At 72.6% G+C, this 57,671-nt stretch carries 43 protein-coding genes, 1 other RNA gene and 1 pseudogene (2 of these 45 cut by a window edge); 32 read left to right on the top strand and 13 right to left on the bottom strand.

The window, feature by feature from the left end; all coding sequences use genetic code 11:
* A protein-coding gene (secA, locus tag OHA81_RS12945) for a preprotein translocase subunit SecA (protein WP_329195671.1) crosses the window boundary here: on the top strand, positions 1-1,647 show its 3' portion. It extends 1,143 nt beyond the left edge of the window; 1,647 of the gene's 2,790 nt are visible here — the last part of the coding sequence; its start codon lies beyond the left edge, outside the window; its stop codon occupies positions 1,645-1,647.
* 115 nt (positions 1,648-1,762) lie between these two features.
* Here secA and OHA81_RS12940 read toward each other — a convergent pair whose 3' ends face one another.
* The gene (locus tag OHA81_RS12940) at positions 1,763-2,155 is read right to left on the bottom strand and encodes an Rv3235 family protein (RefSeq protein ID WP_329195669.1); all 393 of its coding nucleotides are present in this window, start codon (positions 2,153-2,155) and stop codon (positions 1,763-1,765) included.
* 328 nt (positions 2,156-2,483) lie between these two features.
* Between OHA81_RS12940 and OHA81_RS12935 the strand changes: the two genes are divergently transcribed.
* From OHA81_RS12935 to OHA81_RS12925, 3 genes are all read left to right on the top strand, one after another.
* Entirely contained in the window at positions 2,484-2,984 is a 501-nt protein-coding gene (locus tag OHA81_RS12935) for a DUF6912 family protein (RefSeq protein WP_329195667.1), read from the top strand.
* Positions 2,981-3,655: an HAD family hydrolase gene (locus tag OHA81_RS12930; protein ID WP_329195665.1), complete on the top strand. Its 675-nt coding sequence runs from the start codon at positions 2,981-2,983 to the stop codon at positions 3,653-3,655. The genes OHA81_RS12935 and OHA81_RS12930 overlap by 4 nt, the downstream gene beginning before the upstream one ends.
* A 380-nt stretch (positions 3,656-4,035) precedes the next feature.
* Positions 4,036-9,003, top strand: a complete 4,968-nt coding sequence (locus OHA81_RS12925; RefSeq protein WP_329195664.1) for an NAD-glutamate dehydrogenase — start codon at positions 4,036-4,038, stop codon at positions 9,001-9,003.
* Positions 9,004-9,111: 108 nt separating this feature from the next.
* Here OHA81_RS12925 and OHA81_RS12920 read toward each other — a convergent pair whose 3' ends face one another.
* Entirely contained in the window at positions 9,112-9,888 is a 777-nt protein-coding gene (locus tag OHA81_RS12920; protein WP_329195663.1) for an ABC transporter ATP-binding protein, read from the bottom strand.
* Entirely contained in the window at positions 9,881-10,780 is a 900-nt protein-coding gene (locus tag OHA81_RS12915; RefSeq protein ID WP_329195661.1) for an ABC transporter permease, read from the bottom strand. The genes OHA81_RS12920 and OHA81_RS12915 overlap by 8 nt, the downstream gene beginning before the upstream one ends.
* A gap of 161 nt (positions 10,781-10,941) precedes the next feature.
* On the opposite strand from OHA81_RS12915, the gene OHA81_RS12910 reads away from it, so the two are divergent.
* Positions 10,942-11,592 carry a TetR/AcrR family transcriptional regulator gene (locus tag OHA81_RS12910; RefSeq protein ID WP_329195659.1) on the top strand — a complete coding sequence of 217 codons (651 nt, stop codon included), beginning with the start codon at positions 10,942-10,944 and terminating at the stop codon, positions 11,590-11,592.
* Between the two features lie 104 nt (positions 11,593-11,696).
* Here the strand turns inward: OHA81_RS12910 and OHA81_RS12905 are convergent, their stop codons facing one another.
* The 5 genes and pseudogenes from OHA81_RS12905 to OHA81_RS34595 form a co-directional block, all read right to left on the bottom strand.
* Positions 11,697-12,563 (bottom strand): carbohydrate ABC transporter permease, encoded by an 867-nt coding sequence (locus OHA81_RS12905; protein WP_329195657.1) that lies wholly within the window; start codon positions 12,561-12,563, stop codon positions 11,697-11,699.
* Positions 12,560-13,873 (bottom strand): carbohydrate ABC transporter permease, encoded by a 1,314-nt coding sequence (locus OHA81_RS12900; protein ID WP_329195655.1) that lies wholly within the window; start codon positions 13,871-13,873, stop codon positions 12,560-12,562. The genes OHA81_RS12905 and OHA81_RS12900 overlap by 4 nt, the downstream gene beginning before the upstream one ends.
* A 4-nt stretch (positions 13,874-13,877) precedes the next feature.
* Positions 13,878-15,284: an ABC transporter substrate-binding protein gene (locus OHA81_RS12895; protein WP_329195653.1), complete on the bottom strand. Its 1,407-nt coding sequence runs from the start codon at positions 15,282-15,284 to the stop codon at positions 13,878-13,880.
* A 136-nt stretch (positions 15,285-15,420) separates the two neighbouring features.
* On the bottom strand, positions 15,421-17,745 hold the full coding sequence (locus OHA81_RS12890; protein WP_329195651.1) for an FtsK/SpoIIIE domain-containing protein: 2,325 nt from the start codon (positions 17,743-17,745) through the stop codon (positions 15,421-15,423).
* A 943-nt stretch (positions 17,746-18,688) separates the two neighbouring features.
* Positions 18,689-19,012, bottom strand: a pseudogene (locus OHA81_RS34595) (FHA domain-containing protein); the annotation flags it as partial.
* A 654-nt stretch (positions 19,013-19,666) separates the two neighbouring features.
* On the opposite strand from OHA81_RS34595, the gene OHA81_RS12880 reads away from it, so the two are divergent.
* Together OHA81_RS12880 and OHA81_RS12875 are read left to right on the top strand one after the other, a co-directional pair.
* Entirely contained in the window at positions 19,667-21,397 is a 1,731-nt protein-coding gene (locus OHA81_RS12880; RefSeq protein ID WP_329195649.1) for a serine/threonine-protein kinase, read from the top strand.
* Between the two features lie 167 nt (positions 21,398-21,564).
* Entirely contained in the window at positions 21,565-22,812 is a 1,248-nt protein-coding gene (locus OHA81_RS12875) for a serine/threonine-protein kinase (RefSeq protein ID WP_329195647.1), read from the top strand.
* 16 nt (positions 22,813-22,828) lie between these two features.
* On the opposite strand, the gene OHA81_RS12870 is transcribed toward OHA81_RS12875, so the two are convergent.
* Positions 22,829-23,878, bottom strand: a complete 1,050-nt coding sequence (locus OHA81_RS12870) for an isopenicillin N synthase family dioxygenase (protein ID WP_329195645.1) — start codon at positions 23,876-23,878, stop codon at positions 22,829-22,831.
* Between the two features lie 315 nt (positions 23,879-24,193).
* Here OHA81_RS12870 and prfB point away from each other — a divergent pair, with 315 nt between their 5' ends.
* Positions 24,194-25,303 (top strand): peptide chain release factor 2, encoded by a 1,110-nt coding sequence (prfB, locus tag OHA81_RS12865; RefSeq protein WP_329195643.1) that lies wholly within the window; start codon positions 24,194-24,196, stop codon positions 25,301-25,303.
* 130 nt (positions 25,304-25,433) lie between these two features.
* On the opposite strand, the gene OHA81_RS12860 is transcribed toward prfB, so the two are convergent.
* Complete coding sequence (locus tag OHA81_RS12860; RefSeq protein ID WP_329195641.1) at positions 25,434-25,622, bottom strand: hypothetical protein; 189 nt, start codon at positions 25,620-25,622, stop codon at positions 25,434-25,436.
* A gap of 231 nt (positions 25,623-25,853) precedes the next feature.
* Between OHA81_RS12860 and ftsE the strand changes: the two genes are divergently transcribed.
* The 4 genes from ftsE (at position 25,854) to smpB (ending at position 29,299) form a co-directional block, all read left to right on the top strand.
* Positions 25,854-26,543 carry a cell division ATP-binding protein FtsE gene (ftsE, locus tag OHA81_RS12855; protein ID WP_190182673.1) on the top strand — a complete coding sequence of 230 codons (690 nt, stop codon included), beginning with the start codon at positions 25,854-25,856 and terminating at the stop codon, positions 26,541-26,543.
* 9 nt (positions 26,544-26,552) lie between these two features.
* Positions 26,553-27,524 carry a permease-like cell division protein FtsX gene (gene ftsX, locus OHA81_RS12850; protein ID WP_329195637.1) on the top strand — a complete coding sequence of 324 codons (972 nt, stop codon included), beginning with the start codon at positions 26,553-26,555 and terminating at the stop codon, positions 27,522-27,524.
* A gap of 86 nt (positions 27,525-27,610) precedes the next feature.
* A complete protein-coding gene (locus tag OHA81_RS12845; RefSeq protein ID WP_329195636.1) occupies positions 27,611-28,795 on the top strand; it encodes a S41 family peptidase in 1,185 nt (394 codons plus the stop codon).
* 18 nt (positions 28,796-28,813) lie between these two features.
* The gene (gene smpB, locus OHA81_RS12840; RefSeq protein WP_329195634.1) at positions 28,814-29,299 is read left to right on the top strand and encodes an SsrA-binding protein SmpB; all 486 of its coding nucleotides are present in this window, start codon (positions 28,814-28,816) and stop codon (positions 29,297-29,299) included.
* On the opposite strand, the gene OHA81_RS12835 is transcribed toward smpB, so the two are convergent.
* On the bottom strand, positions 29,296-30,279 hold the full coding sequence (locus OHA81_RS12835; RefSeq protein ID WP_329195633.1) for an IS481 family transposase: 984 nt from the start codon (positions 30,277-30,279) through the stop codon (positions 29,296-29,298). The genes smpB and OHA81_RS12835 overlap by 4 nt on opposite strands.
* Before the next feature lie 229 nt (positions 30,280-30,508).
* Between OHA81_RS12835 and ssrA the strand changes: the two genes are divergently transcribed.
* Positions 30,509-30,897, top strand: a transfer-messenger RNA (tmRNA) gene (gene ssrA, locus OHA81_RS12830).
* Positions 30,898-30,964: 67 nt separating this feature from the next.
* On the opposite strand, the gene OHA81_RS12825 is transcribed toward ssrA, so the two are convergent.
* On the bottom strand, positions 30,965-32,287 hold the full coding sequence (locus tag OHA81_RS12825) for an MFS transporter (protein WP_329195631.1): 1,323 nt from the start codon (positions 32,285-32,287) through the stop codon (positions 30,965-30,967).
* Between the two features lie 84 nt (positions 32,288-32,371).
* On the opposite strand from OHA81_RS12825, the gene OHA81_RS12820 reads away from it, so the two are divergent.
* The 8 genes from OHA81_RS12820 to OHA81_RS12785 all read left to right on the top strand — a co-directional run bounded on the left by OHA81_RS12820 (position 32,372) and on the right by OHA81_RS12785 (position 42,215).
* Positions 32,372-33,337, top strand: coding sequence for a LysR family transcriptional regulator (locus OHA81_RS12820; RefSeq protein WP_329195629.1), 966 nt, complete (start codon positions 32,372-32,374; stop codon positions 33,335-33,337).
* Between the two features lie 96 nt (positions 33,338-33,433).
* A complete protein-coding gene (locus OHA81_RS12815; RefSeq protein ID WP_329195627.1) occupies positions 33,434-34,807 on the top strand; it encodes a nitrate/nitrite transporter in 1,374 nt (457 codons plus the stop codon).
* 122 nt (positions 34,808-34,929) lie between these two features.
* Positions 34,930-36,084 carry a uroporphyrinogen-III synthase gene (locus OHA81_RS12810; RefSeq protein WP_329195625.1) on the top strand — a complete coding sequence of 385 codons (1,155 nt, stop codon included), beginning with the start codon at positions 34,930-34,932 and terminating at the stop codon, positions 36,082-36,084.
* A 65-nt stretch (positions 36,085-36,149) separates the two neighbouring features.
* Positions 36,150-36,692 carry a GNAT family N-acetyltransferase gene (locus tag OHA81_RS12805; protein ID WP_443056762.1) on the top strand — a complete coding sequence of 181 codons (543 nt, stop codon included), beginning with the start codon at positions 36,150-36,152 and terminating at the stop codon, positions 36,690-36,692.
* 63 nt (positions 36,693-36,755) lie between these two features.
* The gene (locus OHA81_RS12800) at positions 36,756-37,325 is read left to right on the top strand and encodes a CGNR zinc finger domain-containing protein (RefSeq protein WP_329195623.1); all 570 of its coding nucleotides are present in this window, start codon (positions 36,756-36,758) and stop codon (positions 37,323-37,325) included.
* 114 nt (positions 37,326-37,439) lie between these two features.
* On the top strand, positions 37,440-39,770 hold the full coding sequence (locus OHA81_RS12795; RefSeq protein ID WP_329195622.1) for a HelD family protein: 2,331 nt from the start codon (positions 37,440-37,442) through the stop codon (positions 39,768-39,770).
* Between the two features lie 431 nt (positions 39,771-40,201).
* Positions 40,202-41,626 carry an NAD-dependent malic enzyme gene (locus OHA81_RS12790; protein WP_329195620.1) on the top strand — a complete coding sequence of 475 codons (1,425 nt, stop codon included), beginning with the start codon at positions 40,202-40,204 and terminating at the stop codon, positions 41,624-41,626.
* 307 nt (positions 41,627-41,933) lie between these two features.
* Positions 41,934-42,215, top strand: coding sequence for an HU family DNA-binding protein (locus tag OHA81_RS12785; protein WP_007264399.1), 282 nt, complete (start codon positions 41,934-41,936; stop codon positions 42,213-42,215).
* Between the two features lie 141 nt (positions 42,216-42,356).
* On the opposite strand, the gene murA is transcribed toward OHA81_RS12785, so the two are convergent.
* Positions 42,357-43,697: a UDP-N-acetylglucosamine 1-carboxyvinyltransferase gene (gene murA, locus OHA81_RS12780; protein ID WP_136214433.1), complete on the bottom strand. Its 1,341-nt coding sequence runs from the start codon at positions 43,695-43,697 to the stop codon at positions 42,357-42,359.
* A gap of 361 nt (positions 43,698-44,058) precedes the next feature.
* Between murA and OHA81_RS12775 the strand changes: the two genes are divergently transcribed.
* The 11 genes from OHA81_RS12775 to OHA81_RS12725 all read left to right on the top strand — a co-directional run.
* Entirely contained in the window at positions 44,059-44,619 is a 561-nt protein-coding gene (locus OHA81_RS12775) for a YqgE/AlgH family protein (protein WP_329195617.1), read from the top strand.
* A gap of 29 nt (positions 44,620-44,648) precedes the next feature.
* Entirely contained in the window at positions 44,649-44,933 is a 285-nt protein-coding gene (locus OHA81_RS12770; RefSeq protein WP_007264396.1) for a DUF3039 domain-containing protein, read from the top strand.
* 188 nt (positions 44,934-45,121) lie between these two features.
* On the top strand, positions 45,122-46,747 hold the full coding sequence (locus OHA81_RS12765) for a beta-N-acetylhexosaminidase (protein ID WP_329195615.1): 1,626 nt from the start codon (positions 45,122-45,124) through the stop codon (positions 46,745-46,747).
* Positions 46,748-47,054: 307 nt separating this feature from the next.
* Positions 47,055-47,993: an FAD binding domain-containing protein gene (locus OHA81_RS12760; RefSeq protein WP_443056520.1), complete on the top strand. Its 939-nt coding sequence runs from the start codon at positions 47,055-47,057 to the stop codon at positions 47,991-47,993.
* Complete coding sequence (locus tag OHA81_RS12755; RefSeq protein ID WP_329195613.1) at positions 47,990-49,936, top strand: 2Fe-2S iron-sulfur cluster-binding protein; 1,947 nt, start codon at positions 47,990-47,992, stop codon at positions 49,934-49,936. The genes OHA81_RS12760 and OHA81_RS12755 overlap by 4 nt, the downstream gene beginning before the upstream one ends.
* A gap of 29 nt (positions 49,937-49,965) precedes the next feature.
* Positions 49,966-52,263 (top strand): xanthine dehydrogenase family protein molybdopterin-binding subunit, encoded by a 2,298-nt coding sequence (locus tag OHA81_RS12750; protein ID WP_329202220.1) that lies wholly within the window; start codon positions 49,966-49,968, stop codon positions 52,261-52,263.
* A gap of 141 nt (positions 52,264-52,404) precedes the next feature.
* A complete protein-coding gene (locus OHA81_RS12745) occupies positions 52,405-52,917 on the top strand; it encodes a DUF2563 family protein (RefSeq protein WP_329195611.1) in 513 nt (170 codons plus the stop codon).
* Positions 52,917-54,323, top strand: coding sequence for a WXG100 family type VII secretion target (locus OHA81_RS12740; protein WP_329195609.1), 1,407 nt, complete (start codon positions 52,917-52,919; stop codon positions 54,321-54,323). Before OHA81_RS12745 ends, OHA81_RS12740 begins: the two co-directional genes overlap by 1 nt.
* A gap of 21 nt (positions 54,324-54,344) precedes the next feature.
* On the top strand, positions 54,345-55,514 hold the full coding sequence (gene mycP, locus OHA81_RS12735) for a type VII secretion-associated serine protease mycosin (RefSeq protein ID WP_329195607.1): 1,170 nt from the start codon (positions 54,345-54,347) through the stop codon (positions 55,512-55,514).
* A gap of 35 nt (positions 55,515-55,549) precedes the next feature.
* Positions 55,550-55,975: a hypothetical protein gene (locus tag OHA81_RS12730; protein WP_329195605.1), complete on the top strand. Its 426-nt coding sequence runs from the start codon at positions 55,550-55,552 to the stop codon at positions 55,973-55,975.
* Between the two features lie 32 nt (positions 55,976-56,007).
* Positions 56,008-57,671, top strand: the 5' portion of a protein-coding gene (locus OHA81_RS12725) for a hypothetical protein (RefSeq protein WP_329195604.1). It continues 679 nt past the right edge of the window; the window shows 1,664 of its 2,343 coding nt (coding positions 1-1,664); its start codon is at positions 56,008-56,010; its stop codon lies beyond the right edge, outside the window.

Raw genomic sequence — 57,671 nt, 5'->3', positions numbered from 1 at the left:
ATGACCGGTACGGCCATGACCGAGGCCGCCGAGTTCCACCAGATCTACAAGCTCGGTGTCGTCCCGATCCCGACCAACCGCGCGATGGTCCGCAAGGACCAGCCCGACCTGATCTACCGGACCGAGGTCGCGAAGTTCGCCGCCGTCGTCGACGACATCGCGGAGAAGCACGAGAAGGGCCAGCCGATCCTCGTCGGCACGACGTCGGTCGAGAAGTCCGAGTACCTCTCCCGCCAGCTCTCCAAGCGCGGCATCCCGCACGAGGTGCTGAACGCGAAGCAGCACGAGCGCGAGGCCTCGATCGTCGCCCAGGCCGGCCGCCGCGGCGCGGTCACGGTCGCCACGAACATGGCCGGCCGCGGTACCGACATCAAGCTCGGCGGCAACCCCGACGACCTCGCCGAGGCGGAGCTGCGCCAGCGCGGCCTGGACCCGGAGGAGCACATCGAGGAGTGGGCGCACGCCCTTCCCGAGGCGCTCCAGCGGGCCGAGGCGGCGGTGAAGGCGGAGTTCGAGGAGGTCAAGGAGCTCGGCGGGCTGTACGTGCTGGGCACCGAGCGGCACGAGTCGCGCCGCATCGACAACCAGCTGCGCGGCCGCTCCGGCCGCCAGGGCGACCCGGGCGAGTCCCGGTTCTACCTCTCGCTGGGCGACGACCTCATGCGCCTGTTCAAGGCGCAGATGGTCGAGCGGGTCATGGCGATGGCGAACGTGCCGGACGACGTCCCGATCGAGAACAAGATGGTGACGCGCGCGATCGCGTCGGCCCAGTCGCAGGTCGAGACCCAGAACTTCGAGACGCGCAAGAACGTCCTCAAGTACGACGAGGTCCTCAACAACCAGCGCGAGGTCATCTACCGCGAGCGCCGGCGCGTCCTGGAGGGCGAGGACCTCCAGGAGCAGGTCCGCCACATGATGGACGACACCATCGACGCGTACATCGCGGCGGAGACGGTGGAGGGCTTCGCGGAGGAGTGGGACCTGGACCGGTTGTGGAGCGCCTTCCGGCAGCTGTACCCGGTGAAGGTCACCGTGGAGGAGCTGGAGGAGGCCGCGGGGGACCGGGCGGGCATCACGGCCGAGTTCATCGCGGAGTCCGTCAAGGACGACATCCACGAGCAGTACGCGGAGCGCGAGAAGGCGCTCGGCTCGGACATCATGCGCGAGCTGGAGCGGCGCGTGGTGCTGTCGGTGCTGGACCGCAAGTGGCGTGAGCACCTGTACGAGATGGACTACCTGCAGGAGGGCATCGGCCTGCGGGCGATGGCCCAGAAGGACCCGCTGGTCGAGTACCAGCGCGAGGGCTTCGACATGTTCAACGCCATGCAGGAGGGCATCAAGGAGGAGTCCGTCGGCTACCTGTTCAACCTGGAGGTTCAGGTGGAGCAGCACGTCGAGGAGCTTCCGGTACAGGACACCGTGCCGGCGCCGGCGAAGCCGGAGATCCGGGCGAAGGGACTGGACGCCCCGCAGCGGCCGGACCGGCTGCACTTCTCGGCGCCCACGGTGGACGGGGAGGGCGGGGTGGTCGAGGGCGACTTCGACGCCGACGCCGATGCGGAGGGTGACGAGGCGGGGGTCGGGATGACGCGGGCCGAGCGGAGGCGGGCGCAGAAGGCGTCCGGCGGACGGCGTCGCAAGAAGTAATTCCGCTGTCGGCTCGCCGCCGGGGCCGGACACCGTTGTACGGGTGTCCGGCCCCGGCGGCGTTTGCGGTGCGGCGCCGTTGCGGGGCTGGACTTCGGCCGGCTGGATCTGCCCGTCAGAAGCGGGGGTCGTGGATTTCGATCGCGGCGCAGCGCCAGCGGAGGTCCGGGCCCTGTTCCAGGCGGAAGGCCATGGCGCAGACGCGGTCGCCCGTGGCGATGCGGGCGAAGGCTTCGATGACGCCCGGGCCCGGGTAGAAGCGGCCGCAGTGGCGCAGCACCGGGGTGAGGCGGTCGCGGAGGGGGCCCGCCGGGGCCAGGGTGACCAGTTGCTCGTACGCGGGGCCGACCGTGAGGCCCAGGAGCGAGTGGACCGGGCGGCGGCCGCTGAGGACCGCCAGCAGGCGTTCCGCGAACCAGTCGTGCGGGCCGCGCGGACGGCGGCGGGCGCCGGGGGCCTGCGGGTCGCGGCGGCCCGGCGGGCGGGTGGTGGTCCTGGTCCTGGTCATGGCGGTCGTCCCCGAGAAGGCCGGGCCCGGTCCTCGCGGATGCCGGGCGGTCACTAGGTACGGGCAGACTCTGGTAGCCGATCGTCACGCTGCGCAACGGGGTGGACACCGGACCCGGAACGGCGGCCGGTTCACCTATCAGGGGCGCCTCTCGGGGCGCCTCCGGCGGCGGCCCGGCCGCCGGGTTCCCGGGCCGTGGCGCCGGGTGGACGCGGCCCCGGCGGGCGATCGCGCCCGAAGGGGTACAGGAGTCGTCCCCCGGTCGGACGCGCAGGGCGGCGCCCGCCGTATCCTGAGGGGGTTTTCCGACTAACGAAAGCGGCCGGCCATGCGCGTGTACGTCCCCCTGACCCTCTCCGGGCTCGCCGAGGTGTACAAGGCCGGCGAGCTGGGCCCGGCGCCGCTGCGTGCGTACGCCGTCACGCCCGGGCTGCGCGAATGGTACGTCTCCGACGACATCGAGGAGCTGGAGTACGCCGCCCTCAGCCGGGCCGCCGAGGCCTCGCTGCGGCTGCTCGCCGCCGACCCGGCCGCCCCGCGCAAGCGCGTCGTCGTGGCGGTCGACGTCGACGACAAGGCCGCCTCCGCCGTTCCCGGCCTGGACGAGGCCACCCTCGGGCAGGTCAGCCTGGCCGACCCGGTACGGCTGACCGTCGCCGCCGCCGTACACGTCGACGCCGATGACGCGCTGGCCGACGTCGAGGCGGCCGCCGGGGCCGTGGAGGCCGCCGACCGGGGGGACGACGACGCCCGCTTCACCGTGGACGGCGCCGAGGACCACGAACTGCTGTGGTTCGGCGTCCAGGAGATCCCGGGGCTGCTCCCGTGAGCCGGCCGAACGCGCACCCGCACCTCGTGTGGGACTGGAACGGCACCCTGCTGCACGACGTGGACGCCGTCCTGACCGCCACCAACGCCTCGTTCGCCGAGTTCGGCTTCGCGCCGATCACCCTGGAGACGTACCGCGAGCTGTACGTCGTCCCGGTCACGAAGTTCTACGAGCGGCTGATGGGCCGTATGCCCACGGAAGCCGAGTGGCTCGTCATGGACGAGACCTTCCACCGGCACTACTGGTCCGCGGCGGACGCCGTCGGGCTCGCCGCGGGCGCGATGGAGCTGCTCCAGGAGTGGGAGGGGGCGGGTGCCACCCAGTCCCTGCTGTCGCTCGCGCCCCACGAGAAGCTGGTGCCGCTGGTACGCACCCTCGGCATAGAGCGGCACTTCCTGCGCGTCGACGGGCGTACCGGGCCCTCGCACACCACCAAGGCGGGTCACCTCGTACGCCATCTGGCCGCGCTGGAGCCGGCAGGTGTGACCGCCGCCCGTACGGTGCTGATCGGTGACGCCGTGGACGACGCGCTCGCCGCCGCCCACGTGGGGGCGCAGGCGGTGCTGTACACGGGCGGTTCGCACAGCCGCCGCAGTCTGGAATCGGCCGGTGTCCCCGTCGTGGACACCCTCGCGGAGGCCGTGGCCACGGCCCGGGAACTGGCCGGATAACACCTTGCTCCGGGCCGCGTTCGGCGCTCTGCACGAACGCCGCCTCCCGTCGCTGTCCAGAGCGGCAAAAATGCACCCCCTGATTTGTACAGAAGCCGCTCGTGACGAGTCGGGGGTCAGGGGGGATAGCCTGGTACCCGTGATCAGCGCGATAACCATCGGGGGTCCTGATACCCCCGGCACGCGCCCGGCGCACGACCGTGCCCGGGCTTTCGCTGGTCCCCGCTTCCGGGACGTGCCGCCGATCATGGCCGATTCCCTCCCGGTGGCCTCTCTCGACGGCATAGCGTCGATCCCGAACGGACACCCCGCCTCGCGGCGCTATGTCATCCCTTCCTTCACCTACGTCACGCAATGGCGCGCGACAGGAGCCAGAGGACATGCAGACCAAGCTGGACGAAGCAAAGGCCGAGCTGCTCGCGCGGGCGGCACGGGTAGCTGAGAACAGCCCGGCCGGGGGGCTACTTCCGACTGGGTCCGACCAAGGGGAGCGGCCCGATCCGGGCACGACGCTCGCCTACCTCCAGCGGTACTACCTGCACACCGCCCCCGAGGACCTGCTGGACCGGGATCCGGTCGACGTGTTCGGGGCCGCGCTCTCCCACTACCGGCTGGCCGAGCAGCGCCCGCAGGGCAAGGCGATGGTGCGCGTGCACACCCCCACGGTCGAGGAGAACGGCTGGACCTCCAGCCACTCGGTCGTGGAGGTCGTCACCGACGACATGCCGTTCCTCGTGGACAGCGTCACCAACGAGCTCTCGCGCCAGGGCCGCGGCATCCACGTCGTGATCCACCCGCAGGTCGTCGTCCGCCGTGACCTGACCGGCAAGCTCATCGAGATCCTCGGCCCGGACTGCGACGCCCACGGCCCCAAGACCGCGCGCCCCCACGACTCCCTCGTCGAGTCCTGGATCCACGTCGAGATCGACCGCGAGACCGACCGCGCCGACCTCAAGCAGATCACCGGCGACCTCCAGCGCGTCCTGTCCGACGTGCGCGAGGCCGTCGAGGACTGGGAGAAGATGCGCGACGCGGCGCTGCGCATCGCCGACGAGCTGCCCAGCGAGCCGACCGCGCCCGACCTGCGCGAGTACGAGCTCGAAGAGGCCCGTGAGCTGCTGCGCTGGCTCGCCGACGACCACTTCACCTTCCTGGGCTACCGCGAGTACAACCTGGTCGACGACGACGCGCTGGCCGCCGTGCCGGGCACCGGTCTCGGCATCCTGCGCTCCGACCCGGTCCACCACGGCCAGGAGGACGCGCACCCCGTCTCGCCCTCCTTCAACCGGCTGCCGGCCGACGCGCGCGCCAAGGCCCGCGAGCACCGGCTGCTGGTGCTGACCAAGGCCAACAGCCGCGCCACCGTGCACCGTCCCTCGTACCTCGACTACGTGGGCGTCAAGAAGTTCGACGCCGACGGCAACGTCGTCGGCGAGCGCCGCTTCCTCGGCCTGTTCTCCTCCGCCGCGTACACGGAGTCGGTGCGCCGCGTTCCGGTGATCCGCCGCAGGGTCGCCGAGGTCCTCGAAGGCGCCGGGTTCTCGCCCAACAGCCACGACGGCCGCGACCTGCTCCAGATCCTGGAGACCTACCCGCGCGACGAGCTGTTCCAGACCCCGGTCGACAAGCTCCGCGAGATCGTCACCTCGGTCCTGTACCTGCAAGAACGCCGCCGGCTGCGGCTGTACCTGCGCCAGGACGAGTACGGGCGCTACTACTCGGCGCTGGTGTACCTGCCGCGCGACCGGTACACCACCGGGGTCCGGCTGCGCCTGATCGCGATCCTCCAGGAGGAGCTGAACGGCACCAGCGTCGACTTCACCGCCTGGAACACCGAGTCGATCCTCTCCCGCATCCACTTCGTCGTCCGCGTCCCGCAGGGCACGGAGCTGCCCGCACTGACCGACGCCGACGTCGAGCGCATCGAGGCCCGCCTGGTGGAGGCCGCCCGCTCCTGGGCGGACGCCTTCGGTGAGGCGCTGATCGCGGAGACCGGCGAGGAGCGCGCGGCGGAACTGCTGCGCCGCTACGGGAACTCCTTCCCCGAGGGCTACAAGGCCGACCACTCGCCGCGCTCCGCCGTGGCCGACCTGGTCCGCCTGGAGCGGCTGTCCGAGAGCGGCCGGGAGTTCGACCTCTCCCTGTACGAACCGGTCGGCGCCGGCCCCGGCGAGCGCCGCTTCAAGATCTACCGCCACGGCGAGCAGGTCTCCCTGTCCGCCGTGCTCCCGGTGCTCCAGCGCCTGGGCGTCGAGGTCACCGACGAGCGCCCGTACGAGCTGCGGTGCAGCGACCGCACCCAGGCCTGGATCTACGACTTCGGTCTGCGGCTGCCCGTCCCGTCGGGCAACGGCGAAACCCACCTCGGTGACGACGCCCGCGAGCGTTTCCAGGACGCCTTCGCGGCGGTCTGGCAGGGCCAGGCGGAGAACGACAACTTCAACTCCCTGGTACTGAGCGCCGGGCTCACCTGGCGGCAGGCCGTGGTGCTGCGCGCGTACGCCAAGTACCTGCGCCAGGCCGGCTCCACGTTCAGCCAGGACTACATGGAGGACACCCTCCGCAACAACGTCCACACCACCCGGCTGCTGGTCTCGCTCTTCGAGGCGCGGATGTCCCCGGCCCGGCAGACCGCCGGCACCGAGCTCGTCGACGCGATGCTGGAGGAGCTGGACGGAGCCCTGGACCAGGTCGCCTCGCTGGACGAGGACCGCATCCTGCGCTCCTTCCTGACCCTCATCAAGGCGACGCTGCGCACCAACTTCTTCCAGTCGAACGACGCGGGCGAGCCGCACGCGTACGTGTCGATGAAGTTCGACCCGCAGGCCATCCCGGACCTGCCGGCGCCGCGCCCGGCCTTCGAGATCTGGGTGTACTCCCCGCGCGTCGAGGGCGTCCACCTGCGCTTCGGCAAGGTCGCCCGAGGCGGCCTGCGCTGGTCCGACCGGCGTGAGGACTTCCGTACGGAGGTCCTCGGCCTGGTCAAGGCGCAGATGGTCAAGAACACCGTGATCGTGCCGGTCGGCGCGAAGGGCGGCTTCGTCGCGAAGAACCTGCCGGACCCGTCGGTGGACCGGGACGCGTGGCTCGCCGAGGGCATCGCCTCCTACAAGATCTTCATCTCGGCGCTGCTCGACATCACCGACAACATGGTCGCCGGTGAGGTCGTGCCGCCCAAGGGCGTGGTCCGCCACGACGAGGACGACACGTACCTCGTCGTCGCCGCCGACAAGGGCACCGCGACCTTCTCCGACATCGCCAACGGGGTCGCGCAGGCCTACGGTTTCTGGCTGGGCGACGCGTTCGCGTCGGGCGGCAGCGCCGGCTACGACCACAAGGGCATGGGCATCACCGCCCGCGGCGCCTGGGAGTCGGTGAAGCGGCACTTCCGCGAACTGGGCCACGACACCCAGAGCGAGGACTTCACGGTCGTCGGCGTCGGTGACATGTCGGGTGACGTCTTCGGCAACGGCATGCTGCTCTCCGAGCACATCCGCCTGGTCGCCGCCTTCGACCACCGGCACATCTTCCTCGACCCGACCCCGGACGCGGCGACCTCGTACGCCGAGCGCCGGCGCCTGTTCGACCTGCCGCGTTCCTCGTGGGCGGACTACGACACCGCGCTGCTCTCGGCGGGCGGCGGCGTCCACCCGCGTTCGGCGAAGTCCATCCCGGTCAACGCGCACGTCCGCGAGGCCCTCGGGATCGAGGCCGGCGTCACCAAGATGACCCCGGCCGACCTGATGAAGGCGATCCTGCAGGCCCCCGTGGACCTGCTGTGGAACGGCGGCATCGGTACGTACGTCAAGGCGACGGCCGAGACGCACGCCGACGTCGGCGACAAGGCCAACGACGCCATCCGCGTCAACGGCGCCGACGTGCGCGCCAAGGTCATCGGCGAGGGCGGCAACCTGGGCCTGACCCAGCTCGGCCGCATCGAGTTCGCCCGCGTCGGGGCCGGCGGCGAAGGCGGCAAGGTCAACACCGACGCCATCGACAACAGCGCCGGCGTGGACACCTCCGACCACGAGGTGAACATCAAGATCCTGCTCAACTCGGTCGTCGCGGACGGCGACATGACCGTCAAGCAGCGCAACGCGCTGCTCGCCGAGATGACCGACGAGGTCGGCGGTCTGGTGCTGCGCAACAACTACGCGCAGAACGTGGCCCTGGCCAACGCCGTCGCCCAGGCCCCCAGCCTGCTCCACGCCCAGCAGCGCTTCATGCGCCGCCTGGGCCGCGAGGGACTGCTGGACCGCGCGCTGGAGTTCCTGCCCAACGACCGGCAGATCCGCGAGCTGCTGAACAACGGCAAGGGCCTGACCCAGCCGGAGCTGGCCGTCCTGTTCGCCTACACCAAGATCACGGTGGCGGACGAGCTGATCCACACGGTGCTGCCGGACGACCCGTACCTGCGCCGCCTGCTGCACGCCTACTTCCCGGCCCCGCTGCGCGAGAAGTTCGGCGAGCAGATCGACGCGCACGCGCTGCGCCGGGAGATCATCACCACCCTCCTGGTCAACGACACCGTCAACACCGGCGGTTCGACGTTCCTGCACCGCCTGCGCGAGGAGACCGGGGCCGCCACGGAGGAGATCGTCCGGGCGCAGCTCGCGGCCCGCGAGATCTTCGGCATGGCCGAGGTCTGGGACGCGGTCGAGGCGCTGGACAACAAGGTCGCGGCCAGTGTCCAGACCCGGGTGCGGCTGCACTCGCGGCGTCTGGTCGAGCGCGGCACCCGCTGGCTGCTCAACAACCGGCCGCAGCCGCTGGAGATCACCGGGACCATCGAGCTGTTCCGCGACCGGGTGACCCAGGTCTGGGCGGAACTGCCCAAGCTGGTGCGCGGCGCCGACCTGGACTGGTACCAGTCGATCATGGACGAGCTGACCGGTGAGGGCGTGCCGCAGGAGCTGGCGGCCAAGGTGGCCGGCTTCTCGTCCGCCTTCCCGACGCTCGACATCGTCGCGATCGCCGACCGCACGGGCGTCGACCCGCTGGACGTCGCCGAGGTCTACTACGACCTCGCCGACCGTCTGGACATCACCCAGCTGATGGACCGGATCATCGAGCTGCCGCGGGCCGACCGCTGGCAGTCCATGGCCCGCGCCTCCATCCGCGAGGACCTGTTCGCGGCGCACTCGGCGCTGACCGCCGACGTACTGGCGGCCGGCGACGGCGAGGCCACTCCCGAGGAACGCTTCAAGGCGTGGGAGGAGCGCAACGCGGCGATCATCGGCCGGGCGCGGACGACCCTGGACGAGATCCGCGGGTCGGACGACTTCGACCTGGCGAACCTGTCCGTCGCGATGCGGACGATGCGTTCGCTGCTGCGCTCGCACGGCTGACGGTGGTGAACGAGCGGCCCCGGGACTCCTGTCCCGGGGCCGCTCGCTTCGTGGTGCGCGGTGCGGTGCGCGGTGGTGCGCGTCGCGTGGCGCGCGGTGCGGGCGTTCTCAGCCGGCCCGGCTGAACGCCTCGTACGCGTCGCAGACCTCGTCGGCGGGGCCGTCCATGCGCAGGACGCCCGACTCCAGCCAGATCGCCCGGTCGCAGGTCTCGCGGACCGTGCCGATGCCGTGGCTGACGAGGAAGACGGTGCCGGCGCTCTCGCGCAGCTCCTCGATGCGGTCCTGGCTGCGGCGCTGGAAGGCGGCGTCACCGGTGGCCAGCGCCTCGTCGATCATCAGGACGTCGTGGTCCTTGGCCGCGGCGATGGAGAAGCGCAGCCGTGCGCCCATGCCGGAGGAGTAGGTGCGCATGGGCAGGGAGATGAAGTCGCCCTTCTCGTTGATCCCGGAGAAGTCGACGATGTCCTGGTAGCGCTCGTGGATCTGCTGCTTGGTCATGCCCATCGCGAGGCCGCCGAGCACGACGTTGCGTTCGCCGGTCAGGTCGTTCATCAGGGCGGCGTTCACCCCGAGGAGGGACGGCTGGCCTTGTGAGTAGACGCGGCCGCGGGCCACCGGCTGGAGTCCGGCGATCGCCTTGAGCAGGGTGGACTTGCCCGAGCCGTTGGAGCCGATGAGGCCGATCGCCTCGCCCTTGTACGCGGTGAAGCTGACGCCCTTGACGGCGTGCACCTCGCGGACGCCGGGGGCGGGCTTGCGGGAGATGATCCGGCTCAGGGCGGCGGTCGCGCCGCCCTTGCGGGTGCCGGTGCCGTACACCTTGTAGACGACGTGGACGTCGTCCGCGATGACGGTGGGGACGCGGATGGCGGTGTCAGCCACGGCCGTACTCCTCCTCTGCCTTCCAGAAGAAGACGAAGCCGCCGATGCCGGCGATCAGGGCCCAGCCGACGGCGGTCAGCCAGACGTGGGGCGGAAGCGAATGCGCCGCGAAGCTGTCGATCAGTGCGAAGCGCATCAGGTCGATGTAGACGGCCGCCGGGTTGAGCTGGAGGGCCGTGGTCACCCAGTGCGGCAGGTGGTCCGACTTGAGCGTCGACTCGATGGACCACATCACGCCGGACGAGTACATCCAGGTGCGCAGGATGAACGGCATCAGCTGGCTGACGTCCGGGTTCTTGCTGCCGATGCGTGCCATGGCCATGGCACAGCCCGCGCAGAAGACGGCGGCCAGCAGCAGCACCGGCACCACCAGGAGCCAGGAGGGGGCCGGCATCTGGCCGAAGGCGAGCAGCAGGATGACCAGGGCGCCCATGGTGACCAGCAGCTGCTGGAAGAGCTGGATGACGGTCGACAGGGGCAGGGCCGCGCGGGGGAAGTGCAGGGCGCGCACCAGACCGAGGTTGCTGTGGACGGCGCGGGTGCCCGCGTTGATGGAGCTCCCGATGAAGTCCCACACGAACACGCCGGTGATCAGGAACGGGATGTAGTCCGCGACGCGGTTCCCGGCGTTCATGATCACGCCGAAGATGAAGTAGTAGACGGCCGCGTTGAGCAGCGGGGTGGCCAGGTGCCAGACCTGGCCGAGGCGGGCCGCGCTGTACGTGGCCTGCATGCGGGCGGTGGCGTACGCCGTCACGAAGTGGCGGCGCTCCCACAGCTGCGCGACGTAGCGGGGGAGGGAGGGGCGGGCGCCGCTGAGGGTCAGGCCGTGGGCGGCGGCCAGCGCTTCGGGCGTCACGGCCTGCGCCGTCGCGGGCGGCGGTGCGGTCACGGGGGGCACGGTCACGGTCACTGGGTCGCTTTCGACGGGGACTCGCCGGACTTCGGACTACCGACGGGACGGTTACGTATCGTCGTGACGCCGAGAGTAGGCGCCTCCGCGTTGAGACGCAACCGTATCGTCGTGACGGACCGGTGGCGGCGTGCGCCGTTATGCTCTGTCCCATGACCACCGAGCCCGCCGCCCCCGCCACCGAGCCCGCCGCCCCCGCCCGCCGCGCACCCGCCGGGGCCGCCCTCCTGCGCGAGGACGTGACCCGGGCGATCCGGACGGCGGTCCTGGAGGAGCTCGCCACGGTCGGTTTCGCCCGGATGTCGATCGAGGGCATCGCGCGGCGGGCGGGCGTCGGCAAGACGGCCGTCTACCGGCGCTGGAAGTCCAAGCTCCACCTCGTGCTGGACCTGGTCGGCGCCTTCGCGGCCGACGGGCTCCCGGTACCGGCGACCGGCTCGCTGTACGGGGACGTACGGGCCCTGCTGGAGGTCACGTCCCACGTGCTGCGCCACCCCGTGGCGTCGGCGGTGATCCCCGACCTCCTGGTGGAGGCCGCGCGCCACCCCGAGATCGCCGACGCGGTGCGCGGCGCCCTGCTGGAGGGCGAGCGGAGCATGGCGCAGGGGATCGTCTCCGAGGCCGTCGCGCGCGGCGAGCTGGCGGCGGGCACGGATCCGGGCCGGGCGCTGGACCTGGCGATCGGCCCGCTGTACTGGCGGCAGGTCGTGGTGCGGGACAAGGTGCCGGCGGCCTATCTGGACCAGCTGGCGCGATCGGTGGTCGCGGGCCTCAAGGCCGCCGCCGAGTAGGGGTGCGACGGCGCTGCGGCGCTACGGCGTGACGGCGCTGAGGCGCTGCGGCCGGCGGGCGGCCGCCGGGCACATGGCCCGGCGTCCCCGCGTGCGGCGGCCGGTCACTTGACCGCCCCGGCCATCACCCCCGTCACGAACTGCCGCTGGAAGGCGAAGAAGACGACCAGCGGCACCACCATCGACAAGAACGCGCCCGGCGCGAGCACGTCGATGTTGTTGCCGAACTGCCGTACCTGCTGCTGGAGCGCCACGGTGACCGGCGGATGCGCGGAGTCCGCGAACACCAGCGCCACCAGCATGTCGTTCCACACCCACAGGAACTGGAAGATGCCGAGCGAGGCGATCGCAGGACCGCCCAGCGGCAGCACCACCCGGGTGAACAGCCGCAGTTCGCCCGCACCGTCCAGCCGTGCCGCCTCCAGCAGCTCGCGCGGGATCTCCGCGAAGAAGTTGCGCAGCAGGAACACCGCGAACGGCAGCCCGAAGGCGGTGTGGAACAGCACCACCCCGGCCGTGGTCTCGAACAGCCCGATCGCGCCGAACAGTTCCGACACCGGGATCAGTGCCACCTGTACGGGAACCACCAGCAGCGCGACGACGATCAGGAACAGCCAGTCCCGGCCGGGGAACTCCAGCCAGGCGAACGCGTACCCGGCGAACGCGCCGAGCGTGACGACGAGCAGGGTCGCCGGCACGGTGATCGCGACCGTGCTCAGCAGCGAACCGGTGATCGTCTCGTTGGACAGCAGGTCGGCGTAGTTGTCGGCCGTCAGCCGCGACGGCGCGCTCAGCACCTGCCACCAGCCGCCCTTGTTCAAGTCGGTGGGCGAAAGGAACGAGGAGATGAGCAGGCCCAGCGTGGGCAGAAGCCAGAACAGGCCCGCGAGGACGAGGAACACCCTCAGTGCTCCGCCGGCCAGCCGGCCGGCCAGGGCCTGCGGTGACCAGGACCGTGGTGCGGCGCTCATCGGCGGGCCTCCCGGCGCATCCGGCGGATGTTGTAGAGCATGACCGGCACCACCAGCACCAGCAGCAGCACGGCGATGGCGCTGCCCAGCCCCTGGTCGGCGTCCGTGCCGAAGGACGTGCGGTACAGCTGGAGCGCGAGCACGTTCGCGTCGTCCTGCACCGCGCCCGGCGCGATCACGAACACCAGGTCGAAGATCTTCATCACGTTGATGACGAGGGTGACCAGCACGACCGCGAGGACGGGCGCCAGCAGCGGCACGGTGATCCGGCGGAACACCTGCCACTCGTTCGCCCCGTCCACCCGCGCCGCCTCCAGCAGCTCGCGCGGTACGGACGCCAGCCCGGCCCCGATCAGCACCATCGCGAACCCGGCCCACATCCACACGTACGCCCCGATCACCGCCGGGGTCACCAGCGTCGGACCGAGCCATTGCACGCCCGAGTACGGTTCGCGGAAGTTCGACGCGGGCAGCCGCAGCCGCGCGCCGTCGGCCTTCGCGGACAGGGTGAAGGTGCCGTCCGGGCCGGCGGTCGCGCTGTCGACCACCCGGCCGTCCTTGACCGCCTCGATCCGCATGCCCGCCAGGGCCTGCTCGGTGGGGTCGACCGTGTTCGTGCGGCCCCCGCCGCCCCGGGTGAAGTCCTGCCAGACCGTCCCGGTGACCTTGCCGGGCTCACCGACCGGGGGCCGGGCCGTACGGGTGCCCTTCGGCAGGGCGTCCGGGGCCACCCCGACCAGCGGGACGGCCACGGCCGTGCCCGCCCGTACCGGGTCACGGGTCTCGAACGCGCCGCCCGGGGCCGCCACCAGCGGGGAGTCACGGCCCGGGCGGGCCTTCGGGAAGGCCGAGGACTGCGCGAACGTGTCGTGGACCCCGACCCACACGGCGTTCGCGACACCGCGGTCGGGGTCCTGGTCGTAGACGAGCCGGAAGATGATGCCCGCCGCCAGCATCGAGATCGCCATCGGCATGAACACCAGCAGCTTGAACGCCGTCCCCCAGCGCACCCGTTCGGTGAGCACCGCGAAGATCAGCCCGAGGGCGGTGGCGGTGGCCGGGGCCAGCACCACCCACAGCGCCGTGTTCCGCAGCGCCGTGCGGATCGTGCCGTCGCGCAGTATCTCCGCGTAGTTGGCGCCGCCCACGAAGGTGTCGCCCGAGCGGTCGAAGAGGCTGCGGTAGAGCGAGTAGCCGATGGGGTGCACGACGAGCGCGCCCAGCAGGACCAGCGCGGGGAGGAGGAACGCCGCCGCTATGAGACGGCGGCGCCTGGCCTCCCCCGCCCGTGAGACGTCGGGGGCGGCCACCGGGTCAGTTCCCGAACGCCTTGGCCGCGTCCGCCTCCAGCTTCGCCTGCGTGCCCGCCACGTCCGACGGGTTCGCCAGGAAGTCCTGGAGGTCCTTCCACTCACCGGCGCCCGGCGTTCCGCCGAAGGCCGCGGGGGCCTGGTCCGACATGTCGAAGCGGAAGTCGTCGCCCGCCGCGATCAGCGCCTTGGCGATGCCCCGCTGGATGTCGTTCGGGTACGCCGCCGGGTCCACCGACTTGTTCGGCGAGATGAAACCGCCCTCGCGGGCCTGGATCTCCGCCGCGTCCGCCGAAGCCAGGAAGGTCAGCAGCGCCTGCGCGCCCTTGGAGGCCTTGAGCGCGACGGCCACGTCACCGCCCGAGACCACGGGCGCCTTGCCGCTGCCGACCGCCGGGAACGGGAAGACGAGCGCGTCCTTGCCGACCTTCGCCTCCGTCTGGGCGATGTTCACCCCCACGAAGTCACCCTCGAAGACCATCGCGGCGGCCGGCCGGTCACCACCGGTGAAGGTCTGCGTCACCGACTTCGGGAACTCCGTCGCCAGCGCCCCGCTCTGGCCGCCCGCGAGGTAGTCCTTGCGGCCGAACAGCTCCGCGAGCGTCGTCAGCGCCTGCTTGACGCTGTCGTCCGTCCACTTGATCTCGTGCTTCGCCAGCTTGTCGTACTTCTCCGGGCCGGCCTGCGACAGGTAGACGTTCTCGAACCAGTCCGTCAGGGTCCAGCCGTCCGCACCGGCCACCGACACCGCCGGGGTGCCGGACGCGGAGAGGGTGTCCGCCGCCGCGATCAGGTCCTTCCACGTCTTCGGCGGCTGCACGCCCGCCGCCTCGAACGCCTTCGCGTTGTACCAGACCAGCGACTTGTTGGCCGCCTTGTAGTACACGCCGTACTGGGTGCCGTCGACCGCGCCCAGCCTCTTCCAGCCCTGCGAGTAGTTCTTCTCCAGCTCCGCCCTGGCCTCCGGGCCCACCGGCTGCGCCCACTTGTTCTGCACCGCCGAGACCAGCGCCCCGACCTGAGGGAGCAGCGCCACGTCCGGCGGCTGGCCGCCCGCGATCTTCGTACCGAGGAAGGTGACGATCGGGTCCTGGGCCGGGACGAAGGTGACGGTGGCGCCGGTGCGCTTCTCGAACTCCCTGAGGACCTTCGTGAAGTTGGCCTGCTCCGGGCCCGTCCAGACCGCCGCGACCTCCAGCTTCTCGCCGTTCAGCTGCGGTAGCGACACCCGCGGACTCGCGGAGGCCCCGGCCGCCGGGGGGTCCTCCTCGTCACCGCCGCCGCTGCCGCACGCGGTGAGCGCGAGCGCGCCCGTCGCGAGGAGGGCCGTCCAGGCGTACGCCCTCGTACGGCGTAATCCCTGGCGCTCCCCGTTGGCTCCCGTGTGGCCGGTTCCGTGCTGCCTGCGCATGGCTCTGCCCCCGATGCCGGTGTGCTCGTGGTGTGTTGCGTGCCACAAGGTCTACGCGGAGCGGAGCGCCCCCGCAATACCGCGTCACGGGGTTGAGGGGGCCGGGTGGGGGTGTGACGCCCGGTGCGGGGCGGGCTCAGGGGGCCGCCGGGAACAGCACGGGTATCGCGGAGACCAGGTGCGACGCCCGGTCCAGGGCACTGGCCAGCAGCGCCAGGTCCGTCGGGCCGTTGCCCAGCTCACGGACGGGGCGGCGGGCCGGTGGATCACCCATCCGTTCCCACTCCACCGGGACGACGGTCGGCCTGGACGTGGCGGTCCGGGGGATCCGGCCGGTGACGCGGCCGCCCTGGAAGGGGACCGTGCGGCCGTCGCCGTAGTGGAGCAGGCCCCGGCCGGGGCCCGGCTGGTCGGGGGCGTCGAGTTCGACCCGCAGGGTGGCGAGCCGGGCCGGGTCCGTGCCGGCGGTGCGGTCGGGGCGGGCGGTCGTGGCCACCAGGTGCACCCCGAGCCGGGCGCCCTCGCGGGCCAGCCCCTCCAGGATCCGGACCACCGAACCGGCCGCGGGACGGCCCGTACTGCCGAGTCCGGGCGCGACCAGCGCGTCGAAGTCGTCCACGAGGACCACCAGGCGCGGCAGGGGCCCGGGCCCGGCGGCCACTTCGGTACGGGGGGCGGAGGCGCGCAGCCGCAGGGTCCCGGTGCGCTGGGAGTCCTCGCCGCCGATCGTGCCCGAGGAGGCACTCCGGCCTTCCTGCGGCGCGGGCCGCCGGGGCGAGACCATCAGGTCGCGGACCTCGCGACGGGCGTGCCAGTCGGCGAACGTCACGCCGTCCAGCAGCTCGTGGCGGCGCTTGAGCTCGGCGCCCAGGGCCTGGGCGAACTCCCGCATCCGCAGCGGGTCGGAGGCCACGAGGTGCGCCGAGACGTGCGGGAGCTCGGTGCAGGGCAGCAGCCCCTCGCCGCGCTCGCCGCCGGCCCCGTCGATCAGCAGGAGGCCGAGCCGGTCGGGTCGGGCCGCGGCGCACAGGGAGGCCGCGACGGAACGCAGCAGTTCGGTACGGCCGCTGCCCGGCGGCCCCTCGATGAGCAGGTGCGGGCCGTCGTGGACCAGCTCCACGCCGACGGGGCCGCGCCGGCCGGCGCCGAGCACGACCTCGGCGAGACCGCCGTCGGTCTGTCCCTGCCCGGTGGCGGCCGCCCAGCGGGCCATCAGGGAGGCGGGGGTGGCCCGGGCCAGCCCGAGCTCGTCGAGCAGGCGGGAGGTCTGGGGCAGGCTGGCGGCGGCCGGACGGTAGCCGCCCGCGGCGACCGCCTCGGCGCGCAGGGGGGCCAGGGCGCGGGCGAACCGCTCCGCCCAGGCGGCGGAGACGGCGTCGGCGACGGCGGTCTCGCCCGGGCGGACGGGCTTGCCGCCGCTGACCGGGAAGGTCCGCACGGCGGTGGCGACCTCGCCGCTGAGGACGGCGACCGCCCCGCAGGCCCGGAAGGCGGGGGTGCTCGCGCAGGCGGCCTCGTACGTCTCGGCGAGCGGGCTCGTGGGCGTGGCGGCCGGGGCCTCGGCGAGCGCGAGGAGATGGACGCCGGCGGCGGGCCCGTGGGAGGCGAGCCGGGCGGTGACCTCCCGGAGGGCTCCGGTGCCGGGGTCGCCGTCCAGGACGACGAGGGTGTACGGGCCCTCGTACGCGGAAGCGGCCCGGCGGACGGCATCGGGCCCGGCGGTGGCCCAGCCGGCGCCGAGCGGGCTGTCGTCGAGGCGCCGGGTCAGCTCGCCGGTGCGGGCGGCGGCCTGCTCGCGGTCGTGGGCCAGCAGGAGGCGGCAGTGCTGGCCGTGGGCGGGGCGGACGTGCGGGAGCCAGCCGAGCCAGCTCCAGTCCGTGGTCCGGTCCATGGCGAGCAGCACGATCTCCAGCTGCGCCGGGGAGTGGAGGGCGGCGAGCTGGGCGATCACGGAGCGGGCCACGCCGGTGAGGCGGGGGCGGGGGCCGGCGATGCCGAGCGCCCCGGCCTCGCGCAGGTCGACGCGGCTGCCGGCGCCGAGCCCTACGTCGAGGGCGCCGGGCGGGCGGGACCAGAGCCGGCCGGTGGGCCCGAGGGCGGCGAGCAGCAGCGCGGCGGGGTCGTCGGCGGCGGGCGCCGCGGCGGCCGGTGCCCCGGCCTCGACGGCCACCTCGGCGATGTCCTCCCCGCGCACCCACTTCCGCGCCCAGGCCCCGATCCCCCGCCGTCGGCCGCCGCCGGCGGCGGGCCACACCGCAGCGGGCGCCCCCTCCTCGGGGGTCCCGCCCCCGGGCCGGCCACCGGCCGCCGGGTCGGGGGCGGGGGCACCGCCCTCCCGGCCCTGCGGGGGCCGGGCCGTGCCCGGGGCTTCGGGGTGCCGGGCGTACACCGGTCCGTGCGGCGCCTGCCGGCCCGCAGCGCCGACGGGCTCGGCCGGGGCCGACCATGCCGTCCTGGGCATGCGGTGCGCCGGCCGCCCCCTGCGGGACGTGCGGTGCGCGGGGCGCCGGAGTGCCGGGGCCGCCGTCGGCGGTACCGCCGTCCGGGGCGGGGTCGGCCCACGTGGGGCCGGGTCCGCCGGCGCGGCCCTGCGGGGGCTGCGGCGCGCGGGGCGCCGGGGCCCCGAACCCGTCCGAGCCGCTGCCCGTGGCCCCGTCCCGGGGGTGCCCGGGGTGCGACGCGCGCGGCGGAGCCATGGGTCCTCGGGGGGCTGGGGCGGCCCACGCGGGGGCACCGGGGCGGGCGGTTCCCGCGTGCTGCTCGGCGGTCGGCCACGCAGGACCCGCAGAGCCGTCCTGGGCGGGCGCGGGCTGCGGCGCACCGCCGTCCGGGGTGGGGTCGGCCCATGTGGGGCCGGGTCCGCCGGCGCGGGCCTGCGGGGGCTGCGGCGCGCGGGGCGCCGGGGCCCCGAACCCGTCTGAGCCGCTGCCCGTGGCGCCGTCCCGGGGGTGCCCGGCCGGGACGCCGGGGCGGGATCCTGCTGCGGGGTCGGGGCCAGGGCCCCCGTTCCGGGAAGCGGCGGGGTGGGGGACCAGCCCCTGCGGGCCACCCCGACCCGCGCTGCCGGACGTCCCCGCGCCGTGGCCGTACCCACCGGCGCCGGAGCCCTCGTGGCGACCGGCCCCGCCGCCGCCTCCCGCGCCCGGAGCGTCGTAGCCTCCGGCCGGGCGGGCCGTTCCCGTGCCGCCGTAGGACCCGGCATCAGGTGCGGCGTGACCCGCCGGGCCGGCCGCCCCCGTACCGCCGGAGGCACCTGCGCCCCGCCCGGCGTCGGAGACCTCCGGCAGGGACAGGCGCCCCTCCATGTCCGGCGTCAGCGCCAGGAGGGACTCCGTGCCCCCCGCGGCCAGCCGCAGCGTCGATTCGCCGATGCGCAGCAGCGCCCCCGGCGGCAGCGGGACCGCCCGCGTACCCACCGGGACACCGTCCACCGTCGTGCCGTTCGTCGAGCCGAGGTCGGCCACCGTCACGCGCCCGTCCGCCAGCACCGTCACCGCGCAGTGCAGCCGCGACACGTCCGGGTCGTCCAGTGGTACGTCCGCGCCCGACGACCGCCCGATCCGGACGGCTCCCGGGTGCAGCAGGTGCACCCCGCCCGCGTCCGGCCCGGCCACCACCCGCAGCTGCGGGGCGTCCAGCCCGTCCTCGGGCAGGGCCGGCACGGCGTCCGCGACCGGCGTGTGCAGGGCCAGTACGGCCCCGTCCACCAGCGGCGGTTCGCCCAGCATCCGGCGCTGGAGGTCGAGCCGCTCGGCCCCCGCGTACAGCACGACCGTGCCCCCCGTGTCGGGGCCGCCCACGGTCGCCGCGAGCGCCGAGGCCACCGCGGCCAGGGCGGTACCGGCGGGCGCGGTGACGAGCACGTCACAGCCGGCGGGCGCGGTCGCGGTCTGGTGGCCGCTGCGCGACCCGAGGACGGTCAGCCGGATCTGCATCGCCGTCAGCGGTCCCTTCTGCGCGGAGCGCAGTGCACGGTGCGCGCGCCCGGGAAGGGGAACGGCCGGGCGAGCCCGCCCGATCACCCCCCGCCCGGCACGGACGCGTCGTCCGGTCAGGTCTGCCGGAAAGGCCGGGCTCCCGCCCCGGCCGTTCCGTACGGGTGCATCCTCGCACCTGTCACCCACAACACGCCCGGACCCCACCCATAAATGATCTTGATTGATCATCGCTCCGTGCGCTCATCGCACACATACGGTCAGCGGCCTGCCGAAAATCGCCTCCGGCATACCCCGCAAAACTCACCCTTCGCACATATGTACGGCAACCAACCCCCGCCGTCCGGCGTCTTCCCCCCGTACACCCCCTAGAGTGGGCCGGAAAAGACAGCGTCGGAATCATCCGAAACCAGACGACAGATACACGACAGCAGGGGAGCGCGAGACGTGCGGCCAGTGGGCAGCAAGTACCTGCTTGAGGAGCCCCTCGGGCGCGGCGCCACCGGTACCGTCTGGCGTGCCCGCCAGAGGGAGGCCGCCGGCGCGGAGGCGGCCGTCGCCGGGCAGCCCGGCGAGACCGTGGCCATCAAGGTCCTCAAAGAGGAGCTGGCCCAGGACCCGGACATCGTCATGCGCTTCCTGCGCGAACGCTCGGTCCTGCTGCGCCTGACGCACCCCAACATCGTCCGCACGCGCGACCTCGTCGTCGAAGGCGATCTGCTGGCCCTGGTCATGGACCTGATCGACGGTCCCGACCTGCACAAGTACATCCGCGAGAACGGTCCGTTCAGCCCCGTCGCCGCGAGCCTGCTGACCGCACAGATCGCGGACGCGCTCGCCGCCAGCCACGCCGACGGAGTCGTGCACCGGGACCTGAAGCCCGCGAACGTCCTCCTCGACGAGCGCCACGGCCAGATGAAGCCGATGCTCACGGACTTCGGCATCGCGCGCCTCGCCGACTCCCCGGGCCTGACCCGCACGCACGAGTTCGTCGGCACCCCCGCCTACGTCGCGCCCGAGTCCGCCGAGGGCCGCCCGCAGACCTCCGCCGTCGACGTCTACGGCGCCGGGATCCTGCTCTACGAACTGGTCACCGGACGGCCGCCGTTCGCCGGCGGAACCGCCCTCGAAGTGCTCCACCGCCACCTCAGCGAGGACCCGCAGCGCCCGCCGCACGTGCCCGAGGCGCTCTGGATCGTCATCGAGCGCTGCCTGCGCAAGGAGCCGGACGAGCGCCCTAGTGCCGAGAGCCTGGCGCGCGGCCTGCGCGTGGTCGCCTCCGGCATCGGCGTGCACTCCTCGCCCGCCGAGGTGGAGGCCGCGCTCGGCGTCGGCGCGCTGCTCGCGCCCGACCCCTCGCCCGCGCCCGTACCGGCGACGCCGGGTTCCGCGGACCCGACCCAGGTGCTGCCCGCGGGCGCGCCGTCCCCGATGGGCGCCTACGACCCCAACGCCATGACCAGCGTGATGCCGCCGGTCGGCGGGGGCGACGCGACGACCGTGCTGCCGAGCACCGGGGCGCCGGCCGCCGACGCGACGTCCGTCATGCCGCCGGTCGAGCGGCCGGACCAGCCGCACCCGTGGCAGTCGCAGATGCAGGCCGCCCGGGACCGCAACGAGCAGACGCAGGTGCAGTACCTCAGCCCCGACGACGACCCCCTGCGCCGCCGCCCGCAGCGGCAGGGGCCCCCGCCGCCGCAGCAGCGCCCGCAGCAGCCCCAGTACCGCCAGCAGCCCCAGCCCCAGCCGTACCAGCAGCAGCCCTACCAGCAGCAGCAGTACGCGCCGCAGCCTCCGCAGTACCAGCCGCAGCAGCAGCAACCCCAGTACCGCCAGCCCCAGCCCCAGCAGCAGCCTCCCCAGCAGCAGCCCCAGTACCGGCAGCAGCCGGTGCGGCCGCAGGCCCCGCCGCCGCAGCCGCCGGCCCCCCGGGAGCCGCGCGAGCCGCGCCGTCGCAGTGCCAACCCGGTCCGGATCCCCGGGCTGGGCTGCCTCAAGGGCTGCCTGGTGATGATCCTGCTGCTCTTCGTCGCGGGCTGGCTGGTGTGGGAGCTGACCCCGCTCCAGGAGTGGGTCGGCACCGGCAAGAGCTGGTGGGACCAGCTGTGGTCCTGGGGCTCGGACGCGGCCGACTGGATCTCCGGCATCGGCGACTCCACCCGCGGCGCCAAATCCTGATCGCCCGTCACGACCGCACTGGCGCCGACTTCGTGGATTTGTCGACTTCTGGGGCGTGATTTCGCCCGCAGAAGTGAAGGTCGCCGCGAATCGGACCCCCTACTGGCCTAAAACCCGCACCCGGCCGCGTAGCTTTGGTGCGTACGCCAGCCGCTGAGGGAGCAGTCGTGGCACGGAAGATCGGCAGCCGGTACACCGCGCACCAGATCCTGGGGCGCGGCAGCGCGGGCACGGTGTGGCTGGGCGAGGGGCCGGACGGGCCCGTCGCCGTCAAACTGCTGCGCGAGGACCTCGCCTCCGACCAGGAGCTGGTCGGACGCTTCGTCCAGGAGCGCAGCGCGCTGCTCGGCCTGGACCACCCGCACGTCGTCTCCGTCCGCGACCTCGTCGTCGACGGCGACGACCTCGCCCTCGTCATGGACCTCGTCCGCGGTACGGACCTGCGCACCCGCCTGGACCGGGAGCGGCGGCTGGCCCCCGAGGCGGCCGTGGCCATCGTCGCGGACGTCGCCGACGCCCTGGCGGCCGCCCACGCGGCGGGCGTGGTGCACCGCGACGTCAAGCCGGAGAACGTCCTGCTCGACATGCAGGGCCCGCTCGGCCCGGGCGGCGCCCACCCCGCCCTGCTGACCGACTTCGGCGTCGCCAAGCTGATCGACTCGCCGAGGCGGGCCGGGACGGGCCGCGCACCGGCCCCCAGCACCCGGATCATCGGCACGCCGGACTACCTGGCTCCGGAGATCGTCGAAGGACTGCCCCCGCGGGCGGCCGTCGACATATACGCCCTCGCCACGGTGCTGTACGAGCTGCTGGCCGGGTTCACCCCCTTCGGGGGCGGGCACCCCGGCGCGGTGCTGCGGCGGCACGTCACCGAGAGCGTGGTCCCGCTGCCCGGGATCCCCGACGAGCTGTGGCAGCTGATGGTGCAGTGCCTCGCCAAGGCTCCGGCCTCGCGACTGCGCGCCTCCGAGCTGTCGGCCCGGCTGCGGGACCTGCTGCCGCTGCTGGCCGGGATGCCGCCGCTGGACGTGGACGAGCCGGACGACGCCGAGCCGGAGCCGGCGGAGGCCGAGGAGGCCGCCCCGGCCGACCTGACGCGGCGCCGGGGCGTGGTGCCGCTGGTGCCCGGCTCGGCCACCGACTCCAACCGGGACACGCACACCTCGATGCGGGTCCCGGGACCGGACGAGCTGGCGGGGGGCGCGCTGGGCACGGCCCGGGTGCCGCGCCCGGCCGGCGGCCACCGTCCGGGCTCGGCGCGCCACCGTGCGGAAGCGGCCCGCAAGCGGCGCCTGGCGCTGACGGCCGGGGCCGTCGCCCTGGCCGTGGCGCTCGGCGTGGGGGGCTGGCTGGCCACCTCGGGCGACGAGCCCCCGCCCCAGGACAACAAGCACTCGGCGCCCCCGCGGCCGTGAGGGGCCGCGCCCCCTGCTACGCCGTGACCAGCTCCGGGTGCCAGCGGCGCGCCACCTCGGGGTGCGCGCGGACCCAGCCCTTGAGCTCGTTGCGGCCGTACTCCGCGTGCAGCGGATTCGACGCGTCGTGGGCCACGCCCGGCGCCGCGCGCAGGTAGTCGCCCGGGACCGTCTCCACGACCGCGTCCAGGCGCGGGTTGTAGAAGAACGGCACCGAGAACCGCTCCACCGCCCCCGGCGGGCTCACCACCCGGTGGTCGGTGGCCGTCAGGTAGCCCTCCGTCGCGATCTCCAGCAACTCGCCGAGGTTGACGACGAACGCCCCCGGCCGCGGCGGGATGTCGACGTAGCCCCCGTCCCGCACCACCTGGAGCCCGCCCACCGAGTCCTGGAGCAGCAGCGTCAGGAACCCGTAGTCCTTGTGCGCGCCGACCCCCTGGTCCGCGCCCGAGGGGGCCGATCCCGGGTAGCGGATCAGCTTCGTGTGCAGGTGGGGCCGGTCGGCGAAGGCCGCGTCGAAGAAGTCCGAGGGGGCGCCGATCGAGGCCAGCAGCTCCCGCAGCAGCCGGTGGGCGACCGAGGCGAGCCGCGCCTGCCAGTCCAGCACCACCTCGCGCAGCTCCGGCAGCGCCTCGGGCCACTGGTTGGGCCCCTCCAGCCACAGGTACGCCGGGTCGTCCGGCCCCAGCCGCGGCGCGGGCCGCTCGGCGCCGACGTCCAGCTGGTCCCGCCAGTCGGAGGAGCCGCCCGTCAGCTCGTGCCCGATCCGGGTGTAGCCGCGGAAGTGGGGGGAGTTCAGGTTGCTGACCGCCAGCCGGTCGGCTTCGGGGAGCTCGAAGAACGCCCTGGTCAGCTCCAGGATGCGGGCGGTCTCGGCCTCGCTGATGCCGTGTCCGGTCAGGTAGAGGAACCCGGTGTCGCGCGCGGCGGCGTGCAGCTGCTTGAGGAAGTCGGCGCGCTCGGCGGGGTCGTCCGCCCGGGAGAGGTCGATGACCGCGAGCGAGGGTATGGAGGAGTCGGCGGGAGAAGCGGGAGAAGCGGAAGGAGAGGGGTGCGCGGACGGCATGACGGCTCCGTTTCGGATGTCACGGGGTCCTGTTCCCCGGAGATGGCGGGGCAGCGGGTGGGGAAGGCCGTCGGCAGGGGTGGCGCCGGGGGCCGCGTAGCCGCGTACAGGACCGAAGTCGGATCGGTATTGATCAGGCTCGTGCGAGGTCCGGCGGCAGACAGCTCGTGGTGGTGACACGCATGTGATCCACATGGCGGCGCTTCACGAGTAGAACGGTCATACGGTGAGCGTACGCCCGTACCCGCCTTGATCTGTACGGGCCGATCCGGCCTGGCCGGAGAGTGCCGCCGGAGGACCGGCTACGCTGGACCCGTGGCAGTCGTCGATGTTTCCGAAGAGCTGAAGTCCCTCTCCTCGACCATGGGGTCGATCGAGGCCGTCCTGGACCTCGACAAGCTGAGGGCAGATATCGCCGTGCTCGAGGAGCAGGCAGCCGCGCCGTCCCTGTGGGACGACCCGGAGGCCGCCCAGAAGATCACGAGCAAGCTTTCCCACCTCCAGGCCGAGGTCCGCAAGACCGAGACCCTGCGCGGGCGCATCGACGACCTCTCGGTGCTCTTCGAGCTCGCCGAGGAGATGGACGACGCGGACACCCTCGCGGAGGCGGAGGCCGAGCTGGTCTCCGTGCGCAAGGCGCTGGACGAGATGGAGGTCCGGACCCTGCTCTCCGGCGAGTACGCCGAGCGCGAGGCCCTGGTCAACATCCGCGCCGAGGCCGGCGGCGTCGACGCCTCCGACTTCGCCGAGCGCCTCCAGCGCATGTACCTGCGGTGGGCCGAGCGGCACGGGTACCCCACCGAGGTGTACGAGACCTCGTACGCGGAAGAGGCCGGCATCAAGTCGACCACCTTCGTGGTCAAGGCCCCGTACGCCTACGGCACCCTTTCCGTCGAACAGGGCACCCACCGCCTCGTGCGGATCTCGCCCTTCGACAACCAGGGCCGGCGCCAGACCTCCTTCGCGGGCGTCGAGGTGCTGCCGGTCGTCGAGTCCAGCGACCACGTCGAGATCGACGAGGGCGAGCTGCGCATCGACGTGTACCGCGCCTCCGGCCCCGGCGGCCAGGGCGTCAACACGACGGACTCGGCGGTGCGCATCACGCACCTGCCGACCGGCATCGTGGTCTCCTGCCAGAACGAGCGCTCGCAGATCCAGAACAAGGCCAGCGCGATGAACGTGCTCCAGGCCAAGCTGCTGGAGCGGCGCCGCCAGGAGGAGCAGGCCAGGATGGACGCCCTCAAGGACGGCGGCAGCTCCTGGGGCAACCAGATGCGGTCCTACGTCCTGCACCCGTACCAGATGGTCAAGGACCTGCGGACGGAGTTCGAGGTCGGCAACCCGCAGGCGGTGCTCGACGGCGAGATCGACGGCTTCCTGGAAGCCGGAATCCGCTGGCGCAAGCAGCAGGAGCAGACCGCGTAATCACCCGGACGTGCGAAGGGCCCGGACACCCCACGGTGTCCGGGCCCTTCCGCTTGCGTGATCGGGCCCGGTCGGTCACGTTCGGTGACCTGAGGGACCCGCGATGATCGGGACGCGGCGGAGCTGCGCCCTACGCGGCCTTGGCCACCACCGCGAGGGCGGCTACCAGCACCACCAGCAGCGCGATGAGCGTCATCGGGTTCAGGCCTGCGAAGGGGCTCTCCTGCTGGAGGCGCTCCCGGTTCGCCCGGCACACAGGGCAGCGGCCCTGGCTCACGGGTGCGGCGCAGTTCGCGCACACGAGCCGGTCATATGTCATGCGCTCCTCCTCTCGTCCCCTGGTTCCCTTGGTGCAACGGAGCGCGGAACGAGTCCGTTCCCCTACCACTGTGCCAGCTCCGGCGGCATTCGGCGCGGCCCGTCCGGGCAATCACTCTCCGGCCCCCACGCGACCTGTGGACATATCGGGCAACTCCGGATGCCGGGCCCACACCTCGCGCCCGTTCGCGTATGGTCACGCACACCTACTCCCGGCGACCGTGGTGCACCCGTGATCCGATTCGACAGCGTCTCCAAGTCCTACCCGAAGCAGAGCCGCCCCGCACTCAGAGATGTCTCGCTGGAGATCGCGAAGGGCGAGTTCGTCTTCCTCGTCGGCTCCTCCGGCTCCGGCAAGTCCACGTTCCTGCGGCTCGTGCTGCGCGAGGAGCGGGCCAGCCACGGCCAGGTACACGTCCTGGGCAAGGACCTCGCCAAGCTCTCCAACTGGAAGGTCCCGCACATGCGGCGCCAGCTGGGGACCGTGTTCCAGGACTTCCGGCTGCTGCCCAACAAGACGGTGGCGGAGAACGTCGCCTTCGCGCAGGAAGTCATCGGCAAGCCGCGCGGCGAGATCCGCAAGGCCGTCCCCCAGGTCCTGGAGCTGGTGGGGCTGGGCGGCAAGGAGGGCCGGATGCCCGGTGAGCTGTCCGGCGGCGAGCAGCAGCGCGTGGCCATCGCCCGCGCCTTCGTCAACCGCCCGGCCCTGCTGATCGCGGACGAGCCGACCGGCAACCTCGACCCGCAGACCTCCGTCGGCATCATGAAGCTGCTGGACCGGATCAACCGGACCGGCACCACGGTGATCATGGCGACGCACGACCAGCAGATCGTGGACCAGATGCGCAAGCGCGTCATCGAACTCGAACAGGGCCGTCTCGTACGCGACCAGTCGCGCGGCGTCTACGGCTACCAGCACTGAAAGGACGCCATGCGCGCCCAGTTCGTCATGTCGGAGATCGGCGTCGGTCTCCGTCGCAATCTCACCATGACCTTCGCGGTCATCATTTCCGTGGCCCTGTCGCTGGCCCTGTTCGGTGGCTCCCTGCTCATGCGCGACCAGGTCAGCGCGATGAAGGGGTACTGGTACGACAAGGTCAACGTCACCGTCTACCTCTGTAACAAGAGCGACGCGAAGGACGCCGCCGACGCCGCGACCGACGCCGCCGCCAAGGGGGACGCCGGGGCCGTCGCCAAGGGCCCCTGCGCCAAGGGCGCGGTGACCCCCGAGCAGAAGCAGCAGATCGGGGCCGACCTCAAGAAGCTGGACCTCGTGCAGAGCGTCACGTACGAGTCCTCCGACGAGGCGTACAAGCACTACAAGGAGCGGTACGGCCAGACCGCGCTGGCCTCGGTCGTCACCCCCGACCAGATGCCGGACTCCTTCCGGGTCAAGCTCAAGAACCCGGAGCAGTACAAGGTCATCACCTCCGCGTTCGCGGGCCGGGACGGCGTGCAGTCGGTGGCCGACCAGAGCTCCGAGGTCGACAACCTGTTCAGCCTCCTCGGCACGCTCAACTGGGCGGCGCTCGGCATCATGATGATCATGCTGATCGTGGCGCTGCTGCTGATCGTCAACACGGTGCGCGTCTCGGCGTTCAGCCGTCGGCGGGAGACCGGGATCATGCGTCTCGTCGGCGCCTCCGGCTTCTACATCCAGGTGCCCTTCATCATGGAGGCGGCCGTCGCCGGCCTGATCGGCGCGGGCCTCGCCTGTGTGATGCTCGGCGCGGGGCAGTACTTCGTGATCGACCACGGCGTGGACCTGCGCCACAAGCTGGAACTGATCAACTTCATCGGCTGGGACTCCGTCTTCACCAAGCTGCCGCTGGTGCTGGTCGTCGGTCTGCTGATGCCCTCGCTGGCGGCCTTCGTCGCGTTGCGCAAGTACCTCAAGGTCTGACGGGGCCGCCGGGGTGTGACGAGCGCCCCGTGTGACGTACGCCCAACGCGCCGTGTGCGCGGGGGCCTTGTCCTAGACTCGGCGCCATGCCGGGTCCCCCCGTCCACTGTCTCCGGCCCCGCGACCTGCGTCGCGGGGCCGCTTTGACGTTGCTCTTCCTCGTGTCGGTCACCGTGGCCGCCGGCTCGGGCTGCTGGGGCGCGGGCGCCGCCACCCCGCAGTTACCGTCCGCCCGTACGGAGGCCGGTGCGGACGCGGCCCCCCGCGGGGCGGCCACCGCCGACCGGGACGCGGTGGCCCGGGCCGTCGCCGAAGCCGTCGCGGAGGGCAAGTCCGGCAAGAGGGCCGCCGAGGAGGAGGTCAGCCGCAGCGGCGACCGCTGGGCGGCCGTCTACGACCCCGCCGAGTACGCCGCCTTCGCCGAGGACCTCGACGGCCACTGGACGGGCGTCGGGGTGTGGGCCGGGCGCCGCCGCGACGGCCGGATCGAAGTGGAGCGGGTCCAGCCCGACGGCCCCGCCGCGCGGGCCGGACTGCGCGCCGGAGACCGGCTGCTGAGCGTGGACGGCCAGGACGTCACGGGGCTGACCGTCACCGAAGTGGTGGCCAAGCTGCGCGGGGAGGCCGGGACCCCGGTCGTGCTGGGCCTGAGCCGGGACGGCGCCGACCTCATCGAGACGGTGCGCCGCGAGCGGCTGAGCGCCGACCCGGTGACCGTACGGCACCTCGCGGACGGCACCACCGTCATCAAGGTCGCCTCCTTCACCCGGGGCTCCGGCAACCGCGTCCGCGACGCCGTCCGCGCGGCCCCGCCCGGCGCGGGCGTCCTGCTGGACCTGCGCGGCAACCCGGGCGGGCTGGTCACCGAGGCCGTGTCGGCCGCCTCCGCCTTCCTGGACGGGGGGCTCGTGGCGACGTACGACGTACGGGGCTCCGAGCGCGCCCTGTACGCCGAGCCGGGCGGCGACACCGCGCGCCCGCTGGTGGCGCTGGTCGACGGGGGCACGATGAGCGCGGCCGAGCTCGTCACCGGCGCCCTCCAGGACCGCGGCCGCGCGGTGACCGTCGGCACCCGCACCTTCGGCAAGGGGGCGGTGCAGATGCCGACGCAGCTGCCGGACGGCTCGGTGGCGGAGCTGACGGTGGGCACGTACCGCACCCCGGAGGGCCGCAGCATCGACGGGAGCGGCATCACGCCCGACCTGACGGCCGGCGACGGCGTCGAAGAGCGGGCCCTCGGGGTATTGGGTGGCCTCGGGGTGGGTCCGTAGTGCGAAAATGACCGCACTATGGCAAAGGAAAAAGGGCGGAAGCTGATCGCCCAGAACAAGAAGGCGCGGCACGACTACACGATCCTCGACACCTACGAGTGCGGTCTCGTGCTCACCGGCACCGAGGTCAAGTCCCTGCGCCAGGGCCGGGCGTCCCTCGTGGACGGCTTCGTGTCGGTGGAGGGCAACGAGGCCTGGCTGTACAACGTGCACGTGCCGGAGTACAGCCAGGGGACGTGGACCAACCACAGCGCCCGGCGCAAGCGCAAGCTGCTGATGCACCGGGAGGAGATCGACAAGCTGGAGCGCAAGGCCGACGAGTCGGGCCACACGATCGTGCCGTTGACGCTGTACTTCAAGGACGGCCGGGCGAAGGTCGAGATCGCTCTGGCGAAGGGCAAGAAGGAGTACGACAAGCGCCAGACGCTGCGCGAGAAGCAGGACACCCGCGAGACGAACCGCGCGATCTCGGCGATCCGCCGCAAGCAGCGCGGCACGGTCTAGCTGTATTGACCCGCAGCGTTGTTCACTCGGCTGATGGGCGGCTTGCCGTCCAGTGCGGTGTGGCAGCGGTGGTGGTTGTAGGTGTGGAGGAAGTCTGCCAGGGCCGCTGTCCGCTCGTTGTTCGATTGGTAGGGCCGTAGGTAGGCCCATTCGTCGAGGAGGGTGCGGTTGAAGCGTTCGACTTTGCCGTTGGTCTGCGGCCGGTAGGGCCTGGTCTTCTTGTGGGTGATGCCGGCCGCGGCCAGGGTCTGGGTGAACTGCTTGGACTTGTAGCAGGAGCCGTTGTCGGTCAGGACGCGTTCAACGGTGATCCCGTGGGCGGTGAAGAACGCCTGGGCTCGCTGCCAGAAGGCGACGGCCGTCTGCTTGCGTTCGTCGGTGAGGACCTCGCTGTAGGCCAGGCGGGAGTGGTCGTCGACGGCGGAGTGGATGTAGCTGTAGCCGATGACCGGCGTGGAGCTTTTGCGCTGGTCGGTGGTGGCTTGGCGGTTGCGGTCGCCTGCCGCCCGGCCCACCACGCGCCATCCGCCGCCTTCGGGGATGTTCCCGAGCTTCTTGATGTCGACGTGGACCAGTTCGCCCGGTCGGGCCCGTTCGTAGCGGCGGATCGGCTGGCCGGTGGGCCGGTCCAGCCAGGCCAGCCGGTTCAGGCCGTGGCGGGCCAGGATCCGGTGGACGGTGGAGGCGGGCAGGCCCAGGACCGGGCCGATGCGGGCCGGCCCGAGCTTGCGGCTTCGGCGCAGGTCACAGACGCGGGCCTCGATCGTCGCGGGGGTGCGGTGCGGGGTCGTACGCGGCCTGCTGGAACGGTCGTGCAGGCCGCCCTCGCCTTCGGCCCGCCAGCGGCGGACCCATTTGTGGGCGGTGGGCCGGGATATGCCCATCTCGGCGGCCACGTGGGCGACCGGCCGCCCGGCCAGAACCCGCTCGACCAGGATCCGCCTGCCGTGAACCGTCAGCCGGGCATTACGGTGGGACACGAAGACCTCCGTGTGTGGTGTGGAGCCTAGACACCTCCACCACACCGGAGGTCTTCGCCATGATCAAGACCCGGCTCTGTTAACAACGCTCGTGATCAATACATCTAGCCCGGCGGTGGGGCCGCGGCGCGGGCTCGCGGTTAATCGCCTGGCATCCCGTGGTCCACTTCGCGTACCATGGGCGTAGCACCGCACCGCCCCCGGGTGGCGCGGTTTGTCAAAAAAACATGGGGATGATCGGTTTCGACAGCGGATGTCGATGCAGGGGAAGCGAGCCGAGGAAGCGGCAATGATCTCGTAAACCCTATGTCGCAAAAAATAATCGCCAACACCAAGAGCGATAACTCCCGCTTCACCCTCGCTGCCTAATAACAGTGAGCTGAAGCCTCTGTGAGGAGCGTCAGCCCGGAAGTGGTCCCGGTCCGGATCCTGGCGTCAATTAGGGATCTAAACCTCTAGCCCCGGTCACGGGGGCCTGAGGGAAACCAAACAGTGACTGAGCCCGTCGGAGACTTGTCCGTGTGATCTCCGGGGCCGAGAAAAGCGCAGCGGACTGCGCTCGGAGAAGCCCTGCTTCTGCACCGTTGGACGCGGGTTCGATTCCCGCCATCTCCACTCATCCCATGTGGGCGAAGGCCCCGCAGTCACCGACTGCGGGGCCTTCGTCATGCCGGGACGTCCCGGTTCATCCCAGACGACTGCGACTCGTACCAGGTTGCCGTACCTCGGCGGTAGGGGAAGCCGGTACGACTGTTCGGGTCGGGCGGACGGCGATGAGCAGGGCCAGGAGGGCGGCGGCCGGGGGCAGGGCGTAAGCGGTCGGCGGACCGAGGTGGTCGATCACCTGGCCGGCGGTGGCCGAGCCGACGGCGATGCCGGCGAGGATCGCGGTGACGGCGACCGTCATGCCCTCGTTGAGCCGGCCTGCCGGGGTGACGGCGTGGACGCGGGACATCGCCGTCACCATCGTCGGGGCCGTCGCCATGCCGGCGCACAGCAGTGCCACCGCGAGCAGGGGCAGGGAGCCCGTCGCGGCCGCCGCCCAGGGCAGCGTCATCGCCGCGGCCAGGGCCACGAGGCAGGTGGTCAGGCCGCGCGGGCGCAGCGCCCCGTAGAGCAGGCCGGCGGCGCAGGAGCCCAGGGCCTGGAGGGCCAGGACCGGCCCGGAGGCGGCGCCCAGGCCCAGGGCGCCGAGGTGGGCGACGGAGGTGACCTCCATCGCGCCGAACATCATGCCGAGGGCGAGGAACAGCGGCAGCAGCGGCGCCACCGCGCGCAGCGCCGAGCCGCGCGGGCGGAGCGCGGACACCGGGGGCTCGGTGGAGCGCCGGGACGTGAAGAGCAGCATGCCGGTGAGGAGCAGGGCGGCCGCCGCGAGGGTGCCGGCCTCGGGGAAGACGGCCGAGCAGAGGAACGCCGCCACGACCGGACCCAGCATGAAGCACAGCTCGTCGGCGGCCTGTTCGAAGGACATCGCCGTGTGGCGCGTGTCGGGGCAGTCGCGCAGCAGGTGCGTCCAGCGCGCGCGGGACATGCCGCCGATGTTCGGGGTGGTGGCGGTCGCCGCGTACGAGGCGAACAGGGTCCAGGCCGGCGCGTGGCCGTGGACGCTCAGGACCAGCGCGAGCGAGCCGAGGACCGCGATCAGCGTGGCCGGGACGGCGATGCGGGCCTGGCCGTGGCGGTCGATCAGCCGGGCCGTCCAGGGCGCGACCAGCGCGGTGGCCGCGAGTCCGGTCGCGGTGACGGCGCCGGCCAGCGCGTACGAACCCCGCTGCCCGGCGATCATCATCACCGCGCTGATCCCGAACATCCCCATGGGGAGCCGGGCGAGGAGGTTCCCGGCGGTGAAGGCGCGGGCTCCGGGCACGGCGAACAACCGTCGGTACGGGCCGCCCTCGCGGGCCGCCCGGGCGGGCGAGGGGCGCGAGGAGAGGGGCACGGCGTGGACGAGGGTGGAGCCGGAGACGGTCATGAGGGGGCTGCGGGACGAGGTCGCGTACGGCATGGGAACAGCCTCCGGCCGGACGGACGGCGCGGTCCAACACCTGTTCCGGGGCCATTCACCGCCCTGTGTTGTTAGTCTCCCGGGGTGATCTCCCGTGATGTGGAACCCCGGCTGCTGCGCGGGTTCGTCGCCGTCGCCGAAGACCGTCACTTCACCCGCGCCGCGGCCCGCCTGTACGTCGCGCAGCAGGCGCTGAGCAGGGACGTACGGCGGCTCGAACGGCTTCTGGGCACCACCTTGTTCGTGCGCACCACCCGGGCCGTGGAACTGACCGCCGACGGGGAGCGGCTGCTGGCGCCGGCCCGCAAGGTCCTCGCCGCGCACGAGGAGCTCGCCGCCGCCTTCGCCGGACCCCGGGCGCTGCTCGTCGACCTGAACACCGACGGTCCGAGCACCGCCCGCACCGTGCTGGAACACGCCCGCGAACTCGCCCCCGGCGTCGAGCTGATGGCCCGCTTCGAGAGCGGGCTCACGCACGCCGCCGCCGAGATCGCCGCCGGACGCCTGGACGTGTCCTTCGGGTACGCCGACGGCCTGGCCCCCGCCCTGCGCACCCGCCTCGCGCACCGGCCCGTACGGTACGAGCCGCTCGCCGTGCTGCTGCCCGACGGGCACCCGCTGGCCGCGCGCACGGAGATACCGCTGGCGGCGCTGGCGGGGGAGACCGTGTACGCCGGGGCCGGGAACCCGCGGACCCTGGAGTGGACCGGGCTCGCGCGCGAGCTCTTCGCCGGGCGGGGCATCGCGCTGGCGCCGCCCGCACCCGTGGCCGTCGGCAAGGACGAGTTCCGCCGGGTCATGGCCAAGACCCGCAACCCGGTCCTGGCCACCGTCGACTTCCCCGACATGCCGGGCTGCGCGAAACGGCCGCTCGTCGACCCCGTACCGCTGTCCCCGCTGTCGATGGTGTGGCGCAGGGGTTTCACCCACCCCGGCCTCGACGCCCTGCACGCTGCGGCGGCCGCCGGCGCCGCCGCCCGCGGCTGGCTCGACGTCCCCCCGGGCTCCTGGCGTCCGGGGGCGCTCACAGACGCCCCCGGCGGCGGGTGAGAGCAAGGTATCCCGGCGGTCATCGGCCGGGGACCGGAGCGGAAACGCGCCGTTCCTACGGTCTTCCCACGGACGCGACAGCTGTGGAGGCGTGTGATGAGCACCGGTACGACCGCACCGCGCGAAAGGGGCCGCTGGATCGAGCGGTGGGACCCCGAGGACGAGACGTTCTGGAAGGAGACCGGGGAGAGGACCGCCAGGCGGAACCTGTTGTACTCCGTGTTCTCGGAGCACATCGGGTTCTCCATCTGGTCGCTCTGGTCCGTGATGGTGCTCTTCATGGGCCCGGCGTACGGCATCGACCCCGCGGGCAAGTTCTTCCTCATCGCGACCGCCACCGCCGTCGGCGCCCTCGTGCGCATCCCGTACACCTTCGCCGTCGCCCGCTTCGGCGGCCGCAACTGGACGGTCGTCAGCGCGACCCTGCTCCTCGCGCCGACCGTGGCCGCGCTCGTGGTGATGGAACCCGGCACCCCGTACGGGGTCTTCGTCGCCGTCGCCGCGCTGACGGGCGTGGGCGGCGGGAACTTCGCCTCGTCCATGACCAACATCAACGCCTTCTTCCCGCTCCGCAAGAAGGGCTGGGCCCTCGGGCTGAACGCGGGCGGCGGGAACATCGGCGTACCGGTGGTGCAGCTCGCCGCCCTGCTGGTGATCGGCACCGCCGGGGCCGGGCACCCGCGGCTGCTGCTCGCCGCGTACGTCCCGCTGATCGTCGCGGCCGCCGCGCTGGCCTTCGTACGCATGGACAACCTGGCGCCCGTGCGCAGTGACGTGGGCGCCGTACGGGACGCGGCGCGCGATGCGCACACCTGGATCATGGCGTTCCTCTACGTCGGCACCTTCGGCTCCTTCATCGGCTACAGCTTCGCGTTCGGGCTGGTCCTGCAGACGCAGTTCGGCCGGACCCCGCTGCAGGCCGCCTCCCTCACCTTCATCGGGCCGCTCCTCGGCTCGCTGGCCCGCCCGGTGGGCGGGGCGCTCGCCGACCGGCTGGGCGGGGCGCGGATCACCCTGGCGACGTTCGTGGCGATGGCGGCGGCGACGGGGGTGGTCGTCCTCGCCTCGCTCCGCGAGTCGCTGCCGGTGTTCCTCGTCGGGTTCGTGGCGCTGTTCGCGCTGAGCGGCGTCGGCAACGGCTCGACGTACAAGATGATCCCCGGGATCTTCCAGGCCAAGGCGCTGGCCGGCGGGATGACGGGCGAGGACGCCGCGGCCTGGGGGCGCCGGCTCTCCGGGGCGTCCATGGGCCTGATCGGTGCGGTGGGCGCGCTCGGCGGCCTCGCCATCAACCTGGTGTTCCGCGAGGCGTTCACGGCCTCCGGGTCGGGCACCGCCGCGTTCGTCACCTTCCTCGGTTTCTACGCCGTGTGCTGCGCCGTGACGTGGGCGGTATACCTTCGGCGGCCCGCCGCGGGGGCACTGCCGGCGGCCGGGACGGCGGCGGAGCGGCAGCTCACCTCGGTGTAACAGCGGTTAACGGCGGCGAAATACGGTGGAACCGAGTCCGTCACGGCGCTTTGGCAGGCTCGGTTCCGTTGAGCGGGACAGCGGCACACGTGACGACCCCTTGGGCAAGGCAGGACACCACTATGGACGACGCTACGGACCAGGCTGCGGAAACGGCCACCGGCCCTCTCTCCGGGTTCACGGTCGGGGTCACCGCTGCCCGCCGCGCCGACGAGCTGATCGCCCTGCTGCGCCGGCGCGGGGCGACCGTGCTCCACGCGCCGGCCCTGCGGATCGTGCCGCTGGCCGACGACGGGGAACTGATGGCCGCGACCGAGGACTTGATCCGGCGCACGCCGGACGTGGTCGTCGCCACCACCGCGATCGGGTTCCGAGGCTGGATCGAGGCCGCCGACGGCTGGGGGATCGGCGAGGAACTGCTGGAGCGGCTGCGCACCACCGAGCTGCTGGCGCGCGGGCCGAAGGTCAAGGGCGCCGTACGGGCCGCAGGGCTGGTGGAGGCCTGGTCACCGCGGTCGGAGTCCCTCGCGGAGGTGCTGGACCGGCTGCTCGCGGGGGGAGTCGCCGGCCGGCGCATCGCGCTCCAGCTGCACGGGGAGCCGCTGCCGGGGTTCGTCGAGACGCTGCGGGAGCACGGGGCGGAGGTGGTGGTCGTACCGGTGTACCGGTGGATGCCGCCGGAGGACCCGGGCCCGCTGGACCGGCTCCTGGATGCCGTCGCCACCGGCGGGGTCGACGCCGTCACCTTCACCTCGGCCCCGGCTGCGGCCTCGCTGCTGTCCCGGGCCGGCGAACGCGGGATGCGGGAGGCGGTCCTAGAGGCGCTGCGCGGGGACGTCCTGTCGGCGTGCGTGGGGCCGGTGACGGCGCTGCCGCTCCAGGCGCAGGGCGTGGCGACGGTGCAGCCGGAGCGGTTCCGGATCGGGCCGCTGGTGCAGCTGCTGTGCCAGGAGCTGCCGGGGCGGGCCAGGGTGCTGCCGGTGGCGGGGCACCGGCTGGAGATCCGGGGCCACGGGGTGCTCGTCGACGCCGAGCTGCGGCCGGTGCCGCCGGCGGGGATGGCGCTGCTGGGCGCGCTGGCGCGGCGGCCGGGATGGGTGGTGGCGCGGGCGGAGCTGCTGGGGGTGCTGCCGGGGGCGGGGCGGGACGAGCACGCCGTGGAGACGGCGATGGCGCGGCTGCGGGCGGCGCTGGGGGTGCCGAGGCTGATCCAGACGGTGGTGAAGCGGGGGTACCGGCTGTCGCTGGACCCGGGCCGGGTGCCTCCGGCGGTGTGAGGCACGGGGGGCGGGTCGCACGGGGCTGGTCCGGCCGGCGGGGGGTGGGTTAGCGTGCCGAGGTGATGATCAACGGGGTGGAGATGAGGGGCGTCACCGTCGATGACGCCGCGGGGCTGGCCGACACGCTGGCGCGTAACCGGGCCTTCATGGCGCCGTTCGAGCCGCAGCGGCCCGAGCGGTTCTACACCGAGGCCGGGCAGCGGGAGCGGATAGAGGCGCTGCTGGCCGACCGGGACGGCGGGCGGCTGGTGCCGTTCGTACTCGTCGAGGGCGACACGCCCGTCGGCGCCATCAACCTCGGCCGCATCGAGCGAGGCCCCTTCCGCAGCGGCGGCGTGGGCTACTGGGTCGACCAGGACCGGGCCGGGCAGGGGCTGGCCACCGCCGCCCTGGAGGAGGTCTGCCGGATCGCCCGCGACGAGGTCGGCCTGCACCGGGTCGAGGCGGGCACCCTCGTCGACAACCTGGCCTCCCAACGGGTCCTCGCCAAGGCCGGCTTCGAGCAGTTCGGCCTCGCACCGCGCTACCTGCACATCAACGGCGCCTGGCGCGACCACCGCATGTTCCAGCGGCTGCTGCACGACAACCCGCCGCCCGCCCTCTAGCCTCCGGCGCAGCCGGCGGGCACTCTGGGGTGGCGGCCCACGGCAACCGAGGCGGTGACCGGTATGTGGTTCGACTCCGGGCGGGTCTGCCTGGACCTGCTGGCCACCTCCGCCCCCCGGCGGGACGCCGAGGGCATCCGGGACGGCGACGCGCTGCGGCTGTGGCTCGTCGGGGCCGGACTGGTGCCCGACCGGACGCCGCTGGGGCGGGTCGGGCCCGACTGGGTCGGGGCGTTCCGGCAGCTGCGGACCGATGTGGGGAGCCTCGTACGGGCCGAGCTGCACGGGGCCGCGCCCGAGGAGGGGGCCCTGGCCCGGGTCAACGCGGCGGCCGCCGGTCCACCCCCGGGGCTGTGTGCGGTGCGGGACCAAGAAGGGCACCTCGTGCGGGAGTTGTGCGGCGGGGTGGAATGCGCCGGGCTGCTCGCCGCCGTCGCCCGGGACGCCGTCGAGCTGCTCACCGACCCCGGCGACCGGGCGCTGCTGCGCGCCTGCGAGGGCGAGGGCTGCGCCCGCGTCTACCTCGACACCTCGCGCGGCCACCGGCGCCGGTGGTGCTCCAGCGAGCTGTGCGGCAACCGCGAACGCGTCGCCCGCCACCGCCGGCGGGTCCTGGCGGCCGGATCGGCGTAGCGCGGGACCCGCCGGGAGGGGGCGATCCGCCGGCGGTCCCGGAACGGGCGTGCGGACCCGGCCCCGCTTCGCGTACGGTTGACGGTCGCCCATGCACGTCAGAAGGGGGCCTTGGTGGCCGCGCAGAATGCCGCTGTCGACAGCACGGCGGATTCCGTCCGCGATCGGGAGATCGCGGTCGAGCAGACGCATCTCGACCGGGTGTACCGACGCCTTGAGGAGAAGATCCACGAGGCCGAGTTCCTGATGAACGACGCCGCCAAGCGCGGGCAGGTCGGCACGCCCGGCGCGCTCGCCGAGCGCGACGCGCAGGTCTTCCGCGCCGGGATCCACCTCAACCGGCTGAACAACGAGTTCGAGGACTTCCTGTTCGGCCGGGTCGACCTGGTCCTCGGCAAGGACGGCGAACGCGGCCCGGACGGGGCGTACACCTCGGTGGAGCCCGCCGACGACGCCATCCGCGACGACCTCACCGCCGACATCGCCGAGACCCTGCACATCGGGCGCATCGGCGTGCTCGACTCCGACTACGCGCCGCTGGTCATCGACTGGCGCGCCCCGGCGGCCGCGCCGTTCTACCGGTCCACGCCGAAGGACCCGGGCCGGGTCGTACGCCGCCGCGTGATCCGCTCCAAGGGCCGCAAGGTGCTCGGCGTCGAGGACGACCTGATGCGCCCCGAGGTCACCGCCCACCTCGACGGGCAGGAACTGCCCGTCATCGGCGACGGCGCCCTGATGGCCGCGCTCGGGCGGGCCCGCACGCACTCCATGCGGGACATCGTCTCCTCCATCCAGGCCGAGCAGGACCTGGTGATCCGGGCCCCCGCGGCGTCCGTCGCCGAAGTGGCGGGCGGCCCCGGTACCGGCAAGACGGCGGTGGCCCTGCACCGCGCCGCCTACCTCCTCTACCAGGACCGGCGGCGCTACTCCGGCGGCATCCTCATCGTCTCGCCGACCCCGTTGCTCGTCGCGTACACCGAAGGCGTGCTGCCCTCCCTCGGCGAGGAGGGGCAGGTCGCCATCCGGGCGCTCGGCTCGCTCGTCGACGGGGCGGAGGCGACCACGTACGACGAGCCGGCCGTGGCCCGCATCAAGGGCTCGTCCCGGATGCTCAAGGTGCTCCGCAAGGCGGTCCGGGGCGCCCTGGAACTCGGCGGCGCCGGTGGGGGCGGGGCCCCCGACCGGCTGCGGGTCGTGGCCTTCGGGCGGCGCCAGGAGCTGGAGGCCGACGAACTGAACCGCATCCGGCAGAACGTGCTCGGCGGCACCGCCCCGGTCAACCTGCTGCGGCCGCGCGCCCGCAAGCTGCTGCTGGACGCCCTGTACGCGAAGTCCGGCGCCAACGGGCGGCACAGCGACCCCGAGCTGGCCGCCGAATTGCGCTCCGCGTTCGACGAGGACATCTCCACCGAGGACTCCTTCATCGAGTTCCTGAACGCCTGGTGGCCCGAGCTGACCCCGCGCGGGGTGCTGGCCGCGATGGCCGACGAGCGCAGGCTCGGCCGCTGGTCGCGCCGGGACCTGAACCAGCGCGAGGTCCGCCAGCTGGCGCGCTCCCTGCGCCGGACCGGCCCGGACGGCAAGGGGCCGCTGTCGGTGCACGACGTGGCGCTGCTGGACGAGCTCCAGCAGCTGCTGGGCGCGCCCGCGCGGCCCCGCCGCAAGCGGGAGTTCGATCCGCTGGACCAGCTCAGCGGGCTGGAGGAGCTGATGCCGGCCCGCGAGGAGACCCAGTGGGAGCGGGCGGAGCGGATCGCGGCGGAGCGCACCGAGTACGCGCACGTCATCGTGGACGAGGCCCAGGACCTGACGCCGATGCAGTGGCGGATGGTGGGCCGCCGGGGCCGCCACGGAACCTGGACGGTGGTCGGCGACCCCGCCCAGTCCTCCTGGACGGACCCGCAGGAGGCGGCCGCGGCGCGCGACGAGGCGCTGGGGACCCGGCCGCGCCGGCGGTTCACGCTGACCGTGAACTACCGCAACCCGGCGGAGGTCGCGGAGGTCGCCTCCCGCGTGCTGCGCCGGGCGATGCCGGGGATGGAACCGCCGCGGGCGGTCCGCTCCACGGGCCTGGAGCCCCGTTTCACGGCCGCGGAGGGCGACCTGGGCCGTGCGGTGCGCCAGGAGACCCGGCGGCTGCTGGAGCAGGTGGACGGCACGGTCGGCGTGGTCGTGGCCATGGACCGGCGCGCGGAGGCCGCCGGGTGGCTGGCGGACCTCGGCGAGCGGGCGGTGGCGCTCGGCAGCCTGGAGGCGAAGGGGCTGGAGTACGACGCCACGGTGGTGGTCTCCCCGGCGGAGATCGCCGACGAATCGCCGGCCGGGCTGCGGGTGCTGTACGTGGCGCTGACGCGCGCGACGCAGCAGCTGACGGTGGTCTCCACCCCCCGGGACGCACCCGACGCCTCGGGCGTGCCCGCGCTGCTGGCCCCGGAGGCCGGCTGACTGGGCCGGATGGCCCGCGGCCAGGGGTGTGGTGGCGGGAACAACTGCCGGGAGGGGGATCGCATTCGGCGATCCTTTGTTAGCCTGGGTACGACACCGGCTCGATCCAAGCCCCCGGGCCCAACCTTCGTCGCCTAGAGCGACCACTTGCCGCGAGGCGAGCATGGCGGGTCGGTGTTCCAGCGTGAAAAACAGGTCTGCCCCTCCGCGGTCGCGGAGGGGCAGACCTGTTGTGCGTTCGGGCCCTTGCTTGGGGGTGGACTTCCGCGCCCACCTCAAATCTCGTATGGTGGAAGAGTTCTTCCGAAATTTGTAGCTGGTTACCTTGTACCGGCTGGTAGGTGGGACGATCGGACAACAGGTCCTGCCGCACGTGCCGTGCAGCGGGCCCTGTGTACAGAAAAACCAGGGAACAGAAGAGGAACACGGCCATGGCAACGGCGCCCAGCGTCTCGTACTCGATGACGGTCCGCTTGGAAGTGCCCGCGAGCGGAACCGCGGTCTCCCAGCTCACCACCGCCGTGGAGTCGTCCGGAGGATCCGTCACCGGCCTCGACGTCACCGCGTCCGGCCACGAGAAGCTCCGTATCGACGTCACCATCGCCGCGACCTCCACCGCGCACGCGGACGAGATCGTCGAGAAGCTGCGCGGCATCGAGGGCGTCAGCCTGGGCAAGGTCTCCGACCGAACCTTCCTGATGCACCTCGGCGGCAAGATCGAGATGTCGTCCAAGCACCCCATCCGCAACCGCGACGACCTCTCGATGATCTACACCCCCGGTGTCGCCCGCGTCTGCACGGCCATCGCCGAGAACCCCGAGGACGCGCGCCGCCTGACCATCAAGCGCAACTCCGTCGCAGTCGTGACGGACGGCTCCGCCGTACTGGGCCTCGGCAACATCGGCCCGATGGCCGCGCTGCCCGTCATGGAGGGCAAGGCGGCCCTCTTCAAGCGCTTCGCCGGCATCGACGCCTGGCCGATCTGCCTCGACACCCAGGACAGCGACGAGATCGTCGCCGCCGTCAAGGCCATCGCACCCGGCTTCGCCGGCATCAACCTGGAGGACATCTCCGCGCCGCGCTGCTTCGAGATCGAAGCCCGGCTGCGCGAGGCCCTCGACATCCCCGTCTTCCACGACGACCAGCACGGCACCGCGATCGTCGTACTCGCCGCCCTGACCAACGCACTTCGCGTGGTGGGCAAGGCAGTTGGCGACGTCAAGGTCGTCATGTCGGGCGCCGGCGCGGCGGGCACCGCCATCCTCAAGCTGCTCCTCGCGGCCGGGGTGAAGAACGCCGTCAGCGCCGACATCAACGGGGTCGTGCACGCGGGCCGCCCCGACCTGGTCGACGCCGCCCCCGACTCCCCGCTGCGCTGGATCGCCGACAACACCAACCCCGAGGGCTACACCGGCACCCTCAAGGAGGCCGTGGTCGGCGCCGACGTCTTCATCGGCGTCTCGGCCCCCAACGTCCTCAACGGCGAGGACGTGGCCGCCATGGCCGAGGGCGCGATCGTGTTCGCGCTCGCGAACCCGGACCCGGAGGTCGACCCGGCCATCGCCCGCCAGACCGCCGCCGTCGTGGCCACCGGCCGCTCCGACTTCCCCAACCAGATCAACAACGTCCTGGTCTTCCCGGGCGTCTTCCGCGGTCTGCTGGACGCCCAGTCGCGCACCGTGGACACGGGCATGATGCTGGCCGCGGCCACCGCACTGGCCGATGTCGTCGGCGAGGACGAGCTCAACGCGAACTACATCATCCCGTCGGTGTTCAACGACAAGGTCGCGGGCGCGGTCGCCGGAGCCGTCCGCAAGGCCGCCTCGGCCCCTGTGACGGCACCCACCTCCGCCTGATCCCGGCGCGTCGCGGGATGCGGGCCCGGCCGGGCGCCTCTAGGGTTGCGGGGATGCCCGCGGGGCCCGCGGTCCGCATCCACCGGAACGACAGGTGCGGACGGAGCGTCACCGCGGCGTGACTGTGGCGCTTTTCGTGTGACCCTGGCGGGTGCCGGATTGGCTTTCCCGCCGCTGGTGGGGGCAGGATGCGTAACCGGGCGAGAGGGTCTGACGTTCAGACCCGGGTCCGGGGACTGTCCGAGGGCCCTGGCAGCATCGGCTTCGATCTCACGCCTCTAAGGCAAGTTGAACACGGGAGTACAACATGAACCGCAGTGAGCTGGTGGCCGCTCTGTCCGAGCGCGCCGAGGTGACCCGCAAGGACGCCGACGCCGTTCTGGCCGCGCTCGCCGAGACCGTCGGCGAGATCGTCGCCAAGGGCGACGAGAAGGTCACCATCCCCGGCTTCCTGACCTTCGAGCGCACCCACCGTGCCGCTCGCACCGCGCGCAACCCGCAGACCGGCGACCCCATCCAGATCCCGGCCGGCTACAGCGTGAAGGTCTCCGCGGGCTCCAAGCTCAAGGAAGCCGCCAAGGGCAAGTAGCACCGCCCTTGTGCCGAGGGCCGCACAGGCCCTCGGGACGGCAGTGGTACGCACAACCGCCAAGGGCGGCCACCCCCGTACGGGAGTGGCCGCCCTTCGGCCTGTCCGGGGCCCTCCGCGGGCCCCGGACGTCGACCGGGTCTAGACGAGGTCGCCGTTCGGCAGTTCGACCTTGGCGCCCAGCTCGACGAGCTTCTCCATGAAGTTCTCGTAGCCGCGGTTGATGAGGTCGATGCCGTGCACCCGCGAGGTGCCCTCGGCGGCCAGCGCCGCGATCAGGTACGAGAACCCGCCGCGCAGGTCGGGGATGACCAGATCGGCGCCCTGCAGCCTGGTGGGGCCGGACACGACCGCCGAGTGCAGGAAGTTGCGCTGCCCGAAACGGCACGCGGAGCCGCCCAGGCACTCCCGGTACAGCTGGATGTGTGCACCCATCTGGTTGAGCGCGGAGGTGAATCCGAGCCGCGACTCGTACACCGTCTCGTGCACGATGGACAGGCCGGAGGCCTGCGTCAGCGCGACGACCAGCGGCTGCTGCCAGTCGGTCTGGAAGCCGGGGTGCACGTCCGTCTCCAGCGCGATGGCCTTGAGCGGACCGCCGGGGTGCCAGAAGCGGATGCCCTCGTCGTCGATCTCGAACGCGCCGCCGACCCGCCGGAAGGTGTTCAGGAAGGTCATCATCGAGCGCTGCTGCGCGCCGCGGACGTAGATGTTGCCGCCGGTGGCGAGCGCCGCGGAGGCCCACGAGGCGGCTTCCAGGCGGTCCGGGAGCGCCTTGTGGTTGTAGCCGGTGAGCTCGTCCACGCCGGTGATCCGGATCGTCCGGTCGGTGTCGAGGGAGATGATCGCGCCCATCTTCTGCAGGACGCAGATGAGGTCTTCGATCTCCGGTTCGACGGCGGCGTTGCTGAGCTCGGTGACGCCTTCGGCCAGGACGGCCGTCAGGAGCACCTGTTCGGTCGAACCGACCGAGGGGTACGGCAGCCGGATCTTGCAGCCGCGCAGGCGCTGCGGCGCCTCCAGGTACTGACCGCCCTCGCGCTTCTCGATGGTCGCGCCGAACTGGCGGAGCACGTCGAAGTGGAAGTCGATGGGACGGCCGCCGATGTCGCATCCGCCGAGGCCGGGGATGAAGGCGTGGCCGAGGCGGTGCAGCAGCGGACCGCAGAACAGGATCGGGATCCGGGAGGATCCCGCGTGCGCGTCGATGTCGGCGACGTTGGCGGCCTCGACGTACGTGGGGTCGAGGATCAGCTCGCCCGGCTCCTCGCCGGGGCGCACGGTGACGCCGTGCAGCTGGAGCAGGCCGCGGACGACGCGGACGTCACGGATGTCGGGCACGTTGCGCAGCCGGCTGGGGGCGCTGCCGAGCAGAGCGGCCACCATGGCCTTCGGCACGAGGTTCTTCGCGCCGCGGACACGGATCTCGCCCTCGAGCGGGGTACCGCCGTGGACAAGCAGGACATCGTCAGTGCCGGTCATGGATCTCGCGTTCCGAAGAGGTACTCCCCGGTGATCGGGGGAGTGTGGGCAGGGGCCAGTGAAAAGGGTAAGGGGCACCACCCCCTTGTTCGTAAGGCCGACGCGGCCGCAGGACCGTCATCGATGAGGCACGGCCGCCCTCTTGGCACCCACCGTGCGCACACTGTTGCGGAGTGTCGCGTTCCGGACCGCTCGGGGCCGTTCGGGGCGGGTCCAGGGCCGTCCGGGGCCCCTTCGCGCACCGTTCGGGGGCCACTCGGGCGACAATCGGGGAACTTTCCGAAGAGCGCTGCGGGTCCCGCCGCGACCGGATGCCGTCCTCGGCTCCCCGTCGGGGGCCGATATGCGGGATCATGTCCGCATGACCGAGGTGTCCTCCCTCACAGGGCGGCTGCTCGTGGCCACCCCCGCCCTCGCGGACCCGAACTTCGACCGCGCGGTCGTGCTGCTGCTCGACCACGACGAGCAGGGCTCGCTCGGCGTCGTCCTCAACCGGCCCACCCCGGTGGGCGTCGTCGACATCCTGCTGCCCTGGGCGCCGTTGGCCGGCGACCCCGGGGTGGTGTTCCAGGGCGGCCCGGTGGGGCTGGACTCCGCCCTCGGGATCGCCGTGATCCCGGGCGAGGAAGGGCCGCTGGGGTGGCGCCGGGTGCACGGGGCGATCGGGCTCGTCGACCTGGAGACCCCGCCGGAGCTGCTGGCCGCCGCCCTGGGCTCGCTGCGGATCTTCGCCGGCTACTCCGGATGGGGCCCCGGCCAGCTGGAGATCGAGCTGGGCGAGGGCGCCTGGTACGTGGTGGACTCCGAACCCGGCGACGTGTCCTCCCCGGACCCCGAACGGCTCTGGCGGGCGGTGCTGCGGCGCCAGCGCAGCGACCTCGCGATGGTCGCCACCTATCCGGACGACCCGTCGCTCAACTGACCCGGGCGAGGGTCGGTACCCTGGATTTCATGAGCACTCTTGAGCCCGAGCGCGGGACTGGTACGGGGACCCTCGTAGAGCCGACGCCGCAGGTGTCCCACGGCGACGGCGACCACGAGCGCTTCGCCCACTACGTCCAGAAGGACAAGATCATGGCGAGCGCGCTCGACGGCACCCCCGTCGTCGCGCTGTGCGGCAAGGTCTGGGTCCCGGGTCGCGACCCGAAGAAGTACCCGGTCTGCCCCATGTGCAAGGAGATCTACGAATCCATGGGCGCCGGCGGCGACAAGGACAAGGGCGGCAAGGACAAGTAGCCCGCCGCCCCCGCAGGACCCCTCCGCGCCGTCCGCGCGCGGCGGGTCCGGGGCGGGCGCGGACGCAGGCCCCCGGGTGCGCCACGGCGCTTCCGGGGGCCTGCGCCGTACCCGTAGGGTCGGCCCGACCGGCGCTGCGCGCAGCGGGTGTTGCGCGGAGCGCGACGCGCTGTCGCGAAGGGCCGACCATGGACCTGATCCCCGCACCCCGCCGTGCCGAGTTCCGCGCGGAGGGGCCGCGCCTGGCGCTGGGTCCCGATACGGCGCTGGCCGCCGGGCCCGGGACCGAGGGAGTGGCCCGCTGGCTGCGCCGGGAGCTGGGGGCCGCCACCGGGTTCGCCTTCCCGGACGCGGCGCCGGGCGCACGGGGCGACGTACGGCTCGCGCTGGACGAGGGCCTGGCCGGCGAGGAGTACCGGCTCACGACCGGTCAGGACGGGGCCGAGCTGACGGGCGGGTCGGCGGCCGGGGTGTTCTGGGCCGCCCAGACGCTGCGTCAGCTCCTCGGCCCCGACGCCTACCGGCGGGCGCCGCTGCCGGGGCGGGTGTGGGAACTGCCCCACGGGGCGGTGGAGGACGGCCCCCGGTTCGGATGGCGCGGGATGATGCTCGACGTCGCCCGGCACTTCATGCCCAAGGACGGCGTGCTGCGCTACATAGACCTGCTCGCGGCGCACAAGCTGAACGTCCTGCACCTGCACCTGACCGACGACCAGGGCTGGCGGGTGGAGATCGAGCGCTACCCGCGGCTCACCGGGGTGGGCGCGTGGCGGCCGCGCAGCCGGTGGGGCCACCGCGCCTCGCCGCTGTGGAACGAGACCCCGCACGGCGGCCACTACACCCGCGACGACATCCGCGAGATCGTCGCGTACGCGGGGCAGCGCCACGTGCGGGTGGTGCCCGAGATCGACGTACCCGGGCATTCGCAGGCGGCCATCGCCGCGTACCCCGAGCTCGGCAACACCGACGTCGTGGACACGGCCGCGCTGGGCGTGTGGGACGACTGGGGCGTCAGCGAGAACGTGCTGGCCCCCTCCGAGGACGTACTGCGCTTCTACGAAGGGGTTTTCGAGGAGCTGCTGGAGCTCTTCCCGGTGGAGGTCTCGCCGTTCGTGCACGTGGGCGGCGACGAGTGCCCCAAGGCGCAGTGGCGTGCCTCCCCGGCCGCGCAGCGGCGGATCGCGGAGTTGGGGCTCGACGGGGAGGACGGCCTCCAGTCCTGGTTCATCCGGCACTTCGACCGCTGGCTCGCCGAACGCGGCCGGCGCCTGATCGGGTGGGACGAGATCCTGGAGGGCGGCCTCGCGCCCGGCGCGGCCGTCTCCTCCTGGCGCGGTTACGCGGGCGGCGTCGCCGCGGCCGAGGCGGGCCACGACGTGGTGATGTGCCCCGAACAGCAGGTGTACTTGGACCACCGTCAGGCGGCCGGCCCCGATGAGCCCGTGCCGATCGGGTACGTGCGGACCCTGGCCGACGTGTACCGCTTCGAGCCGGTTCCGCCGGGCCTGTCGCCCGGGGCGGCGGCGCACGTGCTGGGCGCGCAGGCCAACGTGTGGACCGAGGTGATGGAGGACCAGAGCCGCGTCGACTACCAGGTGTTCCCCCGGCTGGCCGCCTTCGCGGAGGTGGTGTGGTCGCGGCTGCCCGAGCCGGCGGCGCGGGACCTGCCGGGCTTCGAAGCGCGGATGGCCGGGCACTACGCGCGGCTGGACGCACTCGGCGTCGACTACCGGCCGCCCGGCGGCCCGTTGCCCCGGCAGCGGCGCCCGGGCGTGCTGGGGCGGCCGATCGCGGGGGAGCCCCCGAACGTGTGACTCGGGCAACCGGTCGGCCGCGGGGTGCCGGACGGGACGGTTCGCAGTCATTCGCAATCGTTCCGGCCTGTTCGGAAACCTTAAGGGGTTTGTCGGAATTATTTCCGGATTCGGTCGAAACCAGGCGGAAGCGGGGGACTTGACCACCCAGGGCGGGAGCGGCGGGCGCGCGGGTGGTGCAGGGGCGACCCTCGCGCCGGGAGACCCGGAAGATGTGCCAGAGTTGCCACGTCCCGGCGGTGAGCACGTACCGTACGGCGGACAGGCGTGAGCGCCGGGACCGGGACATCGGGAAGGGGCAGCTGGGTTGACCACGCACGCACCGCATGCACTGCACGCACCGCATTCACCTCAGGGGCCTCAGGGGCCTCAGGCGGTGCAGTCCGTCACGCTGCCGGCCTCGCTCGACGAGGCCGTGGCGGCACTCACCGCCATGCCCGCCGCCGTGCCCGTGGCCGGTGGCACCGACCTGATGGCCGCCGTCAACGCGGGCCTGCTGCGCCCCGCCGCGCTCGTCGGCCTCGGCCGGATCAACGAGATCCGCGGCTGGCAGTACCAGGACGGCCACGCGCTGCTCGGCGCCGGCCTCACCCACGCACGGATGGGTCGGCCGGATTTCGCCGCCCTGATCCCGGCCCTGGCGGCCGCCGCGCGGGCCGCCGGACCGCCGCAGATCCGCAACGCGGGCACCCTCGGCGGCAACATCGCCTCGGCCGCGCCGACCGGTGACGCGCTGCCCGTCCTCGCGGCCCTGGAGGCGGTCCTCGTCATCGTCGGCCCCGCCGGACTCGGTGAATCAGGAGTGGCCCGGCGCGAGATCCCGGTCTCCCACCTGCTGGCGGGCCGCGAGATGCTGCGGCCGGGCGAACTGATCGGCTTCGTGCGGGTGCCGCTGCTGCACGCGCCGCAGGTGTTCTTGAAGGCGACCGGGCGTACGGGCCCGGGGCGCGCGGTGGCGTCCGTGGGGCTCGTACTGGACCCCGCGCGCCGGGGCGTGCGCTGCGCGATCGGTGCGGTCGCGCCGATGCCGCTGCGGCCGCTGGAGGCCGAGCAGTGGGTGGCCTCCCTGATCGACTGGGACGGCGAACGCGGCCTGGCCCCCGAGGCGCTGGAGGCGTTCGGCGAGTACGTCGCCGCCGCCTGCGTGCCCGACCAGGGGGAACCGGTGGCCGCCGGGGTACTGCATTTGCGGCGGACGGTGGCCGTACTGGCACGGAGGGCCCTGGGGAGGGCGCTGAGCTCATGAGTGGGAACGAGAACGTGAGCGGAACCAACGGGGGTGTGGGCCCCGCGGACGCCGCGGGCCACACCGGGGCCGGCTGGGGCTGGGAGCCGGTGCCGCAGGGCGGCGAGTACGACTCCGAGGCCACGGCCTTCGTGAAGCTGCCGCAGGACATGCTGGACGCGCTCGACGGCGGGGAGCCGCTGGCGGCGCCCGGGCACGGGTACGTGCCGCCGCCGATGATCGTGCCCCTGGGCTCGGCCAGTGCGGATCCCACGGCCACCGGCACCTGGACGATGCCCGTGCCGTGGCCCGAGGCGGGCGGCCCCGGCGGTGGCGGCGGTGCCACTACCGCCGCGGCCGCCGCTCCGGCGCGCGGGCCGATCCCCGCGTCGATCCCCCTCCCGGCCTCCGTGGCGGCGGCCTTCGCCGACGCCGCGCAGGACGGGGCGGGGCGGGACGGGGCGGGGCCCGGGCAGGACGCCGCGCACCGGAGCGACCCGGGGGCCACGGCCGAGTGGCGCTTCCCCGAGGCGACGCAGACCGAGGCGGCGCAGACCGAGGCGGCGCAGGCCACCGGGCAGTGGACGTTCGGGACCGGTACGGCGGCCGCCGACTGGAGCCAGGCTCCCGCGACCCTGCCGGGCGGCGCCGCAGCGCCCTGGGCGACGCCGGCGTACGACAACTCCCTGAGCTCGGGCGTACTGCCGGGCGCGGAAGACGCAGGCGCGGCCGCGGGGGCTGCGGCCGGCCCGGGAGCTTCGGGGCGCGGTCCCCGGGTGCTGGGCGGGCCCGGCGTGGGCACGCCGCTGCCGGTGTCGGCGCAGCTGGGCGAGCCGGAGCGGGAGCCCGAGCCCGCGGTGTACGCGGCCCCGGACATCGAGGCGGCCCACGGGGCGGCGCGGATGCCGGTCGAGGAGGAACGGCCGCGTCCGGTGGGCGCGGAGCCGGGGCCCGGGGACGGGCACGGGTTCGAGGACGGGCACGGGTTCGGGCCCGGGGACGGGCCTGGGTTCGGGGACGGGCCTGGGTTCGGCGCGCCGGTGGCCGGGGCCGGGCCGGATGCTGCGGAGGCCGGTGCGCAGACCCCTGCGGAGGCCGTTGCCGAGCCGGAGCGGGGGCAGGAGCCGGAGCCGGAGCCGGAGCCCGAGGCCGGGTTCGGTGTGCCGGGGTACGAGCCGGAGACCGGGCACGAGCCGGAGACCGGGCACGGGTCGGGCGGGGCCGGGCAGGAGCCGGCCGGCGAAGCCACCGGGGCGTTCACGCCGGGGGCGGGAAGCGCCGACAGCGGCGAGGCACTGCCGGGTGCGGGTACCACCGCAGGTTTCCCGGCCGGGGATGCGACGTACGACGAAACGCCCCTCGACGCCCCCGCCCCGCATCACGAGCACCCGCTCGCCTCCTACGTCCTGCGCGTCAACGGGGCCGACCGGCCCGTCACCGGTGCGTGGATCGGCGAATCGCTCCTGTACGTGCTGCGCGAGCGCCTCGGTCTGGCCGGTGCCAAGGACGGCTGCTCGCAGGGCGAGTGCGGGGCCTGCGCGGTGCAGGTCGACGGCCGGCTCGTCGCGTCCTGCCTGGTCCCCGCCGCGACGGCCGCGTCCAGCGAGGTCCGCACCGTCGAAGGACTCGCGACGGACGGGGAACTCTCGGACGTGCAGCAGGCGTTGTGCAGATCGGGCGCAGTGCAGTGCGGGTTCTGCGTGCCCGGCATGGCCATGACCATCCACGACCTGCTGGAAGGCAACCACGCCCCCAGCGAGCTGGAGACCCGGCAAGCCCTGTGCGGCAACCTGTGCCGCTGCTCGGGCTACAAGGGCGTCATCGAAGCGGTCCGCGACGTCGTGGCCGAACGCTCGGCCACCACCTCGTCCGCGGACGAACCCGCGGCCGGCGCGGAAGCGCGCATCCCGCACCAGGCCGCACCGGGCGAGGGCGGCATCCACCACAACGGAGGCATGGCGTGAGCGGGCACGACGCGGCCACGACCACCCTGATGGCGACGACCGTCCCGACCGCCGCCGGGGACTCGGAACCCGAAGTCCTGCGCGGGATCGGGGTCTCCGTCCCGTCCGCGCACGCCCGCGCCAAGACCGAGGGCACCTTCCCCTACGCCGCCGACCTGTGGGCCGAAGGCCTGCTCTGGGCCGCCGTGCTCCGCTCCCCGCACGCGCACGCCCGCATCCTCTCCATCGACACGACGGCCGCCGCGGCCATGCCCGGCGTGCGCGCCGTCGTCACCCACGCCGACGTCCCCGGCGCCACCACCCACGGCCGCCGGATCGCCGACCGGCCCGTCTTCGCCCACGACGTGGTCCGCCACCACGGCGAACCCATCGCCGCCGTCGCCGCCGACCACCCCGACACCGCCCGCCTCGCCGCGGCCGCCATCGCGGTCGAGTACGAGCTGCTGGACGCGGTGACCGACCCCGAGCAGTCGTTCGGGGCGCCCGCCCTGCACCCCGACGGCAACCTGATCCGGCACATCCCGCTGCGCTACGGCGACCCGGAGGCCACCGGCGAGGTGGTCGTCGAGGGCCTGTACCGGATCGGCCGCCAGGACCCCGCGCCCATCGGCGCCGAGGCGGGGCTTGCCGTCCCGCGGCCCGACGGGGGCGTGGAGATCTACACCGCCTCCACCGACCCGCACACCGACCGCGACCTGGCGGCGGCCTGCTTCGGTCTGGAGCCGGACCGGGTGCGGATCGTCGTCACCGGCGTCCCGGGCGCGACGGCCGACCGCGAGGACCCCGCCTTCCAGCTCCCGCTCGGGCTCCTCGCCCTGCGCACGGGCTGCCCGGTGAAGCTCGCCGCCACCCGCGAGGAGTCCTTCCTCGGCCACGCCCACCGCCACCCGACGCTGCTGCGCTACCGCCACCACGCGGACGCGGAGGGCCGGCTGGTCAAGGTCGAGGCCCAGATCCTGATGGACGCCGGCGCCTACGCCGACGCCTCCGCGGAGTCCCTCGCGGCGGCGGTGGCCTTCGCGTGCGGCCCGTACGTGGTGCCGCACGCCTTCGTGGAGGGCTGGGCGGTACGCACCAACAACCCGCCTTCCGGCCACGTGCGCGGCGAGGGCGCGATGCAGGTGTGCGCCGCGTACGAGGGCCAGATGGACAAGCTGGCGGCCGCGCTCGGCATCGACGGCGCGGAGATCCGGATGCGCAACGTGCTGGCCACGGGCGACCTGCTCCCCACGGGCCAGACGGTGACCTGCCCCGCCCCGGTGGCCGAACTCCTGCGCGCCGTACGCGACGTGGAACTCCCCTCCCTCCCGATGGACACCCCGCAGGAGGAGTGGCTGCTGCCGGGCGGCCCGGAGGGCGCGGGCGAGCCGGGCGCGGTGCGGCGCGGGGTCGGATACGGCGTGGGCATGGTGCACATGCTCGGCGCCGAGGGGACCGACGAGGTCTCCACCGCCACGGTGAAGGTCGTGGACGGCGCGGCCACCGTCATCTGCGCGGCCGTCGACACCGGCCAGGGCTTCTCGACGCTCGCCCGCCAGATCGTCCAGGAGGTCCTGGGCGTGGACGAGGTGGTCACGGCCCCGGTCGACACCGACCAGCCGCCGGCCGGCCCGGCGGCGCACGGCCGCCACACGTGGGTGTCCGGGGGCGCGGTCGAGCGGGCCGCGAAGATGGTCCGCACGCAGCTCCTCCAGCCGATGGCCCACAAGCTGGGCATGTCGACGGAGCTCCTCCAGATCCAGGACGGCCGGATCACCTCGTACGACGGCGCGTTCTCCACCACGGTGGCGGAGGCGATGGCGGGCAAGGAACTCTGGGCGACGGCCCAGTGCCGCCCCCACCCGACCGAACCCCTGGACGCGGACGGCCAGGGGGACGCCTTCGTCGGCCTCGCCTTCTGCGCGATCCGCGCGGTGGTGGACGTCGACGTGGAACTCGGCTCGGTGCGCGTGGTCGAACTGGCCGTCGCGCAGGACGTGGGCCGGATCCTGAACCCCGCCCAGCTGGAAGCCCGCATCGAAGCGGGAGTCACGCAGGGCGTGGGCGCGGCGCTGACCGAAAACCTCCGCTCGGTGGCGGGGGTGATCCGCCACCCCGACCTGACGGGCTACGCGCTGCCGACCTCGCTGGACGCCCCGGTGGTGCGGATCGTCAAGCTGGTCGAAGAGCGGGACGTGGTGGCCCCGTTCGGCGCGAAGGCGGCGAGCGCGGTCCCGGTGGTGACGACCCCGTCGGCGATCGCCTCGGCGGTCCGCGCGGCAACGGGCCGTCCGGTGAACAGGCTCCCGATCCGGCCATCGGCGGCGGTGGCGGCGCCGAACTCGTGACGGTCTGACGGGGGTTGACCCTTGCGTTCGCCCCAACCCTGTGCTTGGGGGTGTCGGTGCCGGTCGCTAGAGTGATCGGCACGAGGGCGCACGTACGCGTGCGAACGGGGACGGGGACAACGGGGAGTCGGGGAGGCCATCGTGGCGGAGGAGAACGGCGGACTGGCAGGCATCGTCGGCGCGAGCAACGGCGTGGCGGACGCGATCATGCGCCAGGCGAAGGCGCTGGAAGTCGAGTACGAAACGCTGAACGGCTTCAAGAAGCTGGTCGATGCCCAGCTCAAGAAGCTCGACGGTTCCCAGGCGGCCCCGGACAAGCTCCAGGACGGCACGCTGCCCGCGGGAACGCTGGGCACCGGGTTCGCGGAGGCGGACGCGCTGTTCAAGGCGTACGGGACCGTGCACACGCAGCTGACGACCCTGTCGAAGGGCCTGGCGGACCAGATCGAGGGTCTCGGTATCGCGATCCTCACGGGCGGCAAGGGCTTCGCGGACGTGGACGAGGAGACGCGGCAGCGGATGCTGGCGATCGCGCAGCGGGCGAAGGAGCACTACGTCCGCGAGCGCGATCCCTCGGCCGACCAGCCGCAGCAGCAGCCGCAGGGCGGCCAGACACCCACGCCGGCGCCGAGCAAGACGGAGGTCGATTACTGATGGTGACGAGCTTCGACGGCTACACCCACGAACAGCTGATGGCGATGATCGCCTCGATCAAGCCGGAGGTGGTCCGTGCCCGGGCGACCCAGCTTGAGGAAGCTGCCGTCGCGATCAAGGAGATCGGCGAGAACCTCAAGAACCACAAGGTGTCGGGGTGGGAGGGCGAGACTGCGACGACCTACCAGAACTGGGTGAACTCGGCGGGCAATGCGACGCTGCGTCTGGCGGACTACAGCAAGGACGCCTCGAAGTGGATGACGATCGCGGCGCAGCACATGTACGAGGCCCAGAGCACGCCGGGCGTCGACACGTCGGCCAAGGAGAACCTGGCGGCCGCGCGCAAGTTCCACAACGACCCGGACTCGGCGAAGATCGGCTCACTGGCGGCGCAGAAACTGGAGGCGGACCGCCTCCAGGCGGTGCAGCAGCTGAAGAAGCTGGCGGAGTCGTACGACGAGTCGTCGCGCAACATGAACGCGGCGCCGGTCCCGACGTTTCCTCCGCCGCCGGCGAAGTTCGTGCCCGGCGGGGGCTATGCCTATAGCTCCTCGGACGTGGCGCGCCCGAGCGCAGAGTCCAGCGGTAGCTCCGGCGCGGGCGACGGTTCCGGGTACACGGCAGCGGCACCAGCCGACGGCGTAAGCGGAAGCAGGACCGCCTACCAGCCGCCCTCCGGATCGGAACTGCCCCCAACGGTGGCACCGACTCCGGCCAGCCCTCTGCCAGCTCCCGACCGCAACGTCAACGTCGACTTGAACACCGTCGGCACCCTTCCGCCTACGACTGCTCCTCCCACGGTCATCCTGCCCCCAGGTCCGGGACCGGTCACTTCTGGAGGCGGCCCCACCCCCATTCAGGTGGTTCCCCCGCTGACGCTTCCCCCGACCACCAGCTCGACGAAGCCGGTTGCTGGGGGCAGGTTCCCACGCCCCACCCTGCCTCCTGGCAAGGCCGCCGGGACCCCGGGACTGCCTCCGAGCGAGACCGGCATCGTCGGCGGCCGCCCGGTGACTCCTCGTGGACCGAGTGCTGGCATCCCGCGCGGTACGGTCATCGGTGCGGAGGGTCCCCAGACGGGACGAATGATGGGCGGTGGCGTTGGAGGCCCCCACGGCGGCCCCGGCTCGGTTGCGGGCCGACGACTCGCCATGGAGCCGGGCGGAGTGGTGGGCGGCCGTCAAACCGGGGTCGGTGGCCAGTCGGCCACGAGCGGTAGGCCGTTCACGCAGGGCGGTTCAGGCCTCGTACGGAACGGGATCTCAGGCGGCCCCGTCGGCGGTGCGGGCAGCCACACCCCGGGCAAGCGGCGCGACGGCCGCGGGGGCGAACGCCCCGACTACCTGGCTGAGGACGAAGAGACTTGGCAGGCAGATCGTCCTGTTGTGCCGCCAGTGATTGACTGAGCAGAACGGACATTGCACAGGATGCGCATGCGGAAGGCGACCTCAGCCCTGGTGGGTCTCCTGCTGGCCGGGGTCGCCGCGACCCCGGCCGAAGCGGAGACCGTTAGGTCTACGCAGTGGCATCTTGATGCCATGAAGGCTGATGACATCTGGACAATCAGTACGGGCAAGGGTGTCACCGTTGCGGTAATCGACACCGGGGTGAAGCCCATCCCTGAGCTTGATGGGCAGGTTCTGCCGGGCAAGAACTTCGCTTCCCCCAGCTACAAGGGTGACGAACGCACTGACCACAGCCATCACGGTACGGCCATTGCTGCGGTGATCGCGGGCAATGGCAAGGGTCCCGGCGGCGCGGACAGCGCATTTGGCTTGGCGCCCGGTGCGAATATTCTGCCTTTGCGGGTCGATTTCGGCGGCGACGGAACTGCCCCGTTTCGATCGATGATTCAAGCCATTCGCTTTGCCGCAGATTCGGACGCCAAGGTCATCAACGTTTCGGTGGGCGGGATCAATCAGAGTGACGAGCTGGACAGTGCCGTTAAGTACGCCGTGGACAAGGGCAAGCTGATCTTTGCCAGCGTCGGCAACGATGGCAATGAGGATGTCATCTGGCCGGCTGCGACGCCTGGAGTGGTGGGTGTTGGGGCGGTCGACGCCAAGGGTGTGGCACTGAAGGAGTCCCAGCACAATCGATACGTGGACGTCACGGCCCCCGGAAAAGACATCATCTCCGGTTGTGACGGTGGAACGGGTCTCTGTAAAAGCAGCGGAACAAGCGAGGCCACCGCCCTCGTCTCCGCCTCCGCGGCTCTCCTCTGGTCCATCCACCCTGACTGGAGCAACAACCAGATCCTCCGCGTCCTCCTGAACACCGCCGGAAAACCCAAGGACGGCGCTCAGCGCAACGACTACGTCGGCTACGGCCTCGTCAGGCCGAGGATCGCCGTGCCCACGCCCGGCGACCCCGGGCCGGCCGACGTGTACCCGCTGCCGGATCTCGCGGCAGCCGCTTCCCCCGCACCGGCCCCCGCCGCCCCCGGCGGCAAGGCCAGCCCCGCACCCAAACCCGAGGCCCAGAAGAGCGGCAGCGACAACGGCAGTGCCCTGCCCTGGATCGCCCTCGGGCTCGGGGCCTGCCTCATCATCGGCGGCGCCGTCACCGCGGTCGTCATCCAGCGCTCGCGACGCTGAGGATCCGGCCCCCGACTCCCCAAGGAGAGCTCGGCATGTCCTTCGACGAAGAGTGGGCCACCGCGCGGGCCACCGCCGCGGCCAACGTGTCCATGCGGCTCAACCACGTACCCACCGAGCCCGGCAGCGGCCCCGGCGCCGGGGACCTGGAACTCAACCAGGACCACATCGGCGCCATCGGCACCGAAGCCTTCAAACTCCACGAGCGGCTGTCCACCGACGGCAAACACGCCGACACCTCCACCGCCACGGCCGCCGGCGCGCTGTCCAAGGAGGGCTTCGCCAGCGGGGCGGCCCTGCTCAAGGCCGCCCACCGCTGGGAGAGCCAGGTGGAGACCCTCGTCGCCGCCTGCGCGACCATCTCCAACGGCCTGAACTACTCCCTCTCCTCGCACAGCAAGGACGAGAAGCAGCTCTACGCCGAGTTCACCAGCTCCAAGATCGACGAGTACCTCAAGTAGTCCGCCCCGCATGCTGGAAGGCGACGTAGACCGTGTTGTCGTACGAGAACGTCCTGAACGCCCCCGTCGACCAGCTCGCGACCGCGATCGCCGACTGGGCAGCCATGGTCACCAAGCTGGACGAGCTTGCCGAGGCGGCCCGCAACGGCATGAAGGCCAAAGCCGGCAAAGCCGAGTGGCACGGGGTCACAGCGAGCGTGGGCCGGTCGTTCATCGACAAGACGGCCAAGGAGTTCGAAGACGCCGCGAAGGAGGCCAAGGGCATCCACCAGGCCCTCACCGAAGGCCACGCCACCTTCAAGTCCTCCCGCGAACAGCTGAAGAAGATCTCCGAGGAAGAGGCCCCCGCCGCCGGCTTCCGGGTGGACGGCAAAGGGAAGGTGTCGCCGGCACCCCTCTCCGAAGCCGAGCGGGGCGCGGCGCTGCACGACCCCGACTACCAGCAGTCCATCCGGGAGAACCAGCCACTCTGGCAGGCGAAGGTCGACGCGATCATCGACACCTGCGACGACGTCGACCAGTCGTTGTCCCGCCTGCTCAACGCGAACATCGCCGAGGACCACAACTTCAGCGGCCCCAAGTACGCCGACCTCACCGCCGAACAGGCCGGCCACGCCATCGACCTGGCGCACAAGGGCCGGAACCTCTCCCACGCCGAGCTGGTGGAACTCAACGAACTGCTGGCCGACAACTCGACCAAACCCGCGTTCTCGACCGCGTTCTACGGTGCTCTCGGCCCAAAGGGTTCACTCGAGTTCTACGGGCAGATGTCCACGGACACGTACGACTACGCGAAGCTGGACGCGCAACGCCTCAAGGACGTCCAGGAGCTCCAGCGGAACCTGGGCCTGAACCTCGCGACGGCCACGCAGTCCAAGTCGGATCCCCACCTGCCCGACAGCTACGCGCTGGAGTTGCGCAAGCTCGGTACCGAGCGGATCCCACTGGCGAGGTACGACCAGAACCCGCCCTTCGGCTACCAGTTGCTCGGCGGCATCATGCGGTACGGGAACTACGACCCCAAGTTCCTGCTGCCGATCGCCGAGCACGCGACCCAGATCCACGCCAAGGACCCCGACTTCTTCAACCAGTCGCGGCAGCTCAACGGCTACGGCAAGAACATGCTCAACCCGTCGGGCATCAACGGCGCGGGCTACGACCCGGTGACGAGCTTCCTGGAGTCGCTGGGCCACAGCCCCGACGCCGCGTCCCAGTTCTTCGACCCGGAACGCGAACCGCACGCCTACAACCAGGACGGCACGGAGAAGCCGGGACACCCGAACCTGGGCACGGGAGCGGACAAGAAGCCGATCGGGAACTACCTCGACTACTTCGGCAACGCGAAGTACGCCCCCACGATCGACATGGAGGGCTTCAACCCCGATGACCTCCCCAAGGTCCAGAAGTACATGCCGGACGCCCTGGGGCACGCCCTCGAAGCCGCCACCCTCGGCCACGCCTGGGACGACCCTCAGCCGGCCCTCCACCGCAGCGACGCGGGCGCGCGCATCATGCACGATGCCGTGCTCAAGTACGGCGGAGACGCCGAACTGCTCAAGAAGCAAGAGACCCTCGCCGACAGCCTCGGACGTATGGGCGCGGGGTACATCGACGATCTCAACCACGGGTTGCGCGGCAAATCGCCGGATAGCGTGTTCGAGTCGAATGGCAAGGGACACGTGACGTTTGAACCGGA

It is taken from the genome of Streptomyces sp. NBC_00667, from assembly GCF_036226825.1.
Classification (GTDB): Bacteria; Actinomycetota; Actinomycetes; order Streptomycetales; family Streptomycetaceae; genus Streptomyces.
Note: the sequence above shows the minus strand (reverse complement) of the source record. Positions and strands in the feature narration are given on the sequence as shown.

Bases quoted from the DNA above. Each gene is read 5' to 3' on its own strand.
- OHA81_RS12785 (WP_007264399.1), top strand. From the start codon at position 41,934: ATGAACCGCAGTGAGCTGGTGGCCGCTCTGTCCGAGCGCGCCGAGGTG.
- OHA81_RS12890 (WP_329195651.1), bottom strand. From the start codon at position 17,745: ATGCCCAGGACGGCATGGTCGGCCCCGGCCGAGCCCGTCGGCGCTGCG.
- OHA81_RS12805 (WP_443056762.1), top strand. From the start codon at position 36,150: ATGATCAACGGGGTGGAGATGAGGGGCGTCACCGTCGATGACGCCGCG.
- OHA81_RS12730 (WP_329195605.1), top strand. From the start codon at position 55,550: ATGTCCTTCGACGAAGAGTGGGCCACCGCGCGGGCCACCGCCGCGGCC.
- OHA81_RS12905 (WP_329195657.1), bottom strand. From the start codon at position 12,563: ATGAGCGCCGCACCACGGTCCTGGTCACCGCAGGCCCTGGCCGGCCGG.
- OHA81_RS12770 (WP_007264396.1), top strand. From the start codon at position 44,649: ATGAGCACTCTTGAGCCCGAGCGCGGGACTGGTACGGGGACCCTCGTA.
- OHA81_RS12870 (WP_329195645.1), bottom strand. From the start codon at position 23,878: ATGCCGTCCGCGCACCCCTCTCCTTCCGCTTCTCCCGCTTCTCCCGCC.
- OHA81_RS12895 (WP_329195653.1), bottom strand. From the start codon at position 15,284: ATGCGCAGGCAGCACGGAACCGGCCACACGGGAGCCAACGGGGAGCGC.
- OHA81_RS12925 (WP_329195664.1), top strand. From the start codon at position 4,036: ATGCAGACCAAGCTGGACGAAGCAAAGGCCGAGCTGCTCGCGCGGGCG.
- ftsX (WP_329195637.1), top strand. From the start codon at position 26,553: ATGCGCGCCCAGTTCGTCATGTCGGAGATCGGCGTCGGTCTCCGTCGC.
- OHA81_RS12815 (WP_329195627.1), top strand. From the start codon at position 33,434: ATGAGCACCGGTACGACCGCACCGCGCGAAAGGGGCCGCTGGATCGAG.
- OHA81_RS12910 (WP_329195659.1), top strand. From the start codon at position 10,942: ATGCTCTGTCCCATGACCACCGAGCCCGCCGCCCCCGCCACCGAGCCC.
- OHA81_RS12845 (WP_329195636.1), top strand. From the start codon at position 27,611: ATGCCGGGTCCCCCCGTCCACTGTCTCCGGCCCCGCGACCTGCGTCGC.
- OHA81_RS12935 (WP_329195667.1), top strand. From the start codon at position 2,484: ATGCGCGTGTACGTCCCCCTGACCCTCTCCGGGCTCGCCGAGGTGTAC.
- OHA81_RS12825 (WP_329195631.1), bottom strand. From the start codon at position 32,287: ATGCCGTACGCGACCTCGTCCCGCAGCCCCCTCATGACCGTCTCCGGC.
- smpB (WP_329195634.1), top strand. From the start codon at position 28,814: ATGGCAAAGGAAAAAGGGCGGAAGCTGATCGCCCAGAACAAGAAGGCG.
- OHA81_RS12750 (WP_329202220.1), top strand. From the start codon at position 49,966: ATGGCGACGACCGTCCCGACCGCCGCCGGGGACTCGGAACCCGAAGTC.
- OHA81_RS12790 (WP_329195620.1), top strand. From the start codon at position 40,202: ATGGCAACGGCGCCCAGCGTCTCGTACTCGATGACGGTCCGCTTGGAA.
- OHA81_RS12940 (WP_329195669.1), bottom strand. From the start codon at position 2,155: ATGACCAGGACCAGGACCACCACCCGCCCGCCGGGCCGCCGCGACCCG.
- OHA81_RS12755 (WP_329195613.1), top strand. From the start codon at position 47,990: ATGAGTGGGAACGAGAACGTGAGCGGAACCAACGGGGGTGTGGGCCCC.
- murA (WP_136214433.1), bottom strand. From the start codon at position 43,697: ATGACCGGCACTGACGATGTCCTGCTTGTCCACGGCGGTACCCCGCTC.
- OHA81_RS12810 (WP_329195625.1), top strand. From the start codon at position 34,930: ATGGACGACGCTACGGACCAGGCTGCGGAAACGGCCACCGGCCCTCTC.
- mycP (WP_329195607.1), top strand. From the start codon at position 54,345: ATGCGCATGCGGAAGGCGACCTCAGCCCTGGTGGGTCTCCTGCTGGCC.
- OHA81_RS12775 (WP_329195617.1), top strand. From the start codon at position 44,059: ATGACCGAGGTGTCCTCCCTCACAGGGCGGCTGCTCGTGGCCACCCCC.
- OHA81_RS12800 (WP_329195623.1), top strand. From the start codon at position 36,756: ATGTGGTTCGACTCCGGGCGGGTCTGCCTGGACCTGCTGGCCACCTCC.
- OHA81_RS12765 (WP_329195615.1), top strand. From the start codon at position 45,122: ATGGACCTGATCCCCGCACCCCGCCGTGCCGAGTTCCGCGCGGAGGGG.
- OHA81_RS12860 (WP_329195641.1), bottom strand. From the start codon at position 25,622: ATGACATATGACCGGCTCGTGTGCGCGAACTGCGCCGCACCCGTGAGC.
- OHA81_RS12740 (WP_329195609.1), top strand. From the start codon at position 52,917: ATGGTGACGAGCTTCGACGGCTACACCCACGAACAGCTGATGGCGATG.